The 53361-nt window shown below is 63.6% G+C and carries 58 protein-coding genes, 1 tRNA gene and 1 pseudogene; 40 read left to right on the plus strand and 20 right to left on the minus strand.

All coding sequences use genetic code 11. The features are described 5' to 3' along the window. Nucleotides 1-38: 38 nt before the first annotated feature. Nucleotides 39-1787: a hypothetical protein gene (locus L0D18_RS04045; RefSeq protein WP_243027525.1), complete on the minus strand. Its 1749-nt coding sequence runs from the start codon at nucleotides 1785-1787 to the stop codon at nucleotides 39-41. Nucleotides 1788-1810: 23 nt separating this feature from the next. Here L0D18_RS04045 and L0D18_RS04050 point away from each other — a divergent pair, with 23 nt between their 5' ends. The 8 genes from L0D18_RS04050 to L0D18_RS04085 all read left to right on the plus strand — a co-directional run bounded on the left by L0D18_RS04050 (nucleotide 1811) and on the right by L0D18_RS04085 (nucleotide 12467). Beyond that, nucleotides 1811-2566: a PP2C family protein-serine/threonine phosphatase gene (locus L0D18_RS04050; RefSeq protein ID WP_243027527.1), complete on the plus strand. Its 756-nt coding sequence runs from the start codon at nucleotides 1811-1813 to the stop codon at nucleotides 2564-2566. After that, the gene (locus tag L0D18_RS04055; RefSeq protein WP_243027529.1) at nucleotides 2566-4521 is read left to right on the plus strand and encodes a protein kinase domain-containing protein; all 1956 of its coding nucleotides are present in this window, start codon (nucleotides 2566-2568) and stop codon (nucleotides 4519-4521) included. The genes L0D18_RS04050 and L0D18_RS04055 overlap by 1 nt, the downstream gene beginning before the upstream one ends. Beyond that, on the plus strand, nucleotides 4518-5162 hold the full coding sequence (locus L0D18_RS04060; RefSeq protein ID WP_243027531.1) for a response regulator transcription factor: 645 nt from the start codon (nucleotides 4518-4520) through the stop codon (nucleotides 5160-5162). Before L0D18_RS04055 ends, L0D18_RS04060 begins: the two co-directional genes overlap by 4 nt. Next, complete coding sequence (locus L0D18_RS04065) at nucleotides 5137-6441, plus strand: sensor histidine kinase (RefSeq protein WP_243027532.1); 1305 nt, start codon at nucleotides 5137-5139, stop codon at nucleotides 6439-6441. The genes L0D18_RS04060 and L0D18_RS04065 overlap by 26 nt, the downstream gene beginning before the upstream one ends. Nucleotides 6442-6463: 22 nt before the next feature. After that, the gene (locus L0D18_RS04070; RefSeq protein WP_243027533.1) at nucleotides 6464-7036 is read left to right on the plus strand and encodes a hypothetical protein; all 573 of its coding nucleotides are present in this window, start codon (nucleotides 6464-6466) and stop codon (nucleotides 7034-7036) included. Between the two features lie 42 nt (nucleotides 7037-7078). Next, complete coding sequence (locus L0D18_RS04075; RefSeq protein WP_243027807.1) at nucleotides 7079-7504, plus strand: hypothetical protein; 426 nt, start codon at nucleotides 7079-7081, stop codon at nucleotides 7502-7504. A gap of 134 nt (nucleotides 7505-7638) precedes the next feature. Next, nucleotides 7639-9834 (plus strand): PD-(D/E)XK nuclease family protein, encoded by a 2196-nt coding sequence (locus L0D18_RS04080; RefSeq protein ID WP_243027534.1) that lies wholly within the window; start codon nucleotides 7639-7641, stop codon nucleotides 9832-9834. Further along, nucleotides 9831-12467, plus strand: a complete 2637-nt coding sequence (locus L0D18_RS04085) for a UvrD-helicase domain-containing protein (protein ID WP_243027535.1) — start codon at nucleotides 9831-9833, stop codon at nucleotides 12465-12467. The genes L0D18_RS04080 and L0D18_RS04085 overlap by 4 nt, the downstream gene beginning before the upstream one ends. Here the strand turns inward: L0D18_RS04085 and rpsI are convergent. Continuing rightward, a complete protein-coding gene (gene rpsI, locus L0D18_RS04090) occupies nucleotides 12464-12850 on the minus strand; it encodes a 30S ribosomal protein S9 (protein WP_243027536.1) in 387 nt (128 codons plus the stop codon). The genes L0D18_RS04085 and rpsI overlap by 4 nt on opposite strands. Then, nucleotides 12850-13281, minus strand: coding sequence for a 50S ribosomal protein L13 (rplM, locus tag L0D18_RS04095; protein WP_243027537.1), 432 nt, complete (start codon nucleotides 13279-13281; stop codon nucleotides 12850-12852). Before rplM ends, rpsI begins: the two co-directional genes overlap by 1 nt. Before the next feature lie 126 nt (nucleotides 13282-13407). On the opposite strand from rplM, the gene L0D18_RS04100 reads away from it, so the two are divergent. Beyond that, nucleotides 13408-15057 (plus strand): CTP synthase, encoded by a 1650-nt coding sequence (locus L0D18_RS04100; protein WP_243027538.1) that lies wholly within the window; start codon nucleotides 13408-13410, stop codon nucleotides 15055-15057. A gap of 12 nt (nucleotides 15058-15069) precedes the next feature. On the opposite strand, the gene L0D18_RS04105 is transcribed toward L0D18_RS04100, so the two are convergent. The 6 genes from L0D18_RS04105 to L0D18_RS04130 all read right to left on the minus strand — a co-directional run bounded on the left by L0D18_RS04105 (nucleotide 15070) and on the right by L0D18_RS04130 (nucleotide 20043). Beyond that, entirely contained in the window at nucleotides 15070-16752 is a 1683-nt protein-coding gene (locus L0D18_RS04105; RefSeq protein ID WP_243027539.1) for a GmrSD restriction endonuclease domain-containing protein, read from the minus strand. Nucleotides 16753-16772: 20 nt separating this feature from the next. Next, on the minus strand, nucleotides 16773-17816 hold the full coding sequence (locus tag L0D18_RS04110) for a DUF815 domain-containing protein (protein ID WP_243027541.1): 1044 nt from the start codon (nucleotides 17814-17816) through the stop codon (nucleotides 16773-16775). A 36-nt stretch (nucleotides 17817-17852) separates the two neighbouring features. Beyond that, nucleotides 17853-17928 (minus strand) — tRNA-Lys (locus L0D18_RS04115). Nucleotides 17929-17973: 45 nt separating this feature from the next. Then, nucleotides 17974-18585: a thiamine diphosphokinase gene (locus tag L0D18_RS04120; protein WP_243027543.1), complete on the minus strand. Its 612-nt coding sequence runs from the start codon at nucleotides 18583-18585 to the stop codon at nucleotides 17974-17976. After that, nucleotides 18582-19541: an ABC transporter ATP-binding protein gene (locus tag L0D18_RS04125; RefSeq protein WP_243027544.1), complete on the minus strand. Its 960-nt coding sequence runs from the start codon at nucleotides 19539-19541 to the stop codon at nucleotides 18582-18584. The genes L0D18_RS04120 and L0D18_RS04125 overlap by 4 nt, the downstream gene beginning before the upstream one ends. Nucleotides 19542-19596: 55 nt before the next feature. After that, nucleotides 19597-20043, minus strand: coding sequence for a c-type cytochrome (locus tag L0D18_RS04130; RefSeq protein ID WP_243027545.1), 447 nt, complete (start codon nucleotides 20041-20043; stop codon nucleotides 19597-19599). Nucleotides 20044-20283: 240 nt separating this feature from the next. On the opposite strand from L0D18_RS04130, the gene L0D18_RS04135 reads away from it, so the two are divergent. The 23 genes from L0D18_RS04135 (at nucleotide 20284) to L0D18_RS04245 (ending at nucleotide 38244) form a co-directional block, all read left to right on the plus strand. Next, a complete protein-coding gene (locus tag L0D18_RS04135; RefSeq protein ID WP_243027546.1) occupies nucleotides 20284-20715 on the plus strand; it encodes a thioredoxin fold domain-containing protein in 432 nt (143 codons plus the stop codon). Further along, on the plus strand, nucleotides 20708-21160 hold the full coding sequence (soxY, locus tag L0D18_RS04140; protein ID WP_243027547.1) for a thiosulfate oxidation carrier protein SoxY: 453 nt from the start codon (nucleotides 20708-20710) through the stop codon (nucleotides 21158-21160). The genes L0D18_RS04135 and soxY overlap by 8 nt, the downstream gene beginning before the upstream one ends. Before the next feature lie 14 nt (nucleotides 21161-21174). Beyond that, on the plus strand, nucleotides 21175-21501 hold the full coding sequence (gene soxZ, locus L0D18_RS04145; protein WP_243027549.1) for a thiosulfate oxidation carrier complex protein SoxZ: 327 nt from the start codon (nucleotides 21175-21177) through the stop codon (nucleotides 21499-21501). A gap of 52 nt (nucleotides 21502-21553) precedes the next feature. Continuing rightward, complete coding sequence (soxA, locus tag L0D18_RS04150; protein WP_243027551.1) at nucleotides 21554-22336, plus strand: sulfur oxidation c-type cytochrome SoxA; 783 nt, start codon at nucleotides 21554-21556, stop codon at nucleotides 22334-22336. Nucleotides 22337-22346: 10 nt separating this feature from the next. After that, complete coding sequence (gene soxX / locus L0D18_RS04155; RefSeq protein WP_279232176.1) at nucleotides 22347-22925, plus strand: sulfur oxidation c-type cytochrome SoxX; 579 nt, start codon at nucleotides 22347-22349, stop codon at nucleotides 22923-22925. Then, nucleotides 22922-24643, plus strand: a complete 1722-nt coding sequence (gene soxB / locus L0D18_RS04160; RefSeq protein ID WP_243027553.1) for a thiosulfohydrolase SoxB — start codon at nucleotides 22922-22924, stop codon at nucleotides 24641-24643. The genes soxX (L0D18_RS04155) and soxB overlap by 4 nt, the downstream gene beginning before the upstream one ends. After that, the gene (gene soxX / locus L0D18_RS04165) at nucleotides 24640-25203 is read left to right on the plus strand and encodes a sulfur oxidation c-type cytochrome SoxX (protein WP_243027555.1); all 564 of its coding nucleotides are present in this window, start codon (nucleotides 24640-24642) and stop codon (nucleotides 25201-25203) included. Before soxB ends, soxX (L0D18_RS04165) begins: the two co-directional genes overlap by 4 nt. Nucleotides 25204-25206: 3 nt before the next feature. Beyond that, on the plus strand, nucleotides 25207-26013 hold the full coding sequence (soxA, locus tag L0D18_RS04170) for a sulfur oxidation c-type cytochrome SoxA (RefSeq protein ID WP_243027556.1): 807 nt from the start codon (nucleotides 25207-25209) through the stop codon (nucleotides 26011-26013). A gap of 2 nt (nucleotides 26014-26015) precedes the next feature. Further along, entirely contained in the window at nucleotides 26016-26462 is a 447-nt protein-coding gene (locus L0D18_RS04175; RefSeq protein WP_243027558.1) for a rhodanese-like domain-containing protein, read from the plus strand. Next, on the plus strand, nucleotides 26459-27310 hold the full coding sequence (locus tag L0D18_RS04180) for a DUF302 domain-containing protein (RefSeq protein ID WP_243027560.1): 852 nt from the start codon (nucleotides 26459-26461) through the stop codon (nucleotides 27308-27310). The genes L0D18_RS04175 and L0D18_RS04180 overlap by 4 nt, the downstream gene beginning before the upstream one ends. A gap of 12 nt (nucleotides 27311-27322) precedes the next feature. Continuing rightward, nucleotides 27323-28612 (plus strand): FAD-dependent oxidoreductase, encoded by a 1290-nt coding sequence (locus L0D18_RS04185; protein WP_243027562.1) that lies wholly within the window; start codon nucleotides 27323-27325, stop codon nucleotides 28610-28612. A gap of 67 nt (nucleotides 28613-28679) precedes the next feature. Then, nucleotides 28680-29963, plus strand: a complete 1284-nt coding sequence (gene soxC / locus L0D18_RS04190) for a sulfite dehydrogenase (RefSeq protein WP_243027564.1) — start codon at nucleotides 28680-28682, stop codon at nucleotides 29961-29963. Then, the gene (locus L0D18_RS04195; protein ID WP_243027567.1) at nucleotides 29956-30504 is read left to right on the plus strand and encodes a c-type cytochrome; all 549 of its coding nucleotides are present in this window, start codon (nucleotides 29956-29958) and stop codon (nucleotides 30502-30504) included. Before soxC ends, L0D18_RS04195 begins: the two co-directional genes overlap by 8 nt. 9 nt (nucleotides 30505-30513) lie before the next feature. Further along, a complete protein-coding gene (gene ccdA, locus L0D18_RS04200) occupies nucleotides 30514-31182 on the plus strand; it encodes a cytochrome c biogenesis CcdA family protein (RefSeq protein WP_243027569.1) in 669 nt (222 codons plus the stop codon). A 41-nt stretch (nucleotides 31183-31223) separates the two neighbouring features. Further along, nucleotides 31224-31793 (plus strand): ABC transporter ATP-binding protein, encoded by a 570-nt coding sequence (locus L0D18_RS04205; protein ID WP_243027571.1) that lies wholly within the window; start codon nucleotides 31224-31226, stop codon nucleotides 31791-31793. 53 nt (nucleotides 31794-31846) lie between these two features. After that, nucleotides 31847-32512: a heme exporter protein CcmB gene (locus L0D18_RS04210; RefSeq protein WP_243027573.1), complete on the plus strand. Its 666-nt coding sequence runs from the start codon at nucleotides 31847-31849 to the stop codon at nucleotides 32510-32512. 69 nt (nucleotides 32513-32581) lie between these two features. Beyond that, complete coding sequence (ccsA, locus tag L0D18_RS04215; RefSeq protein ID WP_243027809.1) at nucleotides 32582-33268, plus strand: cytochrome c biogenesis protein CcsA; 687 nt, start codon at nucleotides 32582-32584, stop codon at nucleotides 33266-33268. 91 nt (nucleotides 33269-33359) lie between these two features. Next, the gene (gene ccmE, locus L0D18_RS04220) at nucleotides 33360-33788 is read left to right on the plus strand and encodes a cytochrome c maturation protein CcmE (RefSeq protein ID WP_243027575.1); all 429 of its coding nucleotides are present in this window, start codon (nucleotides 33360-33362) and stop codon (nucleotides 33786-33788) included. Then, complete coding sequence (locus L0D18_RS04225) at nucleotides 33785-35716, plus strand: heme lyase CcmF/NrfE family subunit (protein ID WP_243027577.1); 1932 nt, start codon at nucleotides 33785-33787, stop codon at nucleotides 35714-35716. Before ccmE ends, L0D18_RS04225 begins: the two co-directional genes overlap by 4 nt. Nucleotides 35717-35736: 20 nt before the next feature. Then, nucleotides 35737-36273, plus strand: a complete 537-nt coding sequence (locus L0D18_RS04230; RefSeq protein WP_243027810.1) for a TlpA family protein disulfide reductase — start codon at nucleotides 35737-35739, stop codon at nucleotides 36271-36273. 17 nt (nucleotides 36274-36290) lie between these two features. Beyond that, the gene (locus L0D18_RS04235; RefSeq protein ID WP_243027811.1) at nucleotides 36291-36716 is read left to right on the plus strand and encodes a cytochrome c-type biogenesis protein; all 426 of its coding nucleotides are present in this window, start codon (nucleotides 36291-36293) and stop codon (nucleotides 36714-36716) included. Beyond that, a complete protein-coding gene (locus tag L0D18_RS04240; RefSeq protein WP_243027579.1) occupies nucleotides 36713-37693 on the plus strand; it encodes a c-type cytochrome in 981 nt (326 codons plus the stop codon). Before L0D18_RS04235 ends, L0D18_RS04240 begins: the two co-directional genes overlap by 4 nt. Then, entirely contained in the window at nucleotides 37690-38244 is a 555-nt protein-coding gene (locus L0D18_RS04245; protein WP_243027581.1) for a Rieske 2Fe-2S domain-containing protein, read from the plus strand. Before L0D18_RS04240 ends, L0D18_RS04245 begins: the two co-directional genes overlap by 4 nt. On the opposite strand, the gene tyrS is transcribed toward L0D18_RS04245, so the two are convergent. Beyond that, entirely contained in the window at nucleotides 38241-39545 is a 1305-nt protein-coding gene (gene tyrS / locus L0D18_RS04250; RefSeq protein WP_243027582.1) for a tyrosine--tRNA ligase, read from the minus strand. The genes L0D18_RS04245 and tyrS overlap by 4 nt on opposite strands. A 22-nt stretch (nucleotides 39546-39567) precedes the next feature. Between tyrS and L0D18_RS04255 the strand changes: the two genes are divergently transcribed. Genes L0D18_RS04255 through L0D18_RS04265 form a run of 3 tightly spaced genes read left to right on the plus strand, consistent with a single transcriptional unit; the run spans nucleotide 39568 to nucleotide 40391 of the window. Continuing rightward, nucleotides 39568-39945, plus strand: coding sequence for a hypothetical protein (locus tag L0D18_RS04255; RefSeq protein ID WP_243027583.1), 378 nt, complete (start codon nucleotides 39568-39570; stop codon nucleotides 39943-39945). Between the two features lie 58 nt (nucleotides 39946-40003). Beyond that, nucleotides 40004-40297, plus strand: coding sequence for a 30S ribosomal protein S20 (gene rpsT, locus L0D18_RS04260; protein WP_243027585.1), 294 nt, complete (start codon nucleotides 40004-40006; stop codon nucleotides 40295-40297). A 10-nt stretch (nucleotides 40298-40307) separates the two neighbouring features. Further along, nucleotides 40308-40391, plus strand: coding sequence for a 30S ribosomal protein THX (locus L0D18_RS04265; RefSeq protein ID WP_008632889.1), 84 nt, complete (start codon nucleotides 40308-40310; stop codon nucleotides 40389-40391). A 64-nt stretch (nucleotides 40392-40455) separates the two neighbouring features. On the opposite strand, the gene L0D18_RS04270 is transcribed toward L0D18_RS04265, so the two are convergent. Then, complete coding sequence (locus L0D18_RS04270) at nucleotides 40456-41196, minus strand: DUF4388 domain-containing protein (protein WP_243027812.1); 741 nt, start codon at nucleotides 41194-41196, stop codon at nucleotides 40456-40458. Beyond that, nucleotides 41181-42059 carry a homoserine kinase gene (gene thrB, locus L0D18_RS04275; protein ID WP_243027587.1) on the minus strand — a complete coding sequence of 293 codons (879 nt, stop codon included), beginning with the start codon at nucleotides 42057-42059 and terminating at the stop codon, nucleotides 41181-41183. Before thrB ends, L0D18_RS04270 begins: the two co-directional genes overlap by 16 nt. Before the next feature lie 482 nt (nucleotides 42060-42541). Here thrB and L0D18_RS04280 point away from each other — a divergent pair, with 482 nt between their 5' ends. Then, nucleotides 42542-42898, plus strand: a complete 357-nt coding sequence (locus L0D18_RS04280; RefSeq protein WP_243027588.1) for a hypothetical protein — start codon at nucleotides 42542-42544, stop codon at nucleotides 42896-42898. A 664-nt stretch (nucleotides 42899-43562) separates the two neighbouring features. Here the strand turns inward: L0D18_RS04280 and L0D18_RS04285 are convergent. Together L0D18_RS04285 and L0D18_RS04290 are read right to left on the minus strand one after the other, a co-directional pair. Next, a pseudogene (locus L0D18_RS04285) lies at nucleotides 43563-43688 on the minus strand (homoserine kinase); the annotation flags it as partial. Nucleotides 43689-44556: 868 nt separating this feature from the next. After that, complete coding sequence (locus tag L0D18_RS04290) at nucleotides 44557-46005, minus strand: NAD(P)H-hydrate dehydratase (RefSeq protein WP_243027813.1); 1449 nt, start codon at nucleotides 46003-46005, stop codon at nucleotides 44557-44559. Nucleotides 46006-46050: 45 nt separating this feature from the next. Here L0D18_RS04290 and L0D18_RS04295 point away from each other — a divergent pair, with 45 nt between their 5' ends. Continuing rightward, nucleotides 46051-46806, plus strand: a complete 756-nt coding sequence (locus L0D18_RS04295) for an SIR2 family NAD-dependent protein deacylase (protein ID WP_243027590.1) — start codon at nucleotides 46051-46053, stop codon at nucleotides 46804-46806. A 141-nt stretch (nucleotides 46807-46947) separates the two neighbouring features. Here the strand turns inward: L0D18_RS04295 and der are convergent, their stop codons facing one another. Next, entirely contained in the window at nucleotides 46948-48246 is a 1299-nt protein-coding gene (gene der / locus L0D18_RS04300; RefSeq protein ID WP_243027591.1) for a ribosome biogenesis GTPase Der, read from the minus strand. Nucleotides 48247-48325: 79 nt separating this feature from the next. Here der and L0D18_RS04305 point away from each other — a divergent pair, with 79 nt between their 5' ends. Together L0D18_RS04305 and L0D18_RS04310 are read left to right on the plus strand one after the other, a co-directional pair. Then, nucleotides 48326-48901, plus strand: a complete 576-nt coding sequence (locus L0D18_RS04305; protein ID WP_243027593.1) for a 1-acyl-sn-glycerol-3-phosphate acyltransferase — start codon at nucleotides 48326-48328, stop codon at nucleotides 48899-48901. 24 nt (nucleotides 48902-48925) lie between these two features. After that, nucleotides 48926-49291: a DUF4870 domain-containing protein gene (locus L0D18_RS04310; protein ID WP_243027594.1), complete on the plus strand. Its 366-nt coding sequence runs from the start codon at nucleotides 48926-48928 to the stop codon at nucleotides 49289-49291. On the opposite strand, the gene acpS is transcribed toward L0D18_RS04310, so the two are convergent. Then, a complete protein-coding gene (acpS, locus tag L0D18_RS04315) occupies nucleotides 49269-49646 on the minus strand; it encodes a holo-ACP synthase (protein ID WP_243027596.1) in 378 nt (125 codons plus the stop codon). The genes L0D18_RS04310 and acpS overlap by 23 nt on opposite strands. Before the next feature lie 119 nt (nucleotides 49647-49765). Between acpS and rsmF the strand changes: the two genes are divergently transcribed. Beyond that, nucleotides 49766-51133 carry a 16S rRNA (cytosine(1407)-C(5))-methyltransferase RsmF gene (gene rsmF / locus L0D18_RS04320; RefSeq protein WP_243027597.1) on the plus strand — a complete coding sequence of 456 codons (1368 nt, stop codon included), beginning with the start codon at nucleotides 49766-49768 and terminating at the stop codon, nucleotides 51131-51133. Between the two features lie 5 nt (nucleotides 51134-51138). Here the strand turns inward: rsmF and L0D18_RS04325 are convergent, their stop codons facing one another. From L0D18_RS04325 to L0D18_RS04340, 4 genes are read right to left on the minus strand one after another with little or no spacing between them, the layout of a single operon-like run. Beyond that, the gene (locus tag L0D18_RS04325) at nucleotides 51139-51534 is read right to left on the minus strand and encodes a type II toxin-antitoxin system VapC family toxin (RefSeq protein WP_243027599.1); all 396 of its coding nucleotides are present in this window, start codon (nucleotides 51532-51534) and stop codon (nucleotides 51139-51141) included. Then, on the minus strand, nucleotides 51522-51749 hold the full coding sequence (locus L0D18_RS04330) for a type II toxin-antitoxin system Phd/YefM family antitoxin (RefSeq protein ID WP_243027601.1): 228 nt from the start codon (nucleotides 51747-51749) through the stop codon (nucleotides 51522-51524). The genes L0D18_RS04325 and L0D18_RS04330 overlap by 13 nt, the downstream gene beginning before the upstream one ends. A gap of 12 nt (nucleotides 51750-51761) precedes the next feature. Beyond that, complete coding sequence (locus L0D18_RS04335; protein WP_243027603.1) at nucleotides 51762-52817, minus strand: 3-dehydroquinate synthase; 1056 nt, start codon at nucleotides 52815-52817, stop codon at nucleotides 51762-51764. Next, a complete protein-coding gene (locus L0D18_RS04340) occupies nucleotides 52795-53349 on the minus strand; it encodes a shikimate kinase (protein WP_243027604.1) in 555 nt (184 codons plus the stop codon). The genes L0D18_RS04335 and L0D18_RS04340 overlap by 23 nt, the downstream gene beginning before the upstream one ends. Nucleotides 53350-53361: the final 12 nt, after the last annotated feature.

Genomic DNA, 53361 nt, shown 5'->3' on the forward strand with positions numbered 1-53361 from the left:
CCCCCTTCGCCGGGGAGTATACCAGGAAGGCCTCTCGGTCAAGGGTTATCCATCACCAGGTAGCCTAGCCGCCTGCCCTCCCGGGCCAGGACCAGGGTGCCCTCGGGCAGAGGGTAGACTAGGAGGTCTTTAAGCCTGCGGGGTACCTCGCCCGCCCGGCCCACGTAGACGGTGTCTTCCGAGCTTTCCCCCAGAGGGGAGCCCATCCGGGGCCGGAGGGAAACGAGGTTCTGCCCGACCCTTAGCGTCAGGGGCTCCGTCCCTAGGGTTAGAAGACGTACCTCTTGCCCTAGGGTTTCCCGGGTGGGGGGACGGCGGCTTAAGTGCTCCCTTAGGGCCTCCGCCAGGACCAGGGCTTTTCCCTCGCATCCCATGGCCTGGCCCACCTCCTTGAGAAGGGGCGTGGGATCGGCGGGTCCCAATCGCTTTAGGGTTAGTTCCAAGACCTTTCGGGCGAAGTCCTGCAGGGCATCGGGGGGGGCTTGGCGGTACTTTTCCGCCAGTTCGGGGCCAAAGGCCTGGGGGCTAAACTCCCCCTTAAGGCGGGCGGAGAGGGCCCGGAGGAGGCGTAGGTAGGCGTAGTCCTGGGTGGGATCCAGCAAAAGAGCCAGCACCCGCCCTTCGGAGAGGAGTTCGTAAAGCCTTAGCCCGCTTCGGGCCTCGAGCCTCAGGTGGAGCAGGTTTCCTTCCCGCACCGCCAGGACCTCGAGGTCCTCCCAGGGGATCACCAAGGTGTCCTCCAGGATGTGGTCCTCGCCTGCCATCCCTAAGTGCCAGCTACCCTCCACCTGGCTTAGGGTGAGGGTGAGGGGGCCCAAGGTGATGCGGCCAGGCTTCAGGGGCAGGGTGAGAAGGCTTTCTTCCCCCTGGCCGGGCTCGGGGACCTTGGGCCAAGGGGTTTCCCCCTGGGGCGCAGGGAGGAGCTGGAGAAGGGAGAGCACCTTTTCCATCGCCACGTGGAAGCGGCGCCTTTCGTCCTCCAGGAGGAGTTCCCGCCGCCTTTCCTCCTGGGCTTCCCTCCGGAGGCGCTCCTCCAGGCGGGCGATCTCCTGGGCGCTGGCCCCTATGCGCTTGGCTTCCTCCAGGGCTTTTTTCAAGGGCAGGAGGTCCCGCCTGGGAGGAAGGCCATAGGCATCCTCCCACTCCAGGATGCGGTTCAGGAAGCGGCGGATATAGGTGCGGGCTTCCTCGGGGGGCAAGGGGAGGTCTTGGGGAAGGCGCAGGGCGGTTTCCAAAAACTCCAGCACTAAGGCCTCGGCCACCTTGGGGTCCTCGAGGTCCATGAGGCTGTCGGAAAGAGAGGGGATGGGGTGGGTGGGGTGGAAGCGGGAGAGGTTGAAGTCCCGCTTGAAGGTTTCCTTCTCCCGGTAATCCAGGTAGTTTTGCAAGAAGGCATGGATGAGCCTTAGTTCCTCCCGTCTGCCGGTGAGAAATTCCTTGGCCCGGGCCCTCACCTCCCGTGCCGTCAAGAGGCGCCAGACCTTTAAGGCCATGGCCCGCAAGGGGGAGGTATCCTGGCTGGGTTCCTCGGGGGTTTCCGGTATGGCGATGGGAAGGTCCAGGGGAAGGGTTTCCCCGGGCTGGGGAGGGCTTTGGCTTGGCCGCAAGGCCCTAAAACGGGCATCGGCCTGGCGGAAACGTTTGGCCAGGGCGCCGGGCAGGCGGGACTGGATCAGGAAGGCCCGGAGTGCCAAAAGGGCCTTCTTGCCCCCCTTGGGGGTGCGCCCTGACACCAGGTCCTCCACCCGGTACTCGTAAAGGTCCACCAGGTCGGCCAGGTGTTCCACCCCTTCATCCTATAATGGGTCCGATGCGCCTTGCCCCCCGCTACACCGTGGCTGCGGTGTCCCATGTGGGCCGCCGCCAGAACAATGAGGATTTCCACCGGGTGATGCGCCTGGAGGTTCCCCAGGGCAACCTTTTCCTCCTGGCGGTGGCCGACGGCATGGGAGGAATGGAGGCGGGGGAGTGGGCCAGCAAGGTGGCCATAGAGGCCCTCTCCGAGGCGGTGCGGGCCTATGCCGAGCACCTTAGGAGTGGACGGCCTGCGGTGGGCCTGGCTAAGGTAATGGAAAAGGCCTTTACCCTGGCGGCCAAGCGGGTGGAGAAGGAGGCGGAAAGGCTGGGCAAGAAGGGCATGGGCACCACCCTCACCGCCTTCCTCTATGCGGACTGGCTCAAGGAGGGGGTGGTGGGGCATATTGGGGACTCCCGGGCTTACCATCTCACGGCCAAGGGGCTGAAGCGGCTCACCGAGGACCACTCCTGGGTGGCGGAGCGCTTGAGGGAAGGGGTTCTTACCCCTACCGAGGCCGAGCGCCATCCTTACCGCAACATCCTTACCCGAGCCCTGGGTCTGCCCGAGGCCCGCTTTGATCTGAAGGAGGTGCGCCTCGCCCCAGGGGAAGGGGTGCTTTTGGTCACGGACGGGCTCTACGGCCTGCTCCCCGAGGAGGAGTGGCTTTTGGGCAAGGACCTCCAGGCGAGCCTGGAGGGCCTCATGGCCGAGGCTTTGCGCCGGGGCGGGGACGATAACGTGACCGCCATCGCCTTACGGGTGGAGTGATGCAGGGGCTTCTGGCCTTCCTCTTGGTTCTCCTTACCGCAGCCTTGGCCTCACGCCTCTCCCCTTGGCCCCTCGGGTTCCTCTTGGTTTTCCTCTCGGGAGCTGCCTGGGCCACGGGGGTACGGCCGGATGTGGTTTTCCCCTGGCTTCTCCTGGGCCTGGGGGTCCTGGCGGCCCCCCGGGTGTACCTGGGTTCCCGGCGACGGTTCCCAAGGCGTCCCCGCACCCAGGGGCGGCCCTCCTCCGCCTCCAAGACCACCGAGGAGGCCCGGGCTCTGGAAAAGCAGTACGAGATCCTGGAAAAGGTGGGCGTGGGGGGCATGGCCACCGTTTACAAGGCCAAGGACAAGAAAACGGGCCGCCTGGTGGCCCTAAAGGTTCCCCAGGAGCGCTTTCTGGGCGACCCCCGCTTTGTGCGCCGTTTCCACCGGGAGGCGGAGGTCTTGGCCAAGATGGACCACCCTAACATCGTCAAGGTGTACGACCACGGCCAGGTGGATGGGGTCCACTATATCGCCATGGAGTACCTGGAGGGGGAGGGCCTGGACAAGCTCATTGAGGAAAGGCGCCTTTCCCTTAGGCAGGCGGCGGCCATCCTGGCCCGGGTGGCCGACGCTCTGAGGCACATCCACGCCCAAGGCATCGTCCACCGGGACATCAAGCCCGGCAACATCATGATCCTCAAGGGGGCCTTAAGGGAGGAGGGGGTGGACCCCAGGGGGGTGCGGCTCATGGATTTCGGCATCGCCGCTGGCAAGGTTCTCACCCGCCTCACCATCACCGGGGCTCGGATCGGCACCCCGGTCTACATGAGTCCAGAACAGGCCAAGGGGCAGAAGCTGGACCACCGCTCGGATATTTACTCCCTGGGGATCGTCCTTTATGAGGCCTTAACCGGCCAGCCCCCCTTCACCGGCGGGTACGAGACCGTGATCCACCAGCAGATCTTCCAGGTGCCCACCCCTCCCAAGCAGCTCAATCCCCAGATCCCCCAGGTTCTTTCCGATCTGGTCCTGAAGATGCTGGAGAAGGATCCCGCCAAACGGCCCACCCTGGACGAGGTGGTCCAGGTGCTCTCCGGCTCCTGGGAGGAGGAAAAGGGCTTGCCCCATCCCTTCTACCTCTTGGTGGGGGTGGAGGCCAAAAAGGGCACGGTGCGGCTTCTGGACCTTTCGGGTACCGCCGCCCGGCTCATCTCCGGCATCGGCTCGGGCCCCGGCTACTTCCCGGCCCCGCCCTTGGCGGTGGCCGCCGATCCCGAAGGGGGGATCTGGATGGCGGTTTTTGAGCATGGGGCCAAGCTCCTCCACCGCTTTTCCCCCGAGGGCCAGCTTCTCCTATCCACCGGCCCCTATGGGATGAAGCCTGGGGAGTTCCTTTTTCCCACAGCTCTGGCGGTGGCGGATGGTAGCCTTTTCGTTCTGGATTCGGAAACCGCCACGGTGAGCCGGCTGGACTTAAAGGGCCAGTACCAGGAGCGCTTTGGCGGTCAGGGAACGGGCCGGGGCACCTTCCAAGACCCCAAGGCCCTGGTGGCCACCTCGGAGTTCCTCTTCGTGTTGGACTACGGCAACCGGCAGGTGCAGCGCCTCTCCTTGGATGGCCGCTACCTATCCCGCTATGCCTTCCGCCGCTCTAAGGAAAGCGAGGAGCTAAGGCTCCTGGGCGGGGTGGGGGTAGAAGGGGAGAGGCTTTACCTCTACGATGTGGAGGCGGCCAAGGTGCGGGTAGTGGACCTTTCCGGAAGGCTTTTGGCTTCCCATGTCCTGCCCCTTTTGGAAGGAGAGGACCCCAGGAGCCTGGTGGAGCTTCTGCCCTTCGGGGGCATCCTCTATGCTGCCAGGCGTGGGGCGAGCCGCATCCAGCGCATAGACCTGAAGACCGGGGAGGCCTTGCCGCCTTTGGAGGTCTACGCCCCGGTGCGGGCCCTGGCCCTTTGGCGGAATCCGGCATGAGGGTGCTTTTGGTGGAGGACGACCCCGGGGTACGGGAGGCCTTGGAGCTGGGCCTGGCCCTGGAGGGGCACGAGGTACGGTCCACGGAAAGCCCCAAGGAGGCCCTAGGCCTTCTGCCCTGGGCGGAGGTGGTGGTTTTGGACGTGCTTTTGCCGGAAGGGGATGGGTTTTCCCTCCTTAAGGAGATCCGCGCCCGGTCAGAGGTGCCGGTGCTGATGCTCACCGCCTTGGATGCCGTGGAGTGGCGGGTGAAGGGCTTAAAGGAGGGGGCCGACGACTACCTGGTCAAGCCCTATAGCCTTTCCGAGCTCCTGGCCCGCCTCGAGGCCCTGGCGCGCCGGACCAAGGGACCCTCTAAGGTGCTGGTCTACAAGGACCTCAGGCTTTACCCAAAGCGCATGGAAGCCTTCCGCGGCGAAAGGCGGCTTTCCCTTCCCCCCAAGGCCTTTCTCCTCCTGAAGGCCTTTTTGGAGTCACCGGAGGAGGTGCTTTCCAAAGAGGCCCTGATGCATAGGGTCTGGGGGGAGGAGGTGGAGCCCGCCACCTTAGAGGTGCACCTTTCCCTCTTGAGGAAGGCCCTGGGGGAGCCCAATCCCATCCAGACGGTGCGCGGCTATGGCTACCGCCTTTTCCTCCCTTAGGGGCAGGCTTTTCGCCCTTCTTTTCTTGGCCCTTGTGCTTTTGGCCCTGCCCCTGGCCTTCCTTTCCGCCAGGGAGGCGGAAAGGGCCGCCAGCGAGCACCTGCGCCGGGCCCTTTACACTCGCCTCTACCTTCTGGGGGAGGAGGGGGCGAGGGAAGAGGAGGCCCTGCTCTTGGAACTTTTCCGCCTGGCCCAGGTTTATGGCGGTGGGGTAGGGTTTGTGGTGGAAAGGGGGCGGGTGGCCTACTCCGAGGTGGGTACCTGGCCTTTGCCCAAGGACCTCCTGCAGGCCTTGGCGGAGGGAAGGGTTTACCAGGGGGTAAGGGACGGGACCTTGTACGTGGCCCTACCTAAGGAGGAAGGAGGGTTTGGGCTGGCGGTGCCCTTGGAAGGGGTTAAGGATTTGGGAAGGCGGCTTCTTTTCCTCTACCTTACCTGGGGGGGTGGGGTGCTTCTTGGGGTGTTCCTCCTTTCGGCCTTGGGGCTTTCCTGGGCCCTTCGCCCTCTAGCCAGGCTTACCCAGCTCCTCCAGGCGCGGAGGCCTGAGGACCTAAGCCCTCTTCCCGATCCCGGTGTGGCGGAGTTGGGGCCTTTGGTGAGGGCGTTGAACCTCCGCCTAGCCCAGGTGGCGGGGCTCATCCGGGAGCTTTCGGAAAAGGAGGAGGCGGCAAGGCGTTTTGCCCGCCATGCCTCCCACGAGCTGCGCAACCCCTTGGCGGCGTTGAAGGGGTATCTGGAGGTGCTGTTGCGCCAGCCTGAACCCAAGGCCCTTCACGGGGCCTTGCGGGAAGCGGAGCGCATGGAGGCTTTGCTCTCGGGGCTTCTGCGGCTATCCCGCCTGGAGGCCACGACCCCCCGGCCTAGCCTTCTGGACCCCAAGGTCTTTTTGGCGGAGTGGGACGTAAGGGTGGAGGGGGAGGAAAGGCTTTGGGCGGATCCCGAGCTTTTGGCCCTGGCGGTGGAGAACGTGCTGGACAACGCCCGCCGCCACGGGAGGCTTCCCCTAAGGGCGGAGCTGCGGAAGGAGGGGGAAGGGGTGTGGCTTTGGCTGGTGGACTCAGGCCCGGGTTTTCCCCCAGAACTCCTGCCGAAAGCCTTGGAACCCTTTGTCCATGGGGGAAAGGGCACGGGGCTGGGCCTGGCCCTGGTGGCGGCGGTGGCCCGGGCCCATGGGGGAAAAGCGGCGGTGGAGAACCGGGGTGGAGCGGCGGTGGGGCTTTTCCTGCCTTTAGCTTCCCTTAAGGTTTCCCCCGATGCGCCCTTTAGCCAGGGGGGCTAGGCTCCCTTTGGAGGTGATGGGAATGCGGAGGATGTTGGCGGGTGTGTTGGTTCTGGCGGCGGGCCTTTCCCTGGCCCAGGCCACCGATTACCGGCAGGCGGCCATGGCGGCAGCGGCCTTGGCCCGGCTGGAAACGGTGGCCCAAGGGGCCACGGGGGAAGAGAAGCTTCTGGCCTGGGCCAAGGAGGTGAAGGCCCGGGCGGAGAAGAGCTACCAGGCCAAGAACTACTTCAAGGCGGCACGGGAGGCCCAGGCGGCCCTTCTCCTCTTCCGGGCTGCCCAAGGGGAGCCCCAGGTGCGGGCCCAGGGGCCCAAGCCTGCTCCCCGGATGGGCATGGGCATGCACCCCTCCTTCGGACCCTGGGACCATGCCTTCCCCCGGGGTAGGCGGCAGGAACTCGGCGCCCGCCTAACCCAGAGGGCTCCGGTAGCCGTGGACCGGGCGGAGAAGGAGCTGGCCTACTACCGGGCGCAGGACAACCTGGTAAAGGACCTGGTAGCCGAGGCCAAGAATAGGCTCTCCAAGGAACCTGGCCGGGCCTTCTTGTTGGCGCGGGCGGCCTTGGCCCTGATCTCCGCGGAGCGCGGCTTCTAACCCTACCCCACCCGGGCAGGGCCCGATTACCATGGCGGCATGATGCGGTGGCTTGGGGTCCTCCTCCTCGGCCTTGGGGGTTTTGCCCTGGGGGAGGGGGGCCCTAAGGCCGTGGTTTTGGCCCCGGAAGAGGTCCTAAACCGCTGCGGGGCCCTGGTGCGGGTCCTCGAGGTCCAGGCCCTTTACCGAGAAGGGGATACCTTTTTGCTGGTCCTGGGCCAGAAGGAGCCCTTGCTCCTCTTGGCCCTGGAAGGGGATAGGCCCATGCCCCACATGGGCCCCCCCAGGGGCCGGCCCATACGTAAGCGGCCTTTTCCCTTTTTGCGGGAGCTTTCCCTGGCCCGGTGGGTGGTGGTCCTGCCGGGGGAGTACCGGTGCTTCATCCTCCACCGGGGACGGGTGGTGGGGGTGTTGCGCCTGGGCCAGGACCTTTCCCCCCTACCCCTTCCTGCCGGGGATACCCCTTAAGACCACCCCCCTGGCTTCACCAAGAGGGGCGCCAGCGGAGCCCCCTAGGGAGCCCATAACCCAGGGCAAAAGGGTATAGCAGGCCCTGAGGCTTGGTGCAGGGCAAATGCCCTGCGGTTTTAAAATGTTCCCATATGAAGCCCGGCCTTTATCCCCTTCTGGGCCCTCCTGCCTCGGGGAAAACCTCTTTGGCCCAGGAATGGGCCTTGGAGGTGCTAAGGCGACGGGGAAGGGTTTACTGGGTGGGCCTGCCCCACCAAAGGGCTTATGTCTACCGTCTTTTCGGCGGGCAGGAGGCGGTGCTGGGCCTGGAGTTCATGTCCTTCCAGGCCCTGTACTACCGGGTGCTGGCCGAGGTGGGCCGGCTTGGGCCCTTGCTTCCCGGGGCGGGAAGGGTGGCCCTGGTGGGGGAGGCCTTAAGGAGCCTCTATGGGGAGGAGATCGCCCCGGGGGAGGCGCGGTTATTTGCCCGGGCCATCGCCGAACTCAAACGCTATGGCCTTTCCCCCTTTGCCCTGCCCAAGGAGGGGGAGGCGGGAAGGCTCAGGCAGGTCTACTTCGCCTACCAACGCCTTAAGGGGAAAGCCCTGGACTACGATGACTTCCGCTACCGGGCAGGCCGGGTGCCCCTTCGCCTTTTCCCCAAGCCCGATCTAGTGGTGGTGGATGGCTTTCGGGAGGTGGGTCCTTTGGACCTCCGCTTCCTTAGGCGCCTGGCCCAGGAGGTGCCGGTCCTCCTCACGGCGGAACTCCTCCCAGAAGGGCTTGCGCCCTGGAAAGCCCTTTCCCCTAGGCCGGTAAAAAAGGAGGTCCTGGCCCTGGCCAACCCCGTGGAGGAGGTCCGCTACCTCCTTAGGGCCTTAAAGCGGGCCCTGGCCCCCAAGGCGATGGGTGGGGAAGGCCTGGATCCCTGGGAGGTCCTGGTGGTGGCTCCCGAGGAGCGCATCGGGGGGCTTCTCCTCCTCAAGGACGAGTACGGCCTGCCCCTTTACGATGGCCGGGAAAGGGCCTTGGCCGACACGGAGGAAGGAGAGAGGGTGCTGGCCCTTGTAAACCCCTTCCCCACGGGGCGGGACCTTCTGGCCTTGGGGTTTCCCACCTTGGGGAGGAAGGCCCTGAGGCTGGGTCTGGCGGGGGAGGAGGCCCTTGGGGCTTTGGCCGAGCGGGAAGGGCTTGAGGAGGAGTGGCGGGCCTTCCAAGGGCTCCGCACCCCGGGGCCCGACCTTTTGGCCTGGGCGGAGGAGGCCTTGGAGCGCCTGGGGATCGCAGCCCAGGAGCCTTTTCTTACCCGCCTGCGCCTGGCCCTACAGGCCGATAGGGGGAATCCCTTGGCCTGGTGGCGGAGCCTGCTTTTGGACGAAAGCCTGCCCCCAGAGCCCAACCGGGGGGTGGCCCTGCTTCCTCCCTTGATGGCCCTCGGCATAAGGGCCAAAAGGGCCTATGTGCTGGACTGGGTGGCGGGGCGCTATAGCCTACGGGAGCGGGAGGACTACTTCCTCCTGGAAGAGCTTAGGGAAAGAGGGCTTCTAAAGGGACTCCCCCGGCGCCTTAAGGGCCTTGACCCCCTTTTCTGGGAGGAGGTTTCCACCCGGGGGGAGGAGGTGTTTCTCCTCTACCCGGAGGCCGGCCCCTCGGGGCTCTACCCGCCCTTGGAGAGGGGGGTTAAGCCCGAGCCCTTGCCCCCGGCAAGCCGCCTCGAGGCCCTTCCCCAGCTTCCCTTTACCCCGCCCCTGCCCACGGGGCGGGAGCCCCCGCCCCACTTGGAGGTGCTCCGTCGCTTCCGGGAGTGCCCTTTTAGGGCCTACGTGGAGCGGTTTGACCTCAGGGGACGGGATGGGGCCTTGGGGTGGCACCTCCTGCCCACCAAGTTGGAAGAGGTTCTGGCCCACGCCCAGGTGGGTCCCTGGTTGGAGGCCCATCGGGCGCATTGGGAGGGGATGCGCTTTTGGTCCACCTTGCCTGGGAAACCTCCCTTACGCCTGGATGGGGTGCGGCGGGAGGGGAAAACCCTTCACCTTTACCGCCTGTTGCCCCAAGGAGCGGAAGCCGACTTGGGGCCGCAAAAGCGCTGGACGGAGTGGTATACCCTTAAAGTCCTGCTGGGCCGCGAGGATGTGGCCGAGGTTAGGCTTTGGGCTTGGCCTTGGATGGGAGAGCCTTCCTCCCCTCCCCACCACCGCTTTGTAGAGGTGCCCAGGATAGCCGAGGAGGTACGGGAACAGGCGGCGGAGGCCTATCGCCTTTGGCTCAAGGGGGCTTTTCCCCCAAAGCCAGGCTTCCACTGCCTCACCTGTGGCCTTGAAGACCTCTGCCGAAAGGAGGAGAGGTGAAGCTTTACGTGGCCTCAGCGGGCACGGGGAAGACCCATGCCTTGGTCCAGGAGCTTTTGGCCCTTTTGCGCCAAGGGGTGCCCCTGCGGCGCATGGCCGCCCTCACCTTTACCCGCAAGGCCGCCGAGGAGCTTAGGGAACGCATCCTGGAGGAAGTTAAAGCCCTGGGGGATGGGGAGGGGGAAACGGCCAAGCGGGAGCTTTATGGCGCCCTTTTCACCACCATCCACGGCTTCATGGCGGAGGCCTTACGCCACACGGCCCCCTTCCTCTCCCTGGACCCCGATTTCGCCGTCTTGGACGAGTTCCTTGCCGAGGCCCTCTTCCTGGAGGAGGCCCGCAGCCTCCTCTACTTGAAGGGCCTGGACCCCGGGGAGGAGGAAGGGCTTGTGGGTGCGCTCCGCGCCCTTTACGAAAAGCGCTCCCTGGCGGAAGACTTCCGGCCCTTGCCGGGAGCGGAAGGGGTTTATGCCCTTTTCCAGGAGGTCCTTAGGAGGTACCAGGCCCGTACCCAAGACCTCCTAGGGCCAGGGGACCTCGAGGCCCAAGCCCTCCGCCTCCTGAAAAACCCCAAGGCGGTGAGGCGGGTGGTGGAGCGGTTTAGCCATATCTTCCTGGACGAGTACCAGGATGTAAACCCCCTGCAGGGGCGGTTTTTCCAGGCCCTGGAGGAGGCGGGGGCCAAGGTGGTGGCCGTGGGGGACCCCAAGCAGTCCATCTACCTTTTCCGCAACGCCCGGGTGGAGGTTTTCCGCGAGGCCCTAGGGAAGGCTGAAGAGGTTCGCTTTCTGGACGAAACCTTCCGCCACAGCGGGGAGCTGGCCGAGTTTCTGAACCGCTTTGTGGAGCGGTTCTTCCCCGAAACCGAACGGGTTTTGGTGAGGCCTAGACGGCGGGAAAGGGGGTTTTTGGAAGTGCACTGGGTGGGAGGGGAAGGGGAGCTGGATGGGAAGCGCCACCAAGAGGCCTTGGTCTTAGGGAAGAGGCTTCTGGCCCTACGGGACCAAGGGTATGCCTTCCCAGAGATGGCGGTTTTGGTGCGAAGCCGCCATAGCCTTCCCTACTTGGAACGGGCCTTCCGCGCCTTGGGGGTTCCCTACGGTATCCGCCGGGGAAGGAGTTTCTTCATCCGCCCGGAGGTGCGGGATATCTACCATGCCCTTAGGCTAAGCCTCTTGGAACCCGAGGCTCCCCTTTCCCCCGAGGAGCGGCTTTCCCTTTTGGCCTTCCTGCGGGGCCCTTTTGTGGGCGCCGATTTGGGAAGGTTGGGGGGTTTACCCAAGCAATCCCCCTGGAAGGACCTTCTCTCCCAACTCCCCGCCGAAGCCCAGGCCCGGCTGGAGTGGCTGAGGGAGCTGGCCGGGAAGCGGCCCCTAGAGGCCCTTAAGGCCCTGGTGCGGGACGAGGTCTTTTTGGGGCGGCTTTCCCCTAGGGCCCGCACCAATCTGGACACCCTCCTCCTCCTGGCGGCCTCGGAGCGCTTTCCTGACCTCGAGGCCCTCCTGGAGTGGCTCAGGGTGCGGGCTACGGACCCCGAGGCCGCCGAGCTCCCCGAAGGGGGCGAGGGGGTGAACCTCCTCACCGTGCACGCCGCCAAGGGGTTGGAATGGCCGGTGGTGGCGGTGTTTGACCTCTCCCGGAACGAGCGGTTTCAGGAGGATTCCCTCCTGGTTGGACTCGGCGGAGAGGTGGCCTTGAAGGGCATGCCCGCCTACCAGGGGGTGAGGCAGGGCCTGAGGGAGGCCCAGGACAAGGAGGCCATCCGGCTCCTTTACGTGGCCCTTTCCCGGGCCCGGGATGTCCTTGTGCTCACGGGAAGCGCCTCTTCCCGGCCAGGCCCTTGGGCCAAGGCCCTCATGGGTTTGGGCCTAGGCCCTAAGTCCCAAGACCCCAGGGTACGGGTCCACCCCCTTAGGGCTTCCTTCCCCTCGCCCTCGCTCCTGCCGGCGCCCCCTCTGGACCCAGCCCCTTATGCCCCCTTGGCCTTGGAACCCAAGCCCTTTCCTCCCCTCTACTCCCCAAGCGCCTACCAGAAGGCGGAGGGGGAGCCTTGGCCCTTGGCGGAGGCCTTGGAGGCCGAGGTCTTGCCCGAGTTCGCCCGCGCCCTGGGTACCTTGGTCCACTACGCCCTCGCCCGCAACCTGGACCCAGAGGACGAGGCCCAGATGCGCTCCCTTCTCCTGCAGGAGGTGGCCTTGCCCTTTTCGGAGGAGGAAAGGGCAAGGCTTTTGGCTGAGGTGCGGATCCTCCTCCTTAACCACCGGGAGATGCTGGGGAAGGTCTTGCCCCCCTTGGAGGAGCGCCTCGAGGACCACCCCGAGCTCCCCTTGGTCCTCCCCCTGGCGGGGACGGTCTGGCACGGGGTTCTGGACCGGCTTTACCGGGTGGGGGACCGGTGGCACCTGGAGGACTACAAGACCGACCAGACCATGGACCCCGGGCGCTACCGGTTGCAGTTGGCCCTCTACTGGGAGGCGGTGCGGCGGGCCTGGGGGGTGGAGGCGGAGGCCCGGTTGGTCTACCTAAGGCACAAGGAGGTGTACGCCTTCCCTTCCCAAGAGCTTTTGGAGACCCTCTCCCAACTGGAAAAGGCCCCTGGGAAAGCCCAGGGGCCTGGAGGAAACCCGTCCTAGCGCTTGGAGTACTGGGGAGCCCGGCGGGCCTTGTGCTTGCCGTACTTCTTCCGCTCCACCACCCGGGCATCGCGGGTGAGAAAGCCCAAGGGCTTCAGCTTGGCCCGGTAGTCGGGGTTGTAGCGGAGAAGGGCCCGGGCCACCCCCAGTTTGATGGCGTCCACTTGGCCGCTCTTCCCGCCCCCCCGCACGGTGATGTAGGCGTCAAAGCGCCCCAGGGCGTCCACGGCCCTAAGGGGCTCGAGGGCCGCCACCGCCCGCACCAGGCCCTGGAAGTAATCCTGAAAATCCTGGCCGTTTACGGTGACCTTGCCGCTTCCGGGCCTTAAAAAGACCCGGGCCACCGCTTCCTTGCGCCTACCGGTGCCGTAGTACTGCTCCATCACTTGACCTCCAGTTTAACGGGCTTCTGCGCCTGATGGGGATGGGTGGGGCCGGCGTAGACCTTAAGCCGCTTGAAAAGCCTCCGCCCCAGAGGGCCTTTGGGTAGCATCCCCTTTACCGCATGCTCCAGCACCCTTTCCGGGTGGGTGGAAAGCATCTTCTCGGCGGGGATTTCCTTCAGGCCCCCCTGGTAGCCGCTATACCGGGTGTAGATCTTCTGCTTGAGCTTCTTGCCGGTGAGGCGGACCTTGTCGGCGTTCACCACCACCACGAAGTCGCCCATGGGGAGGTTGGGGGTCCAGTCGGGGCGGTGCTTGCCCCTGAGCAAGGTGGCGATTTGGGTGGCCAGCCGCCCCAGGGTCTTGCCCTCGGCGTCAATGAGAACCCAGCGGGGTTCAACCTTTTCCGGCACGTACGTCTTGGGCTGCATTTCCAGGGCCCTCCTTGAGCGATACACCCTGTTCTTGCCGGGGGATCGGGGGACCCCGCAAGAACGCCAAAGAAAACTTTACCATAACCCCAGGGCCTTTTGCCAGATGTGGTAGGCTTAGGTCCCGTGAACGGGGTTTCCGAGAGTAGCCAAAGGCCAAGGAAGTACGTGTTCGTGACCGGGGGGGTGGTGTCCAGCCTGGGCAAGGGGATTCTCACCTCTGCCCTGGGGGCCCTTTTCCGGGCCCGGGGGTACCGGGTTACCGCCATCAAGATTGACCCCTATGTGAACGTGGATGCGGGGACCATGCGCCCCTACGAGCACGGGGAGGTCTTCGTCACCGCCGACGGGGCGGAAACCGACCTGGACATCGGCCACTACGAGCGCTTCCTGGACCTGGACCTCTCCCGGGGCAACAACCTCACCACGGGCCAGGTCTACCTTTCCGTGATCCAGAAGGAGCGCCGGGGGGAGTACCTTTCCCAGACGGTGCAGGTGATCCCCCATATCACCGACGAGATCAAGGACCGGATCCGCCAGGTGGCCGAGGAGCAGGGGGCCGAGGTGGTGGTGGTGGAGGTGGGCGGCACGGTGGGGGATATAGAGAGCCTGCCCTTTCTGGAGGCCATACGCCAGTTTCGCTTTGACGAGGGGGAGGCCAATACCTTCTACATCCACCTCACCCTGGTCCCCTACCTGGAGACCAGCGAGGAGTTCAAGACCAAGCCCACCCAGCACTCCGTGGCCACCTTAAGGGGCGTGGGAATCCAGCCCGATGCCATCGTCCTTCGCTCGGTGAAACCGGTGCCGGAGGAGGTGCGGAGGAAGGTGGCCCTTTTCACCAACGTGCGCCCGGGGCACGTGTTCAGCAGCCCCAACGTGGAACACATCTATGAGATTCCCTTGCTCCTTGAGGAACAGGGCCTGGGCCGGGTGGTGGAAAAGGCTTTGGGCCTCGAGGCGGTCTTCCCCAACCTCGCCTTCTGGCAGGAGGCGGTGCGGGTTTTAAAGCACCCCGAGCGCACCGTGAGAATCGCCATCGCCGGCAAGTACGTGAAGATGCCCGATGCCTACCTTTCTCTTCTGGAGGCCTTGAAGCATGCGGGCATCCGGCATGGGGCCCGGGTGGAGGTGAAGTGGGTGGATGCGGAGGGCCTCGAGGGGGCCGACCTGGACGAGGCCTTCCGGGATGTTGCCGGCATCCTGGTCCCCGGCGGGTTTGGGGTCCGGGGCATTGAGGGCAAGGTGCGGGCGGCCCAGTACGCCCGGGAGAAGGGCATTCCCTACTTGGGCATCTGCCTGGGGTTGCAGATCGCGGTTATTGAGTTTGCCCGGAACGTGGCCGGGCTTAAGGGGGCCAACTCCACGGAGTTTGACCCCTATACCCCCCATCCGGTGATTGACCTCATGCCCGAGCAACTGGAGGTGGAGGGCCTGGGAGGGACCATGCGCCTCGGGGACTGGCCCATGCGCATCCGCCCGGGCACCCTCCTCCACCGCCTCTACGGCAAGGAGGAAGCGCTTGAGCGCCACCGCCACCGCTACGAGGTCAATCCCCTTTATGTGGACCAGCTGGAACGGGCGGGCCTGGTCATCTCCGCCACCACCCCGGGCATGCGGGGCCGGGGGGCGGGGCTGGTGGAGGCCATTGAGCTTAAGGACCACCCCTTCTTCTTGGGCCTGCAAAGCCACCCCGAGTTCAAAAGCCGGCCCATGCGCCCCTCCCCGCCTTTTGCTGGGTTCGTGGAGGCGGCCCTCACGTTTGCGCAAGTATAGGGTTTTGGGGGTTTAGTCTTCGTTTTGTGGGTTGTCGGTGAAACGATTGCCGACAACCTTCTTTATTTTCTGCAAAATGAGGGTTCCTCTTTCACGTAGAAAAGCGTCGTACATTTCGTCAGATAGGATGTTCGGCTCAACCTCCTTTTGAGGATTGATGCGAATGGGGAATAAGGCTAAGCCCAAGCGCTGGTTTGCAACATCAATGTCTACCTTATTTGCCAACTCATGGACATAATCGGAAGGATTTCTGTTGGACAGCAGTTGGTTACTTTCCCGGGTTAATGGTACCAGATTGGCGATGGAATCCACCTGTTTCTTTGCACCAAACGAACGGGGAAAGATGTGATGGATTTCAAAGTTATCTGACTCTATTTTAGATCCAGAAAAGAAATCTTCGGGAATATAACGTCTTAGAAGGGCTAAAACAGCTTTGTATCTATTATCACTCTTAGCCAGACCTACCAACGTTTCAAGATCAAGATTTACGATCGGCATGTCATCGTTTGGGATTTCTCCACTAACTAGTTTCTTGAGACTTTGGTAATGCATCAAAATTCTGTAGTTTGTGGCGCGAAAACCGCTCTGTAGAGCATTTGAGAAGAACCACTGCACCAGCTGATCCCTTTTTTCTGTAAGAAAGCGCTCCTGATTTCTCTCATCTAAGTCAGCCAATACACCTGCTAAAGCTACCAGTTGACTTTCGCCCACATAAAACCTGGGTTCTAGACCACATTCTTTCTGTGCCCACCTTAAAGCCCTTGAAAGCGCTTTGGTGACTTGTATCCACCGGGTCTTAATGGTGTCTTTACCCAGCTTCAGCTGCTCGCTCCGAGAAGGCTCCGCGTTCTTTTCGAGAAGAACAATCACCTGTAGGAATCTTTCCCCATCAACACTAAAAGCATCTAGCGTGCGGTCAATTCTGTGTGCTTCCTCGTAATAGGCCCTTAGGTCTAGGTCCGGATAGTATCTGGCAACAGCCAAATCAAAGGTGCTGAGGCGGGTACCTGTTGAGTTTATCGTTTCAAAAATGCGGCAAATTGCTTCAACGCCTTCCTGCCCTTCTAAAAGTATGTAAGGAACTTCGTAGTTTCGTATGGTCTCGAATATGCGATTGACTCTTTTTATAGCGTTCATTGCTTCGTCCTTCTCTAAATCCGGGTGGTTTAGGAAGTAGTCGATAACATATTTTTGCTCTTCGCCTTCATGAATAAGGTCTGCACGAAGCCACCTGTTATTACTCCGAGTTGTATCTTTTGACTTGCCATTGGTCTTCTTAATCCAGTCCACCCTTTCCTCGTCGAAGGATTCATAAAGCTCCTGCAGGTCAAACCAGTATGTTTTACTTGGATTAGCATTTAAAAGTACACGAACAATGGAGGTTAGTCTTTGTTGACCGTCTAATATCAGTAGCTCTTGTGCTTCTTCTGGCGTGTTGTTGTCACCGGAATCCTCACTGGGCAAATCATCCAATTCTGCCATAGCAGCTTGGATAGAGCGCGCACTTAGGCGAATGTCAGGGCTGGGTTCCAGTAAGAGCAAGGAACCGATAGGGTAATTACGCGCAATGGAGTCTATAAGTAGGGCAACTTGGGCTTCGTTCCAAACAAAATCCCTTTGAAATTGAGGAAGTTTAAATTGCCCGGTCTTCGCTTTCTTTAAAAGCTGATTCATTCGGAAAGAGCCCGTTCTCATGCTTCTATGCTGTCAAACTTCTACCTTGTGGTCAACCTCCCATAGGCAAACTGCCGGGCTACCCGCCCGGAAAAACCCTTTTGCAGGGCAAAGCGGAGGGCTTCCTTTTCCTCCTCCGGGCTCAAAGAGCGGCCCAGATGGTGGGCCACCGCCTTTAGGAAAAGTTCCTTGTCAAAGGGGGGGAAGGTGAGGACCAGGCCGAAACGCTCGGAGAGGGCTAGGGTGTCCTGGAGCTCGTCCCAGGCCTGGGGGTCGGCCCCGGGAAGGGGGTTTTCCCCCTGATGGCGGACCAGGTGGCGGCGGTTGGAGGTGGCGAGGAGGAGGACATTTGCCGGTGGACCCGCCAGGCTTCCTTCCAGGAGGGCCTTTAGGTGGTGGAAGGTTTCCTCCCTGGGGTCCAAGGAAAGGTCGTCCAGAAACAGGAAGAAGCGGTGGGGGAGAAGGGCCAGTTTTTCCAAGAGATTTTCCAAATGGGCCAGCGCCGTGGGCTCCACCTCCACCATGCGGGCTTCCTGAAGGTGTAGGAGGTTTTTGGCTGCGGTGCTTTTGCCGGTGCCCCGGGCCCCGTAAAGGAGGGTGTGGAGGGCCGGCTTGCCCGACAGAAAGCGGAGGGCGTTGGCCTTAAGGGCCTTTAGCTGGGTTTCATAGCCGACAAGCTCCTCCTCCCGGGGTAGGCGAGGGGAGGGAAGGGGCTCCACTCCTTCCCGGAAGCGGAAGGCCCGGTAAAGGGCGAAGGGGTAGGGCCCGTGGGTTTGCAAAACCCGGGCCATGGCTTCAGGGTCACGGGCCAAAAGGGCCCTTAGGGCCTCCTCCTCGGCGGGGTGGGGTGGGCGTTCCCCTAAGTCGGCTAAAGGGTACTCCTTCCGCCTCCCCTCCAGCTCCAGGAAGGCCCTCTTAAGGTCTTGCCTTATAAGCTGCAGAAGCCCCGGGGTGGGCCTAAGGGCCCGCCAGGCCCAGGGAGCCCTAAGAAGGCATTGGGCAAAGGCGTAGCCCCAGGGTTCACCCCGGGGCAGATCCAGGTCCAGTAGGTCGGATGGGGTCTGGGGAAGCCTCATGGGCCCCATGGTAAAGGAAAACCCCGGGGGTTTCCCGGGGTCTTCTGGTGGGCCGCACAGGACTCGAACCTGTAACCCACCGATTAAGAGTCGGTTGCTCTACCGGTTGAGCTAGCGGCCCAAACGCCAAAAGCTAGTGTAGCCCGCCCTTTAGGCCCTGTCAAGGTTAAAAGAGGTAAAGCACCGCCCTTCCCCTTTCCACCCGTACCTGGATGGGCCCCAGGGCCTGGTTCTCCAGGGTAAGGGTGGTGGCCTTCAGGGGGGTGGGGGGCAGGTTCCAGCGGGCCCCTTCCACTCCCAAGGTGGCCTCGGGAAAGGGGAGGAGGCTGAAGGGAGCCCCCGCTTCCAGGTGGAAGGTGTGCTGCCCAAAGGGGAGAGGGAAGACCCGGGTGAGCCCATCGGTGAGCTCCGCCCTTACCCCCTTCTCCACCAGGGTAAAGGCAAGCTCCAGGTGGGCCAGGGTGTGGTCCAACCGTCCCCCGATGCCGCCCAGGAGAAGGAGCTCCTCGACCCCCAGCTCCAGGGCCTTGCGCACCAAGGCTTCCCCGTCCGTTAGGTCCTTTTCCCGGGGAAGCACCTCCTTGGGGGTAGAAAGGGCCTCCTGTAGCCACTGGGGACTTGAGTCAAAGTCCCCAAGCCATAGCTCCAGGGGAAGCCCAAGGGCCAGGGCGTGCCGGGCCCCAGAGTCCGCCGCCATTAGGCGGTAGGCCTTTAGGCGTTCCCGTAGGGCCGCCGTTACCAGAAGGGGCCCGCCTAGGAGAAGGGCGAAGCGCCTCATCCCTCCAAGGGTACGGCTTGGGAAGGGTCCAGGCCTAGGGGGACCCTGGCCCCTTCCTCCAGATGGGGGAGGGGATCTAGGGCCTCCAGGTACACCCTCACGCCCCTAAGGCGTACCCAAAGCCCCACCCGACTGCCGAAGAAAAGGCGCTCCTCCACCACCCCTTCTTGGTCTCCTCCCAGGCGCAAGGCCGCTTGGGGCAAGAGGTGGGGCCTGGGGGGCAGGCCCAGGGCTTGGCTTTCCTCGGGGGAGAGGAGGTTCTTATGCCCTAGGAAACGGGCAGTCCAAGCATCCTGGGGCCTGGCGTACACCTCTTCCGGGGGGCCAACCTGAACCAGCCTTCCCTTGTTCAAAATCGCTACCCGGTGGGCCAGGAGGAAGGCCTCGCCCTGGTCGTGGGTGACCACCAAGGTGGTAATCCCTTCTCCCCGGAGAGTTTTGCGCAGGAAGAAGAGGAGTTCCTCCCTCAGCCTCAGGTCCAGGGCCCCCAGGGGCTCGTCCAAGAGGAGGAGCCTGGGCCGGGGTGCCAGGGCCCGGGCCAGGGCAACCCGCTGTTGCTCGCCCCCTGAGAGTTCTTGTGGGCGCTTTCCCGCGTGGGGGGAAAGCTCCATCCTTTCCAGAAGCTCCCGTACCCGTGCCTCCTGCTCCTTCCGGGACCAGCGGGCTTCCACCAGGCCGAAGGCGATGTTTTCCGCCACGGTGAGGTGGGGGAAAAGGGCATAGTCCTGGAAGAGGAACCCCACCCCTCGCCTTTCCGGGGGTAGGGGAGTGAGGTCTTGGCCCTGGAAGCGAACGAAGCCCCGGTCTGGGGTTAGCAACCCGGCAATGAGCTTTAACAGGGTACTCTTTCCGCTTCCCGATGGCCCCAAAAGGGCCAACACCTCCCCCTCCTTTGCGGAGAGTTCCAGGGCGAGCCGGAAACCGGGAAAAGCCTTTTGCAGGGATAGCTCCAGCACCCCTCCATTAAACAAGGAGCCCTGGGGGGACCCCAGGGCTCCCCTTTGGATTTCCTTACTTCAAGCCGAGCTTCTTCCGCTCCTCCAGCACCTGCTGGGCGGTGAGCTTGTTGCCCCTAAGGGCCTTCACCTCGGCGGCGGTGAAGGGCTTGAAGCCGGAGACCTTCTTGTCGTCGCCCCAGGCGGTGGCGATGTGGTTGAGAAGGGCGGCGATCTCCTCGTCCTTTAGCCCGTTGTAGGCGGGCATGGCTCCGTTGTACTTCATGCCCTTAACCTCAATCTGGCCCTGGAGACCCCAGAGCAGTACCTTGATCAGGTACTCCCGGCCGCCCTTGGCGTTAAGGACCTCGGAAACGTGGCCTGCCAGGGGCGGGAAGGCGCCAGGTACCCCCTGCCCGGTGGCTTGGTGGCACCCCGCGCACTGGCTATAGAGCTTAGCGCCGTCCGCCTGGGCCAAGGCCAGGCTGCCGATAAGGAGGAGAGCGGTTAGGGTCCGTTTCATCTTTACCCTCCGGGCTACCAGGGTATTTTGTCCCGTCCCGGGTGTCAAGGGGACTGGAGGGCCTAAACCTTTAGCTTTTCTTAAATCTCAGGAATACACTCGGGGGGTAAGGGGTGTGCCAGCTTTTTTATGCCTTGGTTATGTGTGAGGGGGGACAGGTTGTGTCAGGGGTGCTTGACAGGGTTTTGGGGGTAGTGCTAGGGTACAAATGTCCTTGGGTGTACCCTTGGGGTGTATCGGATGAAGGCATACCAGGTACTTTTAACCCTTCCCCTACTTGCCATGGCCTTGGCGGCTTTGGACTTCGGCCGCTGGTATCCCTACGATGCGGCCCTTTCCCTTGGGCAGGCCCATGGGCGGATGGTCATGGTCTACTTCCATAGCCCCCACTGCCCCTACTGCGACCAGATGAACACCTTCGTCCTTTCCGATCCCCAGGTGAGCCGGCTTTTGGAGGAGCGCTTTGTGGTGGCCTCTGTGGGCACCGAAACCCAAGAAGGCCAAGACCTGGCCCGGCGCTACCGGGTGCCGGGCACCCCAAGCTTTGTCTTCCTCGTCTTCCGCAAGGGGACGTGGGAAGAGGTGGGCCGGTTCTTTGGCAGCCGGTCCCGGGCGCAGTTCCTCTTGGAGTTGCGCCAGATCTGTGCCAAAGGAGGTGTATGCGGTGAATAGGCGAGCGTTTCTAAGGACCACTGGCGTAGCCCTGGGGGCTTTGGCCCTGGCGGGGGTTCCTGCCCGGGCGCAGGGCCTCGAGGGGGAGGACCTGGCCAACCTGGAGAAGGCCTTGCAAGCGACCTTGGGCAAGGGGTTTAAGGACCTGACGCCCTCCAACCTCATCAAGCTCACCATGCCGGCCATTGCCGAGAGCGGGGCCAATGTTCCCGCGGAGGTGGAGGTGGGCCTCCCTTCGGACCAGGTGAAGGCCATCCATCTCTTTGCCGACAAGAACCCCACTCCCCACCTGGTGGCCTTCATGCCCATGAAGGCCCTGCCTTACTACGCCACCCGGGTGCGCCTAGCGGAGACCAGCGCCATCCGGGCGGTGGTGGAAACCACGGACGGCAAACTGCTTCTGGCCTCAGCCAGCACCCGCGTAACCGTGGGTGGTTGCGGTTAGGAAGGAGGTAGGAGATGCCCATTCGCACCATTGTTCGCTTGACTCCCGCCAAGCCCAAGGCGGGCGAAACCTTTAAGCTCCAGGTGGTAGCCCAGCACCCCAACGAGCCCGGTACCCGTAAGGATGCCGAGGGCAAGATCATCCCCGCCAACTACATCAACTTGGTGGAGATCTACTTTGAGGGGGAGAAGGTGGCGGAGGCCCGCCCTGGTCCTTCCACCAGCGCCAATCCCCTCTACGGCTTCATGTTCAAGGCGGAAAAGGCCGGCACCTTTACCGTGAAGCTGAAGGACCTCAGCGGGGATACGGGCGAAGGCGCGACCAAGCTGGAACTGGCCTGAAAGAGCGCCCGGGGGTTATCCCCGGGCGCCTTGCACTCGTGGGAGGTGGGGTATGTCCTTAGGGGTTGGGTGGAAGGTGGCGGTGCTTTTCCTCCTGGCCTTGGCCCTGGCCCAGGGGGAGGTGGACCCGAGGGAAGAGGCCAAGCGGCAAAAACAGCTCCTTTTGGAGACTGCAGGCATCCTGCCCACGGAGCTCATCGTGGAGCAAGGGAAGGAGCTCTTTAACCGCAAGGGGCCTAAGGGCAAAACCATGGCCGAGTGCGACTTCGGCCTGGGCAAGGGGGTTTTGGATGGGGCAGCGGCTAGATTGCCCCGCTACTTCTTGGACACCGGTAGGGTGGAGGACCTGGATAGCCGCATCCTCACCTGCATGACCCGGGTCCAGGGGTATAAGCCGGAACAGATCAAGCGGCAGGAGGTGGTGGCCATCGCCTTCTACGTTGCCAGCTTTTCCACCGGTAAGCCCATCCAAGTGCGCCTCCTCTTTCCCCAGGAGCGGGAGCTTTATGCCCTAGGGGAAAAGCTCTTTTATGCCCGTAGCGGGGCGCGGGATCTAGGCTGCGCCACCTGCCACATCTCCTTTGTGGGGCGCCGGGCTGGGGTGCTTCCCTACGCGGATGTCCTGGGCAAGGACCAGTCCTGGACCCACTGGCCCGCCTACCGCTACTCCAACGACCAGACGTGGACCATGCAGGACCGCATCCGGGCCTGCTACGGCAACATCGGCCACCCCCAGCCTGCCCACTACTCCCTGCCCATCCTGGCCCTGGAGCTTTTCATGGCCTACCAGAATAACGGGGCGGTGGTGGAGGAGTGGCCAGCTTTCGTGCGGTGAGGAGGGAGTGATGAAGGTGAAGAAGCTTCTTCCTATCCTCTTGGCCACGCCTTTGGTGGTGGCCCTGGCCCAGTCCTACTTTGCTCCATCCGAACTGGAACTCATCAAAACCGGAGGAAAGGCCTACGCCGAGGTCTTCCTCAACCAGCGCCAGGACCAAGCCCTTTGTTCCCTCTACCACAACCGCCTGCCCGCAGACCTGCTGCCTAAGTTTTTGGAGGAACAGCGGGCCCTCATCAAGTACCCAGCGGATGGCAAGCTTATGGGGGACTGGAGGAAAGGGGGTGCCATCTTCAACAACCTGCAGAAGGCCAACTGCTTCTCCTGCCACTTTGGTTCCCCCGTCCACCTGGGTGGGGATGTGGGCCCTAGCCTGGAAAAGTACGGCCTAAAACGGGGCCAGTCCGAGGCGGTCCAGCGGTACACCTACGAGGTGGTCTACAATGCCTGGGCCTACTTCCCCTGCACCGTCATGTACCGCTTCGGGGCCCAGGGGCTTTTAACCCCTGAGGAGATCGCCGACGTGGTGGCCTACCTCCTGGACCCGGAAAGCGAGTTCAACACCAAGCCAGCGGTGGGGTCTAAATGAACCGACGGGAGCTTCTTTTCTGGCTTTCTGCCTTAGGGAGTCTAGGGCCTAAGGCTTTGGCCCAGGTCCTGGAAAACCCTTCCCGCCTATACCAACTAGCCCCTTACGGCAACGCCACCCTCCTTTACTTCTCCGACCTCCATGGCCAGGCCTTCCCCCACTACTTCATGGAACCTCCCAACCTCCTCGCCCCCAAGCCGCTCATGGGCCGGCCCGGTTACCTGACTGGGGATAGCATCCTGCGCGCTTACGGGGTGGAGCGGAAGACGCCCTTGGCCTATCTGCTTAGCTACCTGGACTTCGTGGAGTTGGCCAAGGCCTTGGGCCCCATTGGGGGCCTGGCCCATCTCACTGCGCTTATCCGTCAACAAAAGGCCCAGGTGGAAGCGGAGGGGGGGAAGGCTTTGGTTTTGGACGGGGGGGATACCTGGACCAACTCCGGCCTTTCCCTCCTGACGCAAGGGGAGGCCCTGGTGGATTGGCAGAACCTCACCGGGGTGGACCATATGGTCTCCCACTGGGAATGGACCCTGGGGCGGGAAAGGGCCGAGGAGCTCTTTGGGAAGCTTAAGGGGGAACACCTTTCCTACAACGTAGTGGACGAGCTTTTTGGCGATCCCCTTTACCCCGCTTACCGCATCCATAGGATGGGCCGCTACGCCGTGGCCATTGTGGGAGCCACCTACCCCTACGTGAAGGTATCCCACCCCGAGGAGCTTACCCAAGGCCTTTCCTTTGCTCTGGACGAGCGCCGCCTTCAGGAAGCCGTGGACCAGGCCCGGGCGGAAGGGGCCGATGCCGTGGTCCTGCTTTCCCACAATGGCCTTCAGCTGGACGCGGCCTTGGCGGAGCGGATTAGGGGGATTGACCTTATCCTTTCGGGCCACACCCACGACCTTACCCCCCTTCCCTGGCGGGTGGGCAAGACCTGGATTGTGGCGGGGAGCGCCGCGGGCAAGGCCCTCATGCGGGTGGATCTGGAGCTTTTCAAGGGGGGGATCGCCAACCTTCGGGTCCGGGTCCTGCCGGTTTTGGCCCACCATCTCCCCAAGGCTGCGGACGTGGAGGCCTTCTTGGAAAGGACCTTAGCTCCTCACCGCCAGCACCTTTTTGAGCCTTTAGCGCTTTCGGAATCCCTCCTTTACAAGCGGGATACCGTGTACTCCACCTGGGATGAGCTGGTGGGGCGTGCGGTCAAGGCCCTTTACCCGGAGGTAGACCTGGTCTTCAGCCCTGCGGTGCGCTGGGGCACCACCATCCTGCCCGGGCAGGCCATTACCCGGGACCACCTTTACGCTTATCTGGGCTTCACCTACCCCGAGCTTTACCTCTTCTGGCTACGGGGAGAGCAGGTGCGGGGTGTCCTCGAGGACATCGCCAGCAACGTCTTCACCCCCGATCCCTTCTACCAGCAGGGTGGGGATGTAAGCCGGGTGTACGGCCTCCGCTATGTCCTGAACCCTGATGCCCCCACGGGCCAGCGCATCCGGGAGGTGGAGGTGGGGGGCAAGCCCCTGGACCCCAACCGCCGTTACCTAGCGGCCTCCTACGGGGGAAGGCTCCAGCGGCTAGGGGAGGCCAAGGCGGGCTATAGCCCCCGGCCCATCTACGAGGTGGTGGAAGAGTACCTAAAGGCCGAGGGGCGGGTGAAGGTCCTGCCCCGGCCCAATGTGCGGGTTATTGGGCGCAACTACCATGTACCGGAGGTGGTTTCATGACCAAAAAAGCGGTGATACTTTCGGTTTCGGCCTTGTTTCTGGGCCTTGGGCTTACCCAGGTGTCGCCTTTTAGGGAGCGCCTGGAGGCTGCCTTGCACGCAGGTGGCCACGAGTTCGCCCAGGTGATGCTGGCACAGGACAAGGGTCAGGCCCTTTGCTCCCAGTACCGGGATAAGCTTCCTCCTGACCTTATCCCAGGCTTCTTGGCGGAGCAGAAGGCCCTGATCAAGTACCCGGCCAACGGCAGGCTCATGGGGGACTGGAAGAACGGGGAGCAGGTCTTCACCGACCCCAAGCGGGGTAACTGCTATGCCTGCCACGCGGGGGTCCCCGGAGAGGTGGCCCACGGTACCATGGGCCCAAGCCTCACCGCCTATGGCCAGCGGGGGACCGCCGAGCCGGTGGTGCGCTACACCTACGAGAAGATCTACAACGCCTGGGCCTTTGTGCCCTGCTCTCTCATGTACCGGGGTGGGGTGCATGGTCTTTTCACCCCTGAGGAGACCGCGGACCTGGTGGCCTTCCTTTTGGACCCCGAGTCCCCCATCAACCGGAGGTGAGCTATGGGACGTGGGAAGAAGCGTTGGTTGCTCCTGGGCGCGGTGGCCTTGGGCACCTTGGCGGGCTTTGGGGCCTACACGCAGCAGCAAAAGCCCCTGGATCCCTTTGAAGAGGCCATGCGCCAACGGCAGATGTACCTGGAAACCTTTGGGGTGCTCCCGGGAGAGCTTTTTGTGGAGGAGGGCAAGGAGCTCTTCTTCCGCAAGGGTCCTAGCGGCAAGACCCTCGAGGCCTGCGATTTCGGCAAGGGAAAGGGGGTTTTGGAGGGCGTTTACGCCATCCTCCCCAAGTACTTCCCCGATACCAAGCGGGTGGAGGACCTGGAGACCCGGGTCTATACCTGCATGCAGACCGTACAGGGGTTTAAGCCCAGCGAGATCAAGCGGGATGAGGTGAAGGCCATCACCACCTACATCGCCTCCTTCTCCTCCAAGGCCAAGATCCAGGTGGTGCCCAAGCACCCGGCAGAGCTGGCCATGTACAACCTGGGGCGGGAGCTTTGGTACACCCGGGCTGGGGCCAGGGACATGAGCTGCGCTGTCTGCCACGACCAGTATGCGGGCCACCGGGTGCGGCTTTCCCCGGTCAGGAGCCCCAAGCAGGGCCTGGGCAACGAGTGGCCCGCCTACCGCTTTGAGGAGGACAAGCTTTACACCCAGGAGGACCGGATCAACTTCTGTTACGAGTCCATCGCCATTCCCAAGCCGGAGTTCTACTCCGACGTGCACATCGCCCTAACCGTGTACATGCTGGCCGAGGCCACCAAGGCTGGGCACTCCTTTGAGGAGCTGCCCTTCTTCACCCGTTAGCCATGCGCCGCCGGGACCTGCTAGCCCTTCTTCCCCTCCTTCCCCTGGCCCAGGCCCAAGGGGTGGGGGAGGTGTGCGGGGACTGGGTGCAGGGCTTCGGAGCCTTCCTGAAGCGGGTGCCTCCCGCCAGCTACCTGGTCTACCCCACGGAGGCCAAGGACCTCCTCCTCTTTGATCCCTTTATCCTGGACGTGCGCACGGAGGAGGAGCGGAAGAAGGGTTATATTCCCGGCTCGGTGCACATCTATGCCGGCCAGGTGCCGGATCGGCTAGGGGAGCTTCCCAAGGATAAGGAGGCCTTGATCCTGGTCTACTGCAACTCGGGGAGCATCTCCATGGTGGTTACGGCATATCTGCAGGCCCTAGGCTACAAGAACGCCAAGAACATTGCCCATGGGTTTAAAGGCTGGCTGGATGCCGGCCTTCCGGTGGAAGGAGGTTCGCAATGAGGAAGCTTTTGGCTCTGGTGGCCCTTTTGGGTTTGGGTTTGGCCCAGTCGTTGGTGGTGGAGGTTAGGGGCTCCCTGGAAGAGGTGGAGGCCAAGACCCTGGCGGCCCTGAAAGGGGTGGGCCTGGAACCCGACCGGGTCCTGAACCTGGGGGAGCAGGTGCGCCAGGTGACGGGCCCGGGTTTTCCTGAATACCGCTTGGTAGTTTTAAAGCCGGATAAGGGTAGCGTGGAGGCGGTTTCCAAAAATCCCATGGCGGCCATCGTGTTGCCCCCTACCGTTTTCATCACGGGCCAGGGGAATAAGTTCATGGTGGGCACCTTTGATGGGCGCCTCCTCTTTTCCATGCTGCAGGCGTATGGGGGTGAGGTGGAACGCCTCACCTGGCGCCTCGAGGGGGCCCTCGGCCGGCTTGGCATCGTGAAGCGCCTGCCTCCTGCCATGATGCCGGATCCTAGCAGCGGCATGATGCCCGCCCTCATGTACCGGGTGCCGGGGGCCAAGGTGGAGGACGTGGTGCTCATGGTGGAGACTGAGCTTACCTCCCATGGCCTTAACCTGCTTCCCAACGTGAAGGTGGGCCCGGTGACGGTGATCATGCCCTGCAAGAGCGAGTGGGCCCGGATCATGTTCCTCACCCAGCCCGCCGGGGGCTTTGCCGCCCCTTGCCGCTTCTTCGCCATGCAAATGGGTAGCGATGTGCTGGTGGGGGCCATCGAGCCCATGCTCATGACCATCATGCCGGGGGTTATGGGCACCCCAGCGGTGCCCATGCTCCAGGAGGCCCGCCAGGTGATGACGGAGATCCTGGAAGCCACGGGCGGAACCCCTTACCGCCCTGGTCAATGAGGAGGAGAGCGTATGAGCAAGGTTAGCCGGCGCCAGGTTTTAAAGACGGGTGCGGCCTTGGTCGCGACAGGGGCCCTTTCGGGCTCGGCCTTCGCCCAGGAGTTCTATAGCCGTCCCCCCACCCTCCTCCCCCGGACCCGCAAGCCCCGGGTGGTGGTGATCGGGGGCGGCTGGGGCGGCACCACGGTGGCCCGGAAGCTGGTCCAGTCGGGGGTGGATGCGGAGGTGGTCCTGGTGGAGCAGAAGCCCATCTTCATGTCCTGCCCCATGTCCAACCTCTTCCTGGCCGGGGTCAAGCCCCTGGAATGGTTGGTCTTTGACTACACCAATGTGGTCAAGGACGGGGTAGTCTTCGTCCAGGAGAAGGTCTTGGACATCAACCGGGACCGCCGCCTGGTGCGCACCACCGGAGGGTACCTGGCCTACGACTTCCTGGTCCTGGCCCCGGGGATTGACTACATGTACGAGGCCATTCCCGGTTACGCTGAGGCCAAGCACCTCATGCCCGTGGGCTTCAAACCCTTTGAGCACATCGCCCTAAGGCGGATGCTGGACCAGTTTGACGAGACGGGTGGGGAGCTGGTCATGTATATTCCCAACCCCCCTTACCGCTGCCCCCCGGGGCCTTACGAGCGGGCGGCCATGCTGGCTTGGCGGCTTAAGGAGAAGGGGGTCAAAGGCAAAGTCACCGTTTTGGATGCCAACCCCCAGCCCATCTCTAAGGCCCCGGGCTTCCTGGCCGCCTACAACGATCTCTACAAGGACTACCTGGAGTACGTGCCCAACACCAGGGTCACCGGTTTGGATTACGGCAAGAAGGTGGTGAAGACGGAGCTTGGAGACGTGCCCTTCACCCTGGCCGACATCATACCCCCCATGAAGGCCGGGGAGCTGGTGCGGGTGGCGGGCTTAGGGGAGCGCTGGGCCAACGTGCGCGCCCCCTACTTCCTATCGGAGAAGGATGACCGCATCTACCTGGTGGGGGATATCACCGGAAACACCCCCTACCCCAAAAGCGGTATGGTGGCCTATGTTTCCGGCACCATTGTGGCCCGGCACCTGGTGGAAAGGCTTAAGGGCAAGCCCTTGGCGGAGATACCCCCCGAGCTTCCCAACAACATCTGCTATTCCTTTGTCAACAGTGAGGAGGCCATCTGGGTGGCGGCCAACTACTCCTGGGACGAGGCGGCCAAGCAGATCAAGTCCCAGGGCTCCGTGGACAACCAGCGCTCCGCCGCCAACGGCACCGCGGCCATCGGCTGGGCCACGGGCCTTTGGAACGACATGTTCGGACCGGCTTAGGCCTTGGGCCCCGCCCCTTTTTGGGGCGGGGTTCCCTTTGCCCGCGAGAGATACGATGGGAGGGTATATGGACCGAAGGAAGTTCTTTAGGCTCTTAGGTGCAGGAGGCCTATTTGGGCTTCTAAAGGCTAAGGCGCAAACGCCACCTTGGGATGAGGACACCTTCGCCCCCATGAAGACCTTGGGGGCTCCCCTTTCCGAGTACGGCCAGAGGAGCCCTTTTGAGGAGGGGGTGGTGCGCTATATCTCCCCCAACCTGCGCACCCGGCACTCGGGGGCGGACTTTGCTCCCCTGGAGAAGCTGGAAGGGGTCATCACCCCTAACGGCCTGCACTTTGAGCGGCACCACGGGGGTGTGCCCCAGGTGGACCCGGCCAAGTACCGCCTGGTGATCCACGGCATGGTGGAGAGGCCCTTGGTCTTTACCCTGGAAGATCTGAAGCGTTTCCCTTCCGTGACCCGCACCCACTTCATAGAGTGCGCCGGTAACGGGCAAAACGGCTACCGCAACCCCCCGGACCCCCAGCTTACCGCCACCCGGAGCCGGGGCCTGGCCTCCAATGCCAGCTGGACAGGGGTGCCCTTGGCCTTGCTTCTGAAGGAAGCGGGGGTGAAGCCTGAGGCCAAGTGGCTCATCCCCGAAGGCATGGATGCCGCCGCCTACACCCGTTCCCTGCCCCTGGAGAAGGCCATGGAGGATGTGCTGGTGGCCTATGCCCAAAACGGCGAGGCCCTGCGCCCCGAGCAGGGCTATCCCGTGCGCCTGGTGGTGCCCGGCTGGGAGGGGAGTATCCAGGTGAAGTGGCTAAGGCGCATCCTGGTCACCGACCTGCCGGCCATGGCCAAGGACGAGACCAGCGAGTACACCGACGTGATGGCGGACGGTAAGGTCTGGGCCTTCACCTGGATCATGGACCCCGAGTCCATCATCACCTACCCTTCAGGCCTCCAGCAGATCAAGCCGGGCTTCCACGAGATCCGCGGCCTGGCCTGGAGCGGGTATGGGCGCATCACCAAGGTGGAGATCTCCTTTGACGAGGGCAAGACCTGGCGGCAGGCTACCCTGGAACCCCCGGTGGAGCGCTACGCCTTTGTGCGCTTCAAGATGCCTTGGCACTGGGATGGCAAGGAGGTGGTGCTTTGGAGCCGGGCCTGGGACGAGAAGGGGAACACCCAGCCTACCCGGGAGGAGTTCTTCAAGAAGTGGGGCCGGAACAATCGCTACCACTACAACGCCATCCAGGCCTGGCGGGTCCTGCCCGACGGCCGGGTGGTGAACGGGGATAGGCCCTTGGGCCAGCAGGCCTTTGGGCCCGCTGGTGGGTGCGGCGGGGAGGTGTTGGATGGTTAAGCGCGTCCTGGTTCTTTTGGCCCTTTTGGGTCTGGCCGTGGGGGCCCGGTACAACCTGGGCACCCCCATTTCCGAGGAGTTGGTGGCCCAGTACGACCTTAGGCCCGCGGTCCTCCCCGATGGCCGGGGACTTCCCCCGGGAGAGGGAAAGGTGGAGGAAGGGGAGCGCATCTACGCGGAAAAGTGCGCCTCCTGCCACGGGGCTCGAGGCGAGGGATATCCCTTTAACCGCTTGGTGGCGGAGCCTTTCCCCATCACCCCAGCGACGGAGCCCGCGGAGTTTGCCATCGGCAACTACTGGCAGTACGCCACCACCCTTTACGACTACATCCGCCGGGCCATGCCCTTTGGGGCCGCGGGTACCTTAACGAACGAAGAGGTCTACCACCTGGTGGCCTTCCTCCTCTACATGAATGGCATCATTGACGCCCACGAGCCCATCAACCAAAAGACCCTTCCCCAGGTAAAGATGCCCGCCCGGGAGCTTCTAGAGTTGGACCCGGAGACCAAGCGCCGTTTCCCCTGGCTCACCTTGCCCTAGGATGGAGGCATGAGCGTATCCTTGGCGGCGGCCTTTTTTGCGGGGGTGCTTTCCTTTCTCTCCCCGTGTGTCTTGCCCCTGGTGCCCACCTACCTGGTCTACCTGGGGGGGGAAAGGGGGCGCCCCCTTTTCAACGCCCTCTTCTTCGTGCTGGGTTTCGGCGCGGTGTTCTTCCTCTTGGGCCTACCCTTTACCTTGCTGGGTGGGCTCCTTTTTGAGCACCGCCAGACCCTGGCCCGGGTAGGGGGTGTAGTTCTCATCCTCTTTGGCCTTTACATGCTGGGGCTGAGGCCTCGCTGGGGGGTAAGCCTCCGCTACGAGGGGGAAACGGCCCGCCCCTTGGGGGCCTTGCTCCTGGGGGCCACCTTGGCCTTGGGCTGGACCCCTTGCATCGGGCCCATCCTGGGGGCCATCCTCACCCTTACCGCGGTGGGGGGCGGGGTGGGGCTTCTTCTGGCCTATATCTTGGGCCTGGCGGTGCCCTTTTTGCTGGTGGCCCTTTTCGCTGAGCGCATCAAAGGGTGGCTTAGGCGGGCGGGCCGGCTATCCCACTACGTGGAGCTCTTGGCGGGGGTGGTGCTCCTCTTGGTGGGGCTTTTGCTCCTCACGGGCACCTATTCCGCCTTGAACACCTTCTTCCTGCGGATCACCCCGGAATGGTTGCAGAAGTACCTCTAGGGCGGGTGCTTGGGAGGAGCCTTCTCTTCTAAGATGGAGGCATGTTGCTTCGCCTTCAGGCCATCTCCAAACGCTTTGGTCGGGATTGGGTGGTGCGGGACCTTTCCTTTACCCTGCAAAGGGGCGAGGTGGTGGCCCTTTTGGGGCCCAACGGCTCGGGGAAGACCACCCTTTTGCGCCTCATGGCGGGGCTCTTAAAGCCCACCCGGGGGCGGGTGGAACGGGTAGGGCAGGCCCTTTTCCTGGCCAATCCCCCTGCTTTCCACCGCCGCCTCACCGCCCGGGAACACCTCCTTTACGACCTGGCCTTTCACGGGAAAAGGGGGGATTGGGAAGGCGCCTTGGCTCGTTTTGGTTTACCCGAGGACTTGCCCCTTCTGGCCTTCTCCAGCGGCATGAGGAAGCGGCTGGCCTTGGCCCGGCTTACCCTGCTTCAGCCCGACATTTGGCTTTTGGACGAGCCGGAAACCGCCTTGGACCGGGAGGGACGGGGGCTTTTGCTGGCCACCCTGGCCGAGGCCCGCAAGGGGGCGGGGATCGTTTTGGCCACCCACGACCGCCACCTGGCGGAGGAGGTGGCGGACCGGGCCCTGGAACTGGGGGCGGCATGAGGGTTCCCGCCAAGGGATGGCCGCAGGTTGCTGGCGGCGGTAGGGTAGGAGCGGTGAAGCGGGTTTTTCTTTTGGCCTTACGGGACCTGCGCCTCGAGGTGCGGGACCGTGCCGGGCTCCTTTCTGTTTTGGCCTTCTTCGCCGTAATGCTCTTCATCATGGCCTTGGCCTTGGGGCCGGAGGAGGCCGCCTTGCGGCGGGCGGCCCCTGGGGTGCTTTGGGTGGCCTTGGCCTTTGGGAGCACCCTGCTTTCCACCCGGGCCTTTGCCCTCGAGGTGGAGGAGGGCACCCTGGACGATCTTCTCCTGACCCCAGGGGGAAAGGAGTGGATCTACTTCGGCAAGCTGCTTTTCCAGATGCTCCTTTTGCTTCCCCTGGCCCTTTTGTCCCTCTTCATGGCGGCAGGCCTTTTTTATCTGCCTTTAGAGCGCCTCCTCTCCCTCTTTCTGACCCTGGCCCTTGGGGTTTTGGGCTACGCCAGCGTGGCCACCTTTTACGCTGGCCTCCTGGCCCGCCTCAGGGGACGGGAGGTGCTTTTGCCCCTACTCCTCTTTTCCCTGGTGGTGCCGGTGGTGCTTTCCGCCGTCCGGGCCACCCTGGGCTTGGTGGAGGGGCTACCCCTAGGGGAGGTGGCCCCTTGGTGGCAGCTCCTTTTGGTCTTTGATGTGGTCTACCTTACCGCCAGCGCCCTCCTTTTCCCTTTGGTTATGGAAGGTTAGAGCCTAGGGTGTGGAGGCCACAGATTTTTAATGCCCCCCTTGGCTATGCTAAGGGCTATGGAGGTCAAGATGCTAAAGGCGGCGCAGCCCAACCAGCCTGATGCCCTCACCTGGGTTTTTCTGGGGTTAGGGTTTCTGCTTCTCCCCATCGGACTTTACCTGGCCCTTTCCGCCCCCCCGGACGTGAACCAGGGGTATTTGGTCCGCATCATGTACCTGCACGTGCCCGGGGCCTGGTTGGGGTATTTGGCCTTTTTCGTCACCTTCCTCTACTCCCTCCTCTACCTCTTCCGCCAAGACCCCCGGTACGACCGGGTGGCCAGCGCCAGCGCCGAAATCGGCCTGGTCTTCATGGGGCTTGCCCTGGTGACGGGGATGCTCTGGGCCCGGCCCACCTGGGGGGTCTACTGGACCTGGGAGCCCCGGCTTACCACCACCGCCATCCTCTTCGCCGTCTATGTGGGTTACTTCCTCCTTAGGGGGGCCATAGAGGACCCCGAGCTGCGGAGAAAAGCGGCGGCGGCGGTGGGCATCCTGGGCTTCATCAACGTGCCCATCAGCTACATGTCGGTGAAGTGGTGGCGAAGCCTGCACCAGACCCAGTCCATAGACCTCACCACCGGCAAGATCCACATGGACCCGGCCATGCTTCAGGCCTTGCTTTTCAACCTCTTCGTCTTCACCCTCCTCTACCTGGGCTTTGTCCGTTTCCGCTCCCTATTGGCTGCCATGGAGGCCCGCAAGGAGGAGGCATGAGCGAGGTCTTCGTCACCTGGGTCTACGCCCTCACCTACCTCACGGTCTTCGGCTACCTGGCCTACCTCTTTTGGCGTTACCGGAGGACGCGATGAAGGCGAAGTACTTGATCGGCCTCTTGCTGATCCTGGGGGCCTTGGCCTACCTCATCTTTGGCGGCTTGGGCCAGAACCTGGTCTACTTCCTCACCCCCTCCGAGTACCTCCAGGACCAGGCCCGCTACCAAAACCGCCCCGTGCGCTTGGGGGGTTTGGTGAAGGAGGGGACGGTCCGCTACGACAAGGACCAGCTGGAGCTGCGCTTTATCCTCACCGACGGGGTGGCGGAGGTGCCGGTGGTGCACAAGGGTACACCTCCGGGCATGTTCAAGGAGGGGCAGGGGGTGGTGGTGGAAGGACGCTTTGGGGAAGGGGTCTTCCACGGGACCAATCTCTTGGTAAAGCACTCGGAAACCTACCAGGCGCCCAAGGCGGGCTGGACCCCGGAGGAAGTGCGCAAGCTGATTGAGGAGGCCAAATGACCCCAGCCCTTCTTGGCAACCTGGGTGTGAGCCTGGCCCTAGCCTTTAGCCTCCTGGGCCTGGCCCTTTCCCTTCTCGCCTACCACCAAGGGGACGGGCGCTTTTTAAGAGGGGCCAAGGCTTTGGTGGCCCCTGCCTTCTTGGCGGCTTTGGCTGCCTTCTTAGCCCTGGAATGGGCCCTCCTCACCCATGACTTCAGCGTGGCCTACGTGGCCCGCAACCACTCGGTCCAGGACCCCCTTTGGGTCACCCTGGTAACCCCCTGGGCGGCCCTCGAGGGGAGCATCCTCCTTTGGGGGCTCCTGCAGACCCTTTACACCTTCCTGGCTAGCCGCAAGCCCCTGGACCCCTGGCGGGCCTCCTTGGTGCTGGCGGTGCTCTTCGGCATCCAGGTCTTCTTCTTCGGGGTCATGGCCACCATCGCCAGTCCCTTCCAGACCCTCCCCAACCCCCCGGCGGACGGCACTGGGCCCAACCCCCTCCTGCAGAACCACTGGATGATGGCGGTCCACCCGGTCCTCATGTACCTGGGCTTCGTGGGCCTCAGCGTGCCCTTTGCCTATGCGGTAGCGGCCATGGTGGTGCGCCGCTACCAAACCTGGGTGGGGGAGACCCGCTGGTGGACCCTGATCGCCTGGGGCTTCCTCACCGCGGGTAAGGTGGCGGGGATGTGGTGGAGCTATGAGGTCCTGGGCTGGGGTGGGTACTGGGCCTGGGACCCGGTGGAAAACGCCTCTTTCATCCCGTGGCTTTTGGCCACTGCCTTCTTGCACACCGCCATCGTCCAGGAGACCCGGGGGGCTTTCAAGGCTTGGAACTTCGCCTTTGTCACCCTAGCCTTTGCCGCCACGGTGCTGGGCACCTTCCTCACCCGTAGCGGGGTGATCCAGTCGGTGCACGCCTTCGCCGAGGGGCCGGTGGGGCCCGCCTTCTTGGGGGCCTTCCTCTTCTTCACCGCCTTGGGCTTGGGCCTCCTTTCCCGGGTGAGCCGGGAGGTGCGGGACACCGTGGTCTTCCGGCCCCTTTCCCGGGAGGGGGCCTTGCTCTTGGGGGCCTTTTTCTTCGCCGGCTGGGCCTTGGTGGTGGTGTTGGGCACCTTTTACCCCCTGTTGGTGGAGGCCTTTGCCGGGGCCAAGGTGAGCGTGGGGGCGCCCTTTTTCAATCAGGTTTCCGCACCCATAGGGGCGGGGATCCTCCTCCTCATGGGGGTGGGGCCCCTCTTGCCTTGGCGGAGGCCTAGGGCGGAGGTGTTCCGCAACCTTTACCTCCTCCTGGGGGTTCTCCTTTTGGGCACCTTGGGGGGACTCCTTCGGGACTGCACCTTGGGGGCCTCCTTGGCGGTGGGGCTTTTCCTCTACAACACGGCCGCCATCCTCCTCCTAGTGCGGGAGGGGGTCCTGGCCCGGGTGAAGGCGGGGCTTTCCCCATGGGGCTTCTTGGAGAACCGCAGGCGGGTGGGGAGCTTGGTGGTGCACTTTGCCGTGGCCCTCATGGGGCTTGGCATTGTCTTCAGCCAGACCTACCGCTTGGAAAGCGAGAAGACCCTTTACCGGGGCCAGGCCTGGGAGGTGGGGGGGGTGCGCATGGAGTTTTTGGGCGTGCGGGCCCTGGACGAGGGAAGGCGGTTTGCCGTGGAGGCTTCCTTGCGCACGGACCGCTTCGGGGAGGTGCGGCCCAGGCTTCACTTCTACCCTCAGATGAACGCCCCCCTACCGGCCCCTAGGGTGGTCTATACCCCAGGCAACGACTACTACTTCCTCCTCATGGACTTTGACCGGGAAAAGGGGGAGTGGGCCTCCATCCGGCTCATCGTCACCCCCATGGTCTTTTGGATGTGGGTGGCAGGGTCGCTTTTAGCCTTGGGGACCCTCTACATCCTGTGGCCGGTGGTTAAACGGGCGGAGCTCGAGGGGGTGAGCCCGGCGTGAGGCTTCCCATGGGGAGCAGCGTGAGAAACTGGCTTTGGCTCCTTTTGGTCCTGGCCCTGGGAGGCCTTTTCTACTGGGGGATGCAGCGCAACCCCAAGGAGCTCCCCTCGGTGCTGGCCCAGGAGCGCCGTCCGGCTCCGGACTTCACCTTGCCGGTCCTTCCCCCTTACCGGGAAGAGTGGGGGGAGGCCCTAAGGCTTTCCGATTACCTAGGGAAAAAGCCCATTGTGCTAAACTTCTGGGCCAGCTGGTGCTACCCTGCTTGTTACGAGGAGGCCCCGGTCCTCGAGGCCACCTGGCGCCGGTATAAGGACCAGGTACTCTTCCTGGGCATCAACACCCAGGACAAGGAAGGGGAGGCCCTGCGCTTCATCCAGCAGTTTGGCCTCACCTTCCCCCAAGTGTTTGACCCTCGAGGCCGGGTGGGGGTGGACTACGGGATGTACGGGGTGCCGGAAACTTTTGTTATAGATGGGGAAGGCCGGGTAGTGGTCCGGCATGCGGGGGCCATAGACGAGGCTACCTTGGAGAAGTATTTGAAGGAGGTGCTGCGGTGAATCGCTGGCAGGCCGTTATGGGGGTTTGGGTTTTCCTCCTCCTGGCCCTGGGGGTCTTGGCCCAGGAAAGCCCCGCCTCCCCGCCCCCCGACCTTTCCCCTGAGGTCTTCGCCATCGCCCGAGAGCTCCGCTGCCCCGTGTGCCAAGGGGAGTCGGCGGCGGAGAGCAACTCCGGCGTGGCGGTGGAGATGCGCCGCCTCATCGCCGAGATGCTAGGGGAGGGCAAGACCAAGGACGAGATCAAGGCCTTCTTTGTGGACCGGTATGGGGAGTGGATCCTCTACGAGCCTCCCAAACGGGGGGTAACCCTTTGGGTCTGGCTGTTGCCGGTATTGGGCCTGATCCTTTTGGGCCTGGGGCTTTTCGCCTACTTCCGCCCCAAGAAGCCCCTGCCCCCGGAGCTATTGGAGGAGGCGGAGCGCCGCCTGAAGGAGCCCCAATGATTCCCACCCTTATCTTTTTGGCCCTGTTTCTCTTGGGGCTTTTCCTGGCCCTACGGCCCCTTTGGGGCCCCAAGGAGCCCTTCCCCGAGCCCCCTAGGCGGGAGGAGCTCCTAAGGGAGTTGGAGGTCCTTAAGGAAGAGGTGCAAAACCTGGAGGGGGAGGAGAAGAAGCTGGCCTTGGCCCGGATGGTGGGGTTGGAAAGGGCCTTAGAGGGCTGGCGCCCCCCAGAGCCCCGTCCCCTTAACCCGTGGCCGGTGGCCTTGGCCCTGGGGGTGGTGGTCCTCCTGGGGGTGGGGCTTTGGCGCTACACCCTGCCCAGGCTTCCCGGGGAGACCACGGTGACCGCCAGGGCCGAAGCGCGGGAGCTTAAGGCCCTGCAGGACAAGGCCAAGCGCACCGGGGAGGTGGCGGACCTTCTGGCCTGGGGGAGGCGGGCCTATGAGCTCCAGGCCTTGGACCAGGCGGCGGAGGCTTACCTGGAGGTCCTCAAGAAGGACCCTAGGAACGTGGAGGCGGTGCGCCGGGTGGGGATCCTCCTTTTCATGGGGGGGAGGCCCGATGAGGCGGAGATGTTCCTAGAGATCGCCCAGCACGCGGACCCCAAGGCGGCGGAGGGCTGGCTTTTCCTGGGGAACCTCTACTTCCAAAAGGGCGAGATGCAGGAGGCCATCGCCGCCTGGGAGAAGTACCTGGAGGTGGGGGGGGAGGCCCGGGAGAGGGTGGAGGGCCTCATCGCCATGGCCCGGGCCCAGGCCCAGGGGGGGAAGGATGGGAAGAGCGTCTACCAGGCCCGTTGCGCCGCCTGCCATGGGGCAGAGGCGCAAGGGGGCCTTGGGCCTAAGCTCCAGGGAAACCCCATCCTGAGGGTTCCGGAGGCTGTGAGGGAGATCGTGCTGAAGGGCCGGGGCCAGATGCCGGCGGTGCCCTTGGACGAGGGAGAGCTGAAGGCCCTTCTGGACTACCTGTCTAGCCTATGAAGCGGCGGGACCTCATCTTCTACGTCCCTGTGGCGGTGGCGGGGGGGTTTTTCCTGTGGTTGGGGGTACGTACCTACAACCTCCGCTTCCGCGCAAGGCCTGGGGTAGGGGAACCCGTGTGGAAGGAAGGGCCAAGGGTGGCGGTGGCCCGGCGGGGGGAGCTTAGGGTGTGGCAGGCCAAGGCCTTTGAGTACCCCTTGCCCTTGGGGCCCTTAAAAGCCTTCCTCCTGCGCCTACCGGAGCCCGTTTTGGGGGGGCTTTCCCTGGAAGGGGAGCACTACCTGGCCCTAAGCCGCATCTGCACCCACCAGGGGTGCACCGTGAACTACGTCCCCGACCCCGAGGCGGCCTCTATCCTCTACAACTTCCGCTACGAGAGGCCCTTCCTAGGCTGCCCCTGCCACTTTGGGGCCTTTGACCCCCTTCTTGGGGGGAAGGCGGTCTACGGGCCACCCCGCTACCCCTTGCCCCGCTTGCGCCTCGAGGCCCAAGGGGACACCCTCTACGCCACCGGGCACGAGGTGCCCCTAAGGCCCATGGAGGGCGCCTAGTCCGCAAGCCGCACCCGCACGAAGCGGTCCTTGCCCCGCTGTAGGACCCGGGGGCGGGAGAGGTCCACCTCCAGGGCCACATCCTCTACCAGTTCCCCGTCCAGCCTTAGGCCCCGGTTCTGGATGAGCCGTTTGGCCTCGGCGTTGGAAGGGGTGAGGCCCGCCAGGGTGAAGAGCCTGGCCACCCAGATCCGCCCCTCCTTGAGCTCCGAGGCGGGGATGACCACCTCGGGAAGGCTTTCCGGGATGGCCCCCTTGGCCACCCGGTCGTAGCGCTCCTCCGCCTGGCGCACTGCCTCTGGCCCCACCCCCTTGTCCTGGCCCATGGCCTCCCAGGCATAGCCCAGGCTCTCGTAAAAGGCACGGTCTATGCGGGCAGGGATGGTGGGGAGGGCGTAGGCGGCGGTGAGGAGGCGGGCCAGGACCCGGTGGGCGGGGACGGGGCCCGCCTGGAGGAGGGCTTGGATCTCCCTTTCCTCGAGGTCCGTGAGGAGGCGGAAGTAGCTGGCCAAAAGGGAGTCCGGCACCCACATGAGCTTCTTGAACATCACCTCGGGGGGTTCCGCTACCCCGATGTAGTTGTCCAGGCTCTTGCTCATCTTCTCCCGCCCGTCCAGGCCCACCAGGAGGGGCATGAGGAAGGCCACCTGGGGCGGCTGGCCGTAGGCCCGTTGCACCTCCCGGCCCACCAGGAGGTTGAACCGTTGGTCCGTGCCCCCCATCTCCACGTCGGCGCGGATGGCCACGGAGTCGTAGGCCTGGGCGAAGGGGTAGAGGAACTCGTGCAGGGAGATGGGGATGCCCTCTTCGTAGCGCTTCTTGAAGTCCTCCCTTTCCAGCATCTGGGCCACGGTCATGAGGGAGGTGAGGCGCACCACCTCCTTGAAGGTGAGGCCTTCCAGCCACTCGGAGTTGTAGCGCAGCTCAAAGAGGTGGGGCTCCTGCCTAAGGATTTTCCCCGCCTGCTCCACGTAGGTCTTGGCGTTTCCCCGGGTTTCCTCGAGGGTAAGGGGGGGCCGGGTTTTGCTCCGGCCCGAAGGATCCCCGATCATGCCGGTGAAATCCCCGATGATGAGCACCACCTTGTGCCCTAGTTCCTGGAACTGGCGCATCTTCCTCAAGACCACCGCATGCCCCAGGTGCAGGTCGGGCCGGGTGGGGTCGGCCCCCAGCTTCACCACCAAGGGCCGGCCTTCCTTTAGCTTGGCAAGCAGTTCCTCCTCAGGGATGATCTCCTCCGACCCCCGCTTGAGGAGGGCCAGGGCCTCTTCCGGGGAAAGCCTGGTGTCGCTACCCGCCATGAGCCCAAGTATACTGAAGCCAATGCGGACCCTGCTCTTTTTGGCCGTCATGGCCCTGGGCCTTTACTGGTATGCGGAGCGGTATGGCCTGGCCTTGGGCTATCCGCCCTTCTTGCCGGTTTTCTACTGGAACTATACCGGGGAGGCCAAGTATCCCCTTCGGGTAACCGGCCTTTACGATACGGTAAAGGTCAAGGTGACGGGGGATTTAAAGGAAGGCCGGCTTTCCCTTAGCCTTCTCAAGGATGGCCGGGTGGTGGGGGAGAAGGTGTACACCGGTGGCTTCCAGGAGGAGGTGCGCTTCCCGGTAAGCCCTGGGGAGTATCTCCTCCGTTTCCAGCTCCAAGGGGCCAAGGGCCAGGTGCGCTACGACTGGGTGGCCACCAAGTTTGCCCCTTAGAGTGGGGGTGTGCTACACTTAGGCCTGGTCTGCCCCTAAGGGGCACGAGGGGAGAACGATGGCGCAGAAGAAGCCTAAGAAGAACCTTTCCGCTCTCAAGCGGCACCGGCAGTCCTTGAAGCGCAGGCTCCGCAACAAGGCCAAGAAGTCGGCCATCAAGACCCTGAGCAAGAAGGCCGTTCTCTTGGCGCAGGAGGGCAAGGCGGAGGAAGCCGTGAAGATCCTGCGCCAGGCGCAAAGCCTTATAGATAAGGCGGCCAAGGGCTCTACCTTGCACAAGAACGCGGCTTCCCGCAGGAAGTCCCGGCTGATGCGCAAGGTGCAGAAGTTCCTTTCTGCCGTGAGCGCCTAGGAGGAAGAGGATGGGCAAAGGCGACCGTCGCACCCGTAGGGGCAAGATCTGGCGGGGCACCTACGGCAAGTACCGTCCGCGCAAGAAAAAGTAGGGCTACCCCCCTTGGCGAGGCCAGGGGGTAGGGTCGTTTGGGGCCCAGGGCCTAGGGACGGCCTCTAGGTTCCCTCTTCCCCTTCCATCTCCCAGGTGAGGTCGCGAAGGAGCCAGCCCCGGCCCGGAGGGGCCAGCTCCCCTGAGGCCAGGGCCTGCACCAGGTAGCGGCGCACCAGGCCCACGGGCACCCCCGAGGCGATGACCTCCCCCAGGTTGCGGCTGCCGTCCAGGAGGGCCTGGAGTTGACCGAACTCCTCCAGGGTCTTGCCCTTTTTCCCCTGGTATTTGATGCGCAGGGCATACCAAGCGTAGCGGCGAAGGGGGTAAAGGTCCCCTTCCCTCACCCCCATATAGGCCCGTTCCATGGCGATGAGGAGGGGGACCCCCCAGGCCTTGGCGGCGGCCCGCACGCTTTTTCCTCCCTGGAAGACCTCGTAAGGGGGCCTTGGGCGTATGGCCTCCAGGACCCGGCTGGGGGAGTCCACCAGGGTGCGGAACCGGTCCCACTCGTCGTTCACCCGGGCCCACTCCCCCAAAAGGGCGGAGAAGGGCATCAGGGGTCTATCTGCGGTGGGTGGGGTTACCTGGAAGCGGAACACCCCTTCTTGGGGATGCAGGGGGAAGCTGAAGAGGGCCTCGAGGCCCTCCCAGTCCAGAATGGCTGCCCCCACCACCTCCCCCCCGGTGAAGCGCAGGGAAAGGGGTAGGTAACCCACGGAGAACTCCAAGACCCCGGAGCGCCCATGCCCATGGATGAGCTCCAATAGCTCCACCAGGGGAATGGCCTTCAGGTTTCCTTCCAGAAGTATCCCTCCCCTATCCGCAAGACCAAGGTGCGCCCATCTCCCCGGTAGGCCTCGAGGGCCCGGGCCACCCTTTCTATATCTTCCTCCTGCGCCAAGGCCGCCAGGGTGGGCCCGGCCCCGCCCACAAAGGCCGCCAGGGCCCCGGCGTCTAGGGCCCCCTTTATGGCTTCTAAAACCCCCGGCATCAGGTGGGCCCGGTGGGGCTGGTGCAGGCGGTCTTGGCAGGCTTCCCGTAGGGCTTCAAGCCTTCCCGAGTAGAGGGCTGCTGGCCAAAGGGCGCTTCGGGCCAGGTTGTAGACGGCGTCGGCCAAAGGGATCATCTCCGGTAAGGCCGCCCGGGCCAGGGGGGTGGGCACCTCATAGGGCGGTACCGCCAGCACGAAAAAGACCCCTTCGGGTCTGGGCAAGGGAATGGCCAGGGGGGGATCGGCTAGGGCCGTCACGAACCCCCCGTATACCGCTGGGGCCACGTTGTCGGGGTGGCCTTCCAGGATGGCGGCTACCCGGAAAACCCCTTCCCGCCCAAGCCTTCCCCCCGAAAGCCGGTCCGCTAGGGCCACCCCCGCCACCAAGGCGGCGGAGGAGCTTCCCATCCCCCGGGCTAGGGGGATGGGGTTGAAGGCGCGGATGCTCAGGGGTTCAGGGCGGAGGCCCAAGGCCTCCATCCCCGCCCGGTAACCCTGATGGATGAGATTGTCCGTGCCCTGCACCCGGCCTTCGCCCTCGTAGGAGAAGGTGTCCTCCTGGCTGGGTTCGGCCTCCACCTCCAGGTAGAGGTCCAGGGCCACCCCCAAGGCGTCAAACCCCGAGCCCAGGTTGGCCAGGGTGGCGGGAACATAGAGGCGGGCTGAGGATTCCATACGTCCTACACCGCCCCCAGAATACCAGGAGCTTTCTGGGGTCTTGACAAGAAGAAGAAGAAGCCCTATCTTAGGGGTGAAGGTGGTGCAATGAAAGCAGCAATCTTAGGAGGGCTTCTGCTCCTAACCTTGGGTTTGCCTGTGGCTTTCGGGCGGGAAACACCTTTGTACCAGGCCGGAGTTTCCCAGGCATCCTGCGAGGCGCTAACCACGTCCGAGAGCTTCCGTCCGGACTCTGGGGGCGCATTCGTTCCTCTTTGTGGGCCCGAAGCATGCTTAGATCCGGGAAACGGAAGCGGTGGGGGCGGTGGAGGTGGGAGCAACCCTATCTGTTCCATCGTTTGCCGGCTTGTATGCGTTCCTGTCCAGCAAATCGTTTGCACCCCTGTCCCTCCCCTTTGGCAACCCGCTTGTAGGGTGATTGTTTATAATGAGTGCCGTGAGGTGTGTGAGATGCAGTGCAGGTGAAGGGGGGTGTTGGGATGGCCTTTCGGAACCGAGAAGTCCCAAAAAGACTCCTCTCATTTGGGCTATTTGTGATTTTCACGGTTCTTGCGTTTCTTCTTGAACAGAAGGGCATTTGGGGTGGGTTGCAGCTGCTGTTGGGCTTGGGTGCGATTTTGGCCTTCTACCTGGGCTTGGGTAAGGGCGTGGTCCTTAACCTCCCGAAAGCCTTGGTCTTCTCCCTCTTTGCCGTAATTCTCTTTTACCTCTTCCTTGATTTGGTATTTCCTGGGACTTTTGCCCGTCGCCTGGGCGATATGGCCGTGGAGCCCTACGCTATAGGGGTCGTCTTGGCCCTGCTTCTTTTTCGCCCAGGGCGTGTTTCGAGTGTGTGAGACTATAACGGTCAACGATTGCGTGTGGCGATGGGTTTGCGCAGCCTTTGCTGCGACATGTGTTTATTGGACCACAGATCCCAGGGGAAAGGCGGTCTGTGCATTAACAGCCTTTGTGTGCACTGCCTATGACTGGCAGCAAGTTTGCACCCCGAGGCAGGAGGAGAGATGCCAAACGTATTGCGTTCGCTAAGCGAAAGGTTTCGGACTTTGGTAGACATTGCTTTCTACTCTTCTTTAGCAGCGCTGCAATTTAAGCTGTGGCTCTCCGTTTTTGATGATCTTTTTCGCAATGAGAGGCTTGAAACCGGGGACGTTTTCGTGGTGTTTTGCCTCCTCCTGACCCTCTGGTTTGCCTATAGGCGCATAGGCCTACCTTATGCCAGCGCTCTTCTCGGAATGATCTGGGCTGCCTATCTTCAATCCGGGCACTGATAAGGCAGGAAGCTGCCTTCAAAGATCGTTTCTTCTGGGGCTTTAGCTCGCTGGGCGGGCTATTTGGCCGCAGAGCCCTTCTCTGCTGGTGTCCTATTGGCCCTGCTCCTTTTTAGCCCGGTACGCCGGCCGAGGATGCCGCAAGGGTGAGGAGGACGGACTAGCGCAGGAGGAAGGCTGGGGGCACCCTCCCTTCCTGGAGGAGCCGCCTCGCCCGGGGAAGAGCCTCCGCCACCTCCCGGGCGGGCTCGGCCTCCACCTCCAGGTAGAGGTCCAGGGCCACCCCCAAGGCGTCAAACCCCGAGCCCAGGTTGGCCAGGGTGGCGGGGACATAGAGGCGGGTTGGGTGATCCATACGTCCTACACCGCCCCCAGAATACCAGGAGCTTTCTGGGGTCTTGACAAGAAGAAGAAGAAGAAGCCCTATCTTAGGGGTGAAGGTGGTGCAATGAAGCTGGCCACGCTAGGAGGGCTTGTGTTTATGGTCTTGGGTTTGCCGGTGGCCATGGCTCAGGCCATGCCCTTCCCTCAAGAAGGGCCTTCTTGCCCATTGCCGGGCGATGAGATGGTGAAACCTTTTGAGAAAGCGGGGGTGGAGGAGCAGGTTTCGCCCCTCAGCTGTGGCGCCCAGCCTTGTCTGGATCCGGGGGATGGCGGGGGTGGCGGAGGTGGATCAAGCCTCAATCCTGTCTGCTTCCTTGTCTGTCGACAGGTTTGCCGACCGGTTGTTGAGTATGCTTGTAGGCGCGTTGGGGGTGCGTGGTCTTGCGAGGCCGTTTCGCGAATTGTTTGTACCGAGGTTTGCCAAAATGTTTGTAGGTAGGAGGTGCTGCTATGGATAGATTTCAAAGGCTTTGGGGTCTTGCAAAGAGAACGCTAGCCTTGGGCATTTCTGTTGGGCTAGGGCTCTTAGCCCTCCGGTTTGAGGGTGTCCTCGGACCCGCTACCTTTGCCCTTGGGGTTATCTCCGGGGCCCTGTTGGACTATGTCTCCCTTGGGCAGGTGCGCTTAACGAACAGGAAAGAAGTGGTGGCTCTCCTAGCAGCCACTTTGGCGGTTGGTTATTTCGTTGAGCTGGTTAGCCCGGGGTACTGGACCCGTTTCCTTCAAGGACCCGCCGGTACCCCGTATTTTTTGGGGCTTTTCCTGGGCGAGCTCCTTTTCTACTCATATAGCAAGGCCGAGGGTAAGGTTATCCGCTGAATGAGGGCAGGAGGAGGCGCTCATACCCGGGAAAAGGGCCAGGGCGCCTGCCCTCCTTCCAAAAGCCTCCGCGCCCGGGGAAGAGCCTCCGCCACCTCCCGGGCGAGGAGCCCCACCCCCTTTTCCCCGGCCCGGAGGTCCCCGGCCAGGCCGTGGAGATAGACCCCAAGCCGTGCCGCGTCAAAAGGCCTAAGCCCCGCCGCCAGCAGGGCGGCGATGGCGCCTGCCAGCACGTCCCCCGTCCCCCCCGTGGCCAGGGCGGGGTTGCCCGTGGAGTTCAGGGAAAGCCGCCCGCCTTCCGCCACCACCGTAGGGTTCCCCTTGAGGACCACGGTGAGCCCTGTCCGCTCCGCCAGGGCCCGGGCCGCCCCCAGGGGGTCCTTCGCCACCTCCTCGGGAGAAGCCCCAAGGAGCCTCCCCGCCTCCCCCGCATGGGGGGTGAGGACGGCGGGGACGCCCGCCTTCCGGTAGGCCTCGGCCACCTCGAGGTGAAGGGCGTCGGCGTCCAAGACGGTGGGGAGACGGGCCTTTAGGGCCTCTAGCGCCCACTCCCTGCCCCAGGGCCCCCCGCCCATGCCCACCGCCAGGGCCTCCACCCGCATGGACGGCAAGGCAGGCGCCTGGACAGGGTGGAAGACCGCCTCGAGGGGCTCTAAGGGTGTGCCCTCAGGGGCCACCAGGTGCACCAGCCCCGCCCCCATGCGGTAGGCCCCCAGGGCGGCCAGCACCGGGGCCCCAGCGTAGCGGAGGCCTTCGCCACGAAAGCCCCCCAGGATTCCCACCCGGCCCACGCTGCCCTTGTGGGCCGTGAGGGGGCGCTTGGGCAGGAGGGGAAGAAGCCCCTCTGGGGTAGCGATCTCGGGGAGGTCCTCCCGCTCTAGGAGGGCTTTAGGGAGGCCGATATTCGCCAGGAAGAGTTGCCCGCAGGCCTCTCGCTTGAGGAAATGGGGGGGTTTGAAGGCGGCGAAGGTCACGGTGGCCGTGGCCCGCACATGGGGGAAGAAGGGAAGCCCCGAGGGCAGGTCCAGGGCCAGGATGGGAAGCCCAGAGGCGTTCATCCTGTCCACCAGGCCGCCATAGAAGCCTTCCAGGGGCCCTTTCAGCCCGGTGCCGAAGAGGGCATCCACCAGAACCTCCTCCCGGTTCCAAAGGGCCTCCTCGAGGGGGCGGATCTCTAGCCCCTGGGCCAGAAGGGCTTGCCGTGCGGAGAGGGCATCCCCCCCTTGGCCTTCCGCCGCATAGACCCGCACCGGTACCCCCTCTAGAAAGAGGTGCCGGGCCAGGACCAGCCCGTCCCCGCCGTTATTGCCTTTGCCGGCCAGGACCACGGCGGGCCGGTTTCCAAAAAGCTTCCGGTAGACCCATGCCGCCTTCATCCCCGCCCACTCCATGAGGAGGAGGGAGGGGTAGCCCATCTCCACCGCCTTCCCGTCGGCTTCCCGCATGGCCTCGGGGGTGAAGAGCCTCAAGGGGGTGGCCATGGCTTCTAGAATACTCCTGGAGGGGAAGGCCCCATGGAACTACGGCAGGCCCAGTCCAGGCTCAAGAAGGCCCAAAGGGTAGCGGTCCTGACGGGGGCGGGCATCTCCAAGCCTTCCGGCATCCCCACCTTCCGCGACGCCGAGGGGCTTTGGAAGGAGTTCAACCCCCTGGACTACGCCACCCCGGAGGCCTACGCCAGGAACCCGCAAAAGGTCTGGGAGTGGTACGCCTGGCGCATCGCTAAGGTGCGGGAGGCCAAACCCAACCCTGCCCACCTGGCCCTGGTGCGCCTCGAGGAGGAGGTCCTGGCGCGGGGTGGGGCCTTTCTCCTGGTCACCCAGAACGTGGATGGCCTCCACAGCCTGGCGGGAAGCCATAACCTGGTGGAGCTTCACGGCAACATCCTTAGGGCCCGGTGCGAGGCCTGCGGGCACAGATTCCCCCTTCCCGACCCCTTTACCCCTCCTCCCTTCTGCCCCCTTTGCGGGCGTAGGGCCCGGCCCGACGTGGTTTGGTTTGGGGAGCTTCTGCCGGAAGGGGCCTGGGAAAGGGCGCAGGAGGCCTTTTCCCAGGCGGATGTGGCTCTGGTGGTGGGCACCAGCGCCGAGGTGGAGCCCGCCGCCTCCTTGGGCCGCATCGCCTATGTTGGTGGGGCCTACCTGATAGAGATTAACCCCGAGCCCACCCCCCTTACCCCCTTGGCCCACCTCTCCCTAAGGATGGGGGCCGTGGAGGGCTTAGGGGCGCTTTTGGCCCAGGACGGCCCAGATCCTTCGGCCTCTGGCTGATCCTGCCACCTTAAGCCGGGCTGGGGTGGTGCTCCTCCTCAGGGTGGGGGCCCCGAGGTCTTGGCCGATGTGGTGCGCTTCTTTTGGGTTGGACCTCGGATGTGCTGGGGGCCTCGAGGCGGCCCTCACCCCTGGCCGCCTTTAGCCTTCCTCCCTCCGTCCGCGGAAGACCAAGCGGAAGGGCACCTCTTTAAGGCCCAGGTCCTCACCCACGCGGTTTCTCAGGTAGTTTTCAAAGGCCCGGGTCACGAACTCGGGGTGGTTCACGAAGAAGACGAAGGTGGGCGGGGCCACCTGGGGCTGGGTGGCGTAAAAGATTTTCAAGGGTTTGCCCTTGAAGTTAGGGAGTTGCACCTTGGCCGTCCAGACGGAAAGCCAACGGTTGAGCTCGGTGGTGGGGATCCGGGTATGGTTGAGCCCAAAGAGGCGCACCGCCTCGCTGAAGATCTTCTCCAGGTTCTGCTTGGTGAAGGCGGAGGTGTACACCCGGGGCAGATGCTCCAGATGGGCAAGCTTTTCCTTAAGCTCCCGGCGCACCTTGGGGGCCTCCTCCTTCCTCACCAGGTCCCACTTGGTGATGACCAAGAGCACGGGTTTCCCCTTTTCCAGGGCGTGGTTGGCCAGCTTGAGCTCCCGGTCCCCCACCTGGAAGGGGTCTAGGACCAGAAGGACCACGTCGGCCTCCTCTATGGCCTTAAGGCTTCGCCGGATGGCCAGCTCCTCCACCAGGGTTTCCGGGCGCTTGCGGATGCCGGCGGTGTCCACCAGGACGAAGGGTTGCCCGCGGAAGGTGAAGTGGACGTCAATGGCGTCTCGGGTGGTGCCGGGTTCCTCGGAGACGATGACCCGCTCTTCCCCCAGGATGGCGTTGAGAAGGCTGCTTTTCCCGGCATTGGGCCGGCCCACGATGGCGAGCCGGATGCCCGCCACCTCAGGCTCGGACTCAATGTGCCTTACGGGAAGTTTGCACCAGATGGCCTCGAGGAGCTCCTCCATTCCCCGGTTGTGTTCGCTGGAGGTGGGGATGGGGTCGCCAAAGCCCAAGGCGTAAAGAGGGCCCAGGTAAAGCTCGTGCTTGGGGTCGTCCACCTTGGTGGCCACCAGGATCACGGGCTTGCCCTTTTTGCGCAGGTACTCCGCCACCTCGTAGTCCGCCTGGGTGAGCTCCGAGCGGCCGTCCACGGCGAAGAGGACCACCTCGGCGTCCTCTAGCGCCTGGTCCACCTTTTCCTGGATCTTCTTCTCCCAGCGGTCCCCCGACCATAGCCCCCCGGTGTCCACCAGGAGGAAGCGGCCCTGGTCGCTTTCCACCACGCCCTCCTTGAGGTCGCGGGTGACCCCGGGAACATCGGCCACCACCGCGCTCCTTTTGCCCAGGAGGCGGTTGAAGAGGCTGGATTTGCCCACGTTGGGCCGGCCTACGATGACCACCTTATGCATCTTCACCCCAGCAAATAAGGGTGGGGAAGCCCCCACCCCGCCTTTTCTCAGTGTAGCACAAAGGGTATACTTCCGGAGTATGCGGCAGCTTGCGGGCTTGGTCCTCAAAGCCTTGGGGTGGCGGTACCACATGCCCCCGCCCCCCAGCAGGAAATACGTGTTGATCGGTGCGCCCCACACCTCCAACTGGGACTTTTTGGTGGGGCTTCTCGCCCTTTTGGCCTTGGGCATCCGCGCCCGTTGGCTCGGGAAGAAGGAGCTTTTCCGTCCCCCCTTGGGCTGGCTCTTGCGGCTCCTGGGCGGCATCCCGGTGGATCGGTCTCGCCGGAACAACCTGGTGGAGGGCGTGGCGGAGATCTTCCGGCAGGAAGAGGAAATCGCCATCCTCATCACCCCTGAGGGCACCCGGGGGAGGGCGCCTTATTGGCGTTCGGGTTTTTACTACATGGCCCTCAGGGCGGGGGTTCCCATTGCCTTGGGCTACGTGGACTTCCGCAAAAAGGAGATCGGGATTGGCGGCTACCTCTGGCCCAGCGGGGACCTGAGGCGGGATTTTGAGGCCATCCGGGCCTTTTACCAGGACAAGGTGGGCCTAAGGCCTGAAAAGCAGGGGCCTATTCGCATCCGAGAGGAGGAGGCCGAGGAGGTGGCCTAAAGGGGTTCGGGGTAGACTAGTCCCATGGAACAACCCACCCCCTTGACGGATCCAGAGCGCACCTGGGCGGCGGTGGCCCACCTAGCTCCTCTGGTGGGGTACTTCATCCTCATTGGCCAGATCCTCCTGCCGCTGGCCATACTCCTATGGGGTCCCAAGAGCCCCTTTGTTCAGGCCCACGCCAAGGAATCCCTAAACGGCCAGATCAGCTACACCCTTTACGGCCTGGCCCTTTTCCTCCTGGCCATCACCGTGGTGGGGCTAGTGGTAGCCCTTCCTTTGGCCTTGGCCCTTTTGGTTCTGGTCCTTTGGAACATGATCCAGGGGGCTTTGGCAGCGGGAAGAGGGGAACATTACACCTACGCCCTTATCCTGCGCCTGGTGCCCTAGCCTCCAGGACTACCAGCGCCAGGGCATAGCCCCTTTCGTGGCTTAGGGAAAGGTGGGGCACTAGGCCCTGGGCTCCAAGGCGGGCTTGGAGCTGTGGGGCAAAGCGTAGAACCGGTTTTCTCCCCTCCATCCCCACCCAGACCTCTTTCCAGGAAAGGCCCTCGGGCCAGCATTTCTGGAAGGCCTCCTTGGCGGCGATCCGGGCTGCTAGGCTCGGGACGGGGTCTTGGTGGCGGAGGGCGTAGTCCAACTCTTCCTGGGTGAAAAGCCTCCTTAAGGCTTTCTCCCCGTGCTGCTTAAGGAGTTTCCGCACCCTCTCGATCTCCACCAAATCGGTGCCGATGGCTTGAATCATGGTTGGGACGCCTTTCCTTCCCGTGTCTACCTTTTCCCGCGGGGGCCGTCGTGCCCAAGGGGCATTTTAGCCGGAAAGGGCCCTTGAGCCTGGGGGGCTTTTCGTGCTAGGGTACGCGGGTGTTGCCCAAGGCCTTTCTCTCCCGCATGGCGGCCCTTTTGGGGGAGGAGTTTCCCCTTTTCCTAAGAGCCCTTACGGAGGGGGAAAGGAGCTATGGCCTTAGGGTGAACACCCTGAAGCTTTCTCCCGGGGACTTGAAAAGGATTGCCCCCTGGCCCCTAAGGCCCATCCCCTGGTGTCCGGAAGGATTTTACTACCCCCCTGAGGCCAGGCCGGGGCCCCATCCCTTCTTCTACGCTGGGCTTTACTACATCCAAGAGCCCAGCGCCCAGGCGGTGGGGGTGCTATTGGACCCTCAACCTGGGGAGCGGATTTTGGACCTGGCGGCAGCCCCCGGGGGGAAGACTACTCACCTCTTGGCCCGCATGGGGGGAAGAGGGCTTCTGGTGGCCAACGAGGTGGACGGCAAGCGGGTTAGGGGCCTTCTGGAGAACGTGGAGCGCTGGGGGGCGGGGCCGGCCGTGGTCCAGGCCCCACCCAAGGCCTTGGCCGAGGCCTTTGGTGCCTACTTCCACCGGGTCCTTCTGGATGCCCCTTGTTCCGGCGAAGGCATGTTCCGCAAGGACCCGGAGGCCATCCGCCACTGGGGGCCCTTGGCCCCCAGGAGGGCTTCTGAGGTGCAAAAGGCCCTTCTAGCCCAGGCGGCCAGGCTTCTTGGGCCTGGAGGAGTTCTGGTCTACTCCACCTGCACCTTTGCCCCTGAGGAGAACGAGGGGGTGGTGGCCCACTTTCTTAAGGAACACCCCGAATTCCACTTAGAAGAGGCCCGCTACCATCCCCTCTTTGCCCCGGGGGTGCCGGAATGGGGGGATGGCCACCCCGAGCTGAGGAAGACCGCACGCCTTTGGCCCCACCGCCTGGAGGGGGAGGGCCACTTTCTGGCCCGCTTCCGTAAGGAGGGAGGCACCTGGGGCACGCCTCCCAAAGAGCGCATCCCCCCCTTGAGCCAGGAGGCCCGAAGGGCCCTGGGAGGTTTTCTGAAGGAAGCGGGTTTAGAGCTGGAGGGGCCCATCTGGGAGCGCTCGGGGCACCTTTACCTGGCCCCGGAGGAGATGCCTTCCTTGGCGGGCCTTAAGGCCCCAGCCCCTGGGCTCTACCTGGGACAGGTGCAGAAGGGCCGCTTCCGCCCGGCCAAGGCCTTGGCCCTGGCCTTTGGCGCCACCCTCCCTTGGCCCCAACTCCCTGAGGTGGCCCTTCTTCCGGAAGACCCCCGGGCTCTGGCCTTGGCCACGGGTGAAGGCGTGGCTTGGGAAGGGGAGGATATCCCCTTGGCCCTGGTGGTCCTGAAGACCGAGGTGGGGAAGTTCCCCTTGGACTTCGGCAAGGCCAAGGCCGGGGTCCTCCGCCCGGTAGGGGTGGAGCTTTAGGCCTTTCACCACAGGACGGAAGCGCCCAGGCCCCGCAGGGCTTCATCGTGAGATAGGAGGACAACCCTTTCCAAGAGGCTTTGGGCTACCAGCATGCGGTCAAAGGGGTCCCGGTGGTCTCCAGGAAGGGTGGGGGCTAGGAGGGCATGGGGGCCTTGGATAGGGAGTTCCCGGGCCTTCAGAGGTTCCAGCCAGCCAGGATAAGCGGACAGTACGGCCTCTCCCTGAGGAAACCGGCCCAGCCGGGATTTGATGGCTATTTCCCACAAGGAAGCCATGCTTACCAGGCGGGTGTTTTGGGAGTCCTCCAGCAAGCTTCTGGCGAGAGGGGAAAGGCGCTTGGGTTCTATCAGGGCGTAGAGGAGGGTATGGGTGTCCAGGAGAAGCCTTAGCCCTCCCATGCCGTTAACTCCTCCTCCGGCAGGGGGGCGTGGAAGGCTTCCCAATCTACAGGCCCCAGGTGGTTTAGGATGCCTAGCTTTACCCCCTTTTCCCAAGGTTCCAAGCGGGCCAAGGGGCGGCCGTAACGGGTGATGACGATCTCCTCCCCCCGGCGCACTGCCTCTAGAAGTTGGGAGAGCTTGGCCTTGGCTTCATGTACGCTCACCCTGCGCATAAGAAGATTAGACTAACTTGTTTGGTCAAAAAAACCAAGGTCCTCGAGGACCCCCCGCCAGGTGGCGAAGGCCTCCTTTAGGGTTTCCTCGGGAAGGGGCTCCACCACAAGCCGGCCTGGGGCCAGGGGCACCACCCAGTGGAGGCTTTGGGAGAGCTTCTTTTTGTCCCTCAGGAGATAGGGGAGAAGATCTTCCCAAAGGAGGAAAGGCAGGGGGGGTGGGCTGAGCCACCGGAGGAGGCGGAGGGCTAAGGAGGTCAGGTCCTCGCCCCCCAGGGCCCGGCCCAGAAGGGCCGCGTAGAGGAGGCCATAGGCCACCGCGGCCCCGTGGGGCAGGGCATGGCGGGTGTAGGCCTCCAGGGCGTGCCCCAGGGTGTGCCCCAGGTTTAAAAGCCTTCTTTCCCCTTTCTCCAAAGGGTCCCGCTCGGTGATGGCCACCTTCACCGCCACCGCCTGGGCCAGGTAGGCCTCGAGGCGGGGGCTTTCCGGGCCTAGGTCTTCCACCTGCAAAAGCCCCTCCTCCCCGGAGATGAGCCCGTGCTTGAAGGCCTCCACCAGCCCCTCCTTGAAGGTGAAGGCGGGAAGGGTTTTGAGGGTTTCCAGTTCCGCATACACCCCTTTGGGGAAGTGGAAGGCCCCCACCAGGTTCTTCCCCTCGGGGAGGTTGATGCCCGTCTTGCCCCCCACGCTGGCGTCCACCACGCTTAAGGTGGTGGTGGGGAAGGAGAGGTAGGGGATGCCCCGCAGGTAGGTGGCGGCCACGAAGCCTCCGAGGTCCGTAAGGGTACCTCCGCCCACCACCAGCAAGGTGGTGTTCCGGGGAAGGGCCCTTTGCGCCAGGAAGGAAAGCACCTGGCCATAGACGGCGAGGGTTTTGGCACCCTCCCCCCCTTCCACACCCAGACGGTGCTCCACCCTGAGCCTTTCAGCCAACTCCCGGGCGAAACCTTCCACCTGGCGGTCGTAGAGGAGGGCCAGGGGGCCTTCCAGGGGGGGTATCTCCTCCAGAACCCCTTCCCCAATCAGGATGGGGTAGGCAACCGGTTCACGCACGCTTAGCCTTCGCATATTCCCAAAGTTTCGCCACAATTTCCGCCACCACCTCTTCTACCCGGCGCTCGTCGGTGGAAACGTGGATGTGGGCCTCCCGGTAGATGGGGGTGCGGGCCTCGAGGAGGGTCCTTATCCTTTCTAATGGGTTTTCCACCTGCAAAAGGGGCCTTTCCCCGGGTTTGCGGGAAGCCCTTTCCAGGATGGTTTCCGGGCTAGCCCATAGGGCCACCACCGGGCCCCTATGGAGAAGCCTTTTGCGGTTTTCCGGGTCCATGAAGGTTCCCCCACCCAAGGAGAGGACCAGGTATTCCTTCTGCATAAGCTCCCCCACCGCTTCCCGTTCCATTTTTCGGAAGGTCTCCTCCCCCAGGTGGCGGAAGATATCGGGGATGGAGATTCCCGTGCGCCTTTCAATGTAACGGTCCAGGTCAATGAAGTGGAGCATGAGGGTGCGGGCCAGCTCCCGGCCAATGCGGCTTTTCCCCACCCCCATGAAGCCGGTGAGGCTTATGAAGGTGGCGGGGCGGGGGATTTCCAAACGGGCCATTGACTTATCCTA

It is taken from the genome of Thermus albus, assembly GCF_022760855.1.
Lineage (GTDB): Bacteria > Deinococcota > Deinococci > Deinococcales > Thermaceae > Thermus > Thermus albus.

Coding starts and splice junctions, on each gene's coding strand:
- L0D18_RS04340 (WP_243027604.1), bottom strand. CDS start 53,349: ATGGCCCGTTTGGAAATCCCCCGCCCCGCCACCTTCATAAGCCTCACC.
- rpsT (WP_243027585.1), top strand. CDS start 40,004: ATGGCGCAGAAGAAGCCTAAGAAGAACCTTTCCGCTCTCAAGCGGCAC.
- L0D18_RS04135 (WP_243027546.1), top strand. CDS start 20,284: ATGAAGGCATACCAGGTACTTTTAACCCTTCCCCTACTTGCCATGGCC.
- L0D18_RS04310 (WP_243027594.1), top strand. CDS start 48,926: ATGGAACAACCCACCCCCTTGACGGATCCAGAGCGCACCTGGGCGGCG.
- tyrS (WP_243027582.1), bottom strand. CDS start 39,545: ATGGCGGGTAGCGACACCAGGCTTTCCCCGGAAGAGGCCCTGGCCCTC.
- L0D18_RS04330 (WP_243027601.1), bottom strand. CDS start 51,749: ATGCGCAGGGTGAGCGTACATGAAGCCAAGGCCAAGCTCTCCCAACTT.
- L0D18_RS04235 (WP_243027811.1), top strand. CDS start 36,291: ATGGGGGTTTGGGTTTTCCTCCTCCTGGCCCTGGGGGTCTTGGCCCAG.
- ccmE (WP_243027575.1), top strand. CDS start 33,360: ATGAAGGCGAAGTACTTGATCGGCCTCTTGCTGATCCTGGGGGCCTTG.
- soxA (WP_243027556.1), top strand. CDS start 25,207: ATGGGACGTGGGAAGAAGCGTTGGTTGCTCCTGGGCGCGGTGGCCTTG.
- L0D18_RS04065 (WP_243027532.1), top strand. CDS start 5,137: ATGGCTACCGCCTTTTCCTCCCTTAGGGGCAGGCTTTTCGCCCTTCTT.
- L0D18_RS04280 (WP_243027588.1), top strand. CDS start 42,542: ATGGCCTTTCGGAACCGAGAAGTCCCAAAAAGACTCCTCTCATTTGGG.
- L0D18_RS04295 (WP_243027590.1), top strand. CDS start 46,051: ATGGAACTACGGCAGGCCCAGTCCAGGCTCAAGAAGGCCCAAAGGGTA.
- soxC (WP_243027564.1), top strand. CDS start 28,680: ATGGACCGAAGGAAGTTCTTTAGGCTCTTAGGTGCAGGAGGCCTATTT.
- L0D18_RS04225 (WP_243027577.1), top strand. CDS start 33,785: ATGACCCCAGCCCTTCTTGGCAACCTGGGTGTGAGCCTGGCCCTAGCC.
- L0D18_RS04245 (WP_243027581.1), top strand. CDS start 37,690: ATGAAGCGGCGGGACCTCATCTTCTACGTCCCTGTGGCGGTGGCGGGG.
- L0D18_RS04110 (WP_243027541.1), bottom strand. CDS start 17,816: ATGGGGCCCATGAGGCTTCCCCAGACCCCATCCGACCTACTGGACCTG.
- L0D18_RS04175 (WP_243027558.1), top strand. CDS start 26,016: ATGCGCCGCCGGGACCTGCTAGCCCTTCTTCCCCTCCTTCCCCTGGCC.
- L0D18_RS04075 (WP_243027807.1), top strand. CDS start 7,079: ATGCGGTGGCTTGGGGTCCTCCTCCTCGGCCTTGGGGGTTTTGCCCTG.
- L0D18_RS04070 (WP_243027533.1), top strand. CDS start 6,464: ATGCGGAGGATGTTGGCGGGTGTGTTGGTTCTGGCGGCGGGCCTTTCC.
- L0D18_RS04195 (WP_243027567.1), top strand. CDS start 29,956: ATGGTTAAGCGCGTCCTGGTTCTTTTGGCCCTTTTGGGTCTGGCCGTG.
- rpsI (WP_243027536.1), bottom strand. CDS start 12,850: ATGGAGCAGTACTACGGCACCGGTAGGCGCAAGGAAGCGGTGGCCCGG.
- der (WP_243027591.1), bottom strand. CDS start 48,246: ATGCATAAGGTGGTCATCGTAGGCCGGCCCAACGTGGGCAAATCCAGC.
- L0D18_RS04180 (WP_243027560.1), top strand. CDS start 26,459: ATGAGGAAGCTTTTGGCTCTGGTGGCCCTTTTGGGTTTGGGTTTGGCC.
- acpS (WP_243027596.1), bottom strand. CDS start 49,646: ATGATTCAAGCCATCGGCACCGATTTGGTGGAGATCGAGAGGGTGCGG.
- L0D18_RS04325 (WP_243027599.1), bottom strand. CDS start 51,534: ATGGGAGGGCTAAGGCTTCTCCTGGACACCCATACCCTCCTCTACGCC.
- rplM (WP_243027537.1), bottom strand. CDS start 13,281: ATGCAGCCCAAGACGTACGTGCCGGAAAAGGTTGAACCCCGCTGGGTT.
- L0D18_RS04255 (WP_243027583.1), top strand. CDS start 39,568: ATGCGGACCCTGCTCTTTTTGGCCGTCATGGCCCTGGGCCTTTACTGG.
- L0D18_RS04335 (WP_243027603.1), bottom strand. CDS start 52,817: ATGCGAAGGCTAAGCGTGCGTGAACCGGTTGCCTACCCCATCCTGATT.
- soxX (WP_243027555.1), top strand. CDS start 24,640: ATGACCAAAAAAGCGGTGATACTTTCGGTTTCGGCCTTGTTTCTGGGC.
- L0D18_RS04185 (WP_243027562.1), top strand. CDS start 27,323: ATGAGCAAGGTTAGCCGGCGCCAGGTTTTAAAGACGGGTGCGGCCTTG.
- ccdA (WP_243027569.1), top strand. CDS start 30,514: ATGAGCGTATCCTTGGCGGCGGCCTTTTTTGCGGGGGTGCTTTCCTTT.
- thrB (WP_243027587.1), bottom strand. CDS start 42,059: ATGGAATCCTCAGCCCGCCTCTATGTTCCCGCCACCCTGGCCAACCTG.
- L0D18_RS04205 (WP_243027571.1), top strand. CDS start 31,224: ATGTTGCTTCGCCTTCAGGCCATCTCCAAACGCTTTGGTCGGGATTGG.
- soxX (WP_279232176.1), top strand. CDS start 22,347: ATGAAGGTGAAGAAGCTTCTTCCTATCCTCTTGGCCACGCCTTTGGTG.
- L0D18_RS04305 (WP_243027593.1), top strand. CDS start 48,326: ATGCGGCAGCTTGCGGGCTTGGTCCTCAAAGCCTTGGGGTGGCGGTAC.
- L0D18_RS04060 (WP_243027531.1), top strand. CDS start 4,518: ATGAGGGTGCTTTTGGTGGAGGACGACCCCGGGGTACGGGAGGCCTTG.
- soxB (WP_243027553.1), top strand. CDS start 22,922: ATGAACCGACGGGAGCTTCTTTTCTGGCTTTCTGCCTTAGGGAGTCTA.
- L0D18_RS04055 (WP_243027529.1), top strand. CDS start 2,566: ATGCAGGGGCTTCTGGCCTTCCTCTTGGTTCTCCTTACCGCAGCCTTG.
- L0D18_RS04240 (WP_243027579.1), top strand. CDS start 36,713: ATGATTCCCACCCTTATCTTTTTGGCCCTGTTTCTCTTGGGGCTTTTC.
- L0D18_RS04130 (WP_243027545.1), bottom strand. CDS start 20,043: ATGAAACGGACCCTAACCGCTCTCCTCCTTATCGGCAGCCTGGCCTTG.
- L0D18_RS04080 (WP_243027534.1), top strand. CDS start 7,639: ATGAAGCCCGGCCTTTATCCCCTTCTGGGCCCTCCTGCCTCGGGGAAA.
- L0D18_RS04105 (WP_243027539.1), bottom strand. CDS start 16,752: ATGAGAACGGGCTCTTTCCGAATGAATCAGCTTTTAAAGAAAGCGAAG.
- L0D18_RS04265 (WP_008632889.1), top strand. CDS start 40,308: ATGGGCAAAGGCGACCGTCGCACCCGTAGGGGCAAGATCTGGCGGGGC.
- soxA (WP_243027551.1), top strand. CDS start 21,554: ATGTCCTTAGGGGTTGGGTGGAAGGTGGCGGTGCTTTTCCTCCTGGCC.
- L0D18_RS04050 (WP_243027527.1), top strand. CDS start 1,811: ATGCGCCTTGCCCCCCGCTACACCGTGGCTGCGGTGTCCCATGTGGGC.
- ccsA (WP_243027809.1), top strand. CDS start 32,582: ATGCTAAAGGCGGCGCAGCCCAACCAGCCTGATGCCCTCACCTGGGTT.
- L0D18_RS04120 (WP_243027543.1), bottom strand. CDS start 18,585: ATGAGGCGCTTCGCCCTTCTCCTAGGCGGGCCCCTTCTGGTAACGGCG.
- soxZ (WP_243027549.1), top strand. CDS start 21,175: ATGCCCATTCGCACCATTGTTCGCTTGACTCCCGCCAAGCCCAAGGCG.